Raw genomic sequence first — 40,692 nt, 5'->3', positions numbered from 1 at the left:
CTGCGCGCCGAAATCGCCGCCGCCACCCGAGACGCGCGAGGTGCCGCCGGTGTCGGCGCCGTTGATCTGCGCGATGACACGCTCGACCGGACCGCCGGGAGCAAACTGCACGACCACGAAGGAGACGAACAGGATGCCGAGCAGCGTCGGCAGCATCAGAAAGATACGTCGGGCGATATAGGCGCTCATCGGCTACTTCGCCTGCTCGAGCTTCGCGGCCTTGGCGGCATCGTACCACCAATTCTCCGGCGCACCGACGCCCTGGGTATATTTTGCCAGCTTCTCGGTGTGTCCGAACTGATCCCAATAGGCGATCGGATGCGTGTTGCGGTACCATTGCGGCACCCAGTAACGGCCGGCGCGAAACACCCGGTCGAAGGCGCGGCACGCGATCGTCAGCTCATGGCGGCTGTTCGCGCTGATGATCTTCTCGATCAACACGTCGATCGCGGGATTGGATATGCCTGCGAGATTGTAGGAGCCCTTGGTCTTCGCAGCCTCCGAGGAGAAGAACGGCCGCATGCTGTCGCCGGGCGTCGCCGAGAAGCTGAAGCGCTGCATGGTCATGTCGAAATCGAAGTCTTCCACCCGGGCGCGGTACTGCACCGCGTCGACCAGGCGGAATGTCGCATCGATGCCGAGCGTGCCGAGATTCTTGATGTAAGGTCCGTGGTGCGGTTGCAGCGAGGGCTCGTCGTTGAGGAATTCGATGGTAATGGGCGGGCCGTTCGGCAGCACGCGCTTGCCGTCCTTGACCACGCAGCCGGCCTCGTTGAGCAGCTGCACCGCCTTGCGCAGCAGCGCGCGGTCCTGACCGGAGCCGTCCGACATCGGCGGCACGAACGGCAACCCGAACACCTCGTCGGGCACCTGGCCGCGGAACGGCTCGAGCAACGCAAGCTCCTCCGGTGAGGGAGGCCCTTCCGCCACCATGTCCGAGTTCTGGAATGGTGACACGGTGCGCGCATAGGCATCGTACATGATGGTCTTGTTGGTCCACTCGAAGTCGAAGGCGCAGATCAGCGCCTCGCGCACGCGCGGATCCTTGAACTTGTCGCGGCGCATGTTGATGAACCAGCCCTGCGCACCGGACGGCGTGTCGTCGGGCAGCGTCTCGCGCTTGACTCGGCCGTCCTTCACCGCAGGGAAATCGTAGCGTGTCGCCCAGACCCGCGCAGTGAACTCCTCGCGGAACAGATAGCTCTTCGAGGTAAAGCCCTCGAATGCCACGTCACGGTCGCGATAGAATTCGTAGCGCACGGTGTCGAAATTGTAGCTGCCGCGATTGACCGGAAGATCGGCGCCCCACCAGTCCTTGACGCGATCGTATTCGACGTAGCGATTGACCTCGAATCGGCCCACCTTGTACGGCCCCGAGCCGAGCGGCGCATCGAGCGTCGATTCCTCGAACGAGCGCGTCGCGTAGTAGGCCTTGGAGAAGATCGGCAGGCTCGCGACATAGAGCGGCACGTCGCGCGCGCGGCCCGCTGCGAAGGTCACCACCACAGTCGCGTCGTCGGGCGCCTCGGCCTTGACGAAGTCGCGGAGCTGCACCTGGATCAGCGGGTGGCCCTTTTCCTTCAGCGTATTGAGCGAGAAGGCGACGTCCTGCGCGGTCAGCTTCGAGCCGTCATGGAAGCGCGCTTCGGGGCGCATGGTGAAGCGGTAGGTCAGCTTGCCGGGCGAGATCTGCACCGACTTCGCGGCAAAGCCGTACATCGCGTCGGGCTCGTCGTTGGCGCGCGACATCAGCGCCGCGAACGTCATGTCCATGCCCTGCGCGCCCTCGCCCTTCAGGACATAGGCGTTCAGCGAGTTGAAGGTATAGTAGGACTGGTTGTAGGCGCGCACCCACGGAATCACCGAGAAGGCGCCGCCCTTCGGCGCTTTCGGATCGACGTAGTCGAAGATCTGGAAATCCGCGGGATATTTCAGGTCGCCGAACACCGACATGCCGTGCATTTCGGCTCCGTTGTCGGCCACTGCCGGTGCAGTCCGCAGGCCTGCAGCACTCAACGCGCCGATGCCGAGACCGAGTGCGTGCCGACGGGAGAATAGCGCCATGCGCGGATCCTTGAGCTTATGAACGCTTGAGCTTGGCTGCCTTGTCGGCGTCGTACCACCAAAGATTTGGGAAACCTGAAACCGCGTATTTCGGCAGCGGATCGGGATGGCTGAAGCGATCCCAGTAGATATAGCGCTGCTTGTCGTAGTTGAAGTGTGGAACGCAATAGAAGTTCCAGAGTAGAACCCGGTCCAGCGCCTTGGCGGCGGCGATCTGATCGGCGCGGCTGTTGGCGAAGATGATGCGCTCGATGATGGCATCGACGGCCGGATTCTTGATGCCGGGAAGATTGTTCGAGCCCGCCCGGTCGGCGGCCTGCGAGCCGAAATTGTCGCGCTGTTCGTTGCCGGGCGAGATCGACTGGCCCCACACCTGGGTGACCATCTCGAAATCGAAATCGCGTACCCGGTTCTGATACTGCACGGTGTCGACGGCGCGCAGATTGACGGTGATGCCGAGGCGCTCCAGGCTCGGCTTGTAGAACAGCGTGATCCGCTCCATGCCGGAATCGCCGCTGTTGCCGAGGATCTCGACCGTAAACGGCTGGCCCGAGGAATCGACCAGCTTGCGATCGCGGATCTCGAAGCCGGCTTCCTTCAGCAGCCGCGTCGCCTCGCGCAGATTGGCGCGGACGTTCTCCGGTGTGCCGCCGACCGGGTTCGTGTAGGGCGTCGTGAAGACTTCCGGCGGCACCTTGTCACGCAGCGTCTCCAGGAGCTCGAGCTCCTTGCCTTCCGGCAGGCCGGTCGCCATCAGATCGGGGATGCCGTCGAAATAGCTTGAATCGCGATGGTACTCCCCGGTCGAGAGCACGCGGTTCATCTCTTCGAAATCGAACGCGTAGTTGAAGGCGCGGCGCAGCCTGGGGTCCGCGAATTTCGGACGCCTCAGGTTGAACACCCAGCCCTGCATCCGGCCTTGATTGCGGACGGTGAAGAGCTCCTTGAGCAGCCGGTTCTCGCGCACCGGCGGAACGTCGTAGGCCGACGCCCATTCCTTGGCGCTGCGTTCGTTGTACCAATCGAACTGGTCGGCCTTCAACGCCTCGCGCGCGACGGTGTCGTCGCGGAAATACTCGTAGCGCAGCTCATCGAAATTATTCTGCCCGATCGCAATCGGAATGTCCTTGCCCCAGTAATCCTTGACGCGCTCGAGCACGACCGATCGTCCGGCGACGAATTCCTTGATCTTGTAGGGGCCGGACCCAAGCGGCGGCTCCAGCGTGCTCGCGCTGATGTCACGCTTCTTGCCCTGCGCGTCGGTGCCCTCCCACCAATGCTTGGGCAGGATGACGAGCTGACCGGTGATCATCGGCAGCTCGCGGTTGCCCGGGCTGTCGAAGGTGAACTTGACGTCGCGATCGCCGATCTTCTCGGCCTTTGCGATATGCCGGTAGTAAGCGCTGAACATCGGGCTGTTCGCCTTCAGCGCCTCGAAGGAGAAGATCACGTCTTCAGGCGTGACCGGCTTGCCATCGTGCCAGCGCGACCCGGGACGGAGGCGGTAGATCACGTAGGAGAAATCGTCGGGGAAAGCCGCGCCTTCGGCGAGCTCGCCGTAATAGGTATCGGGCTCGTCGAGCGAGGCTTCCATCAGCGAGTCGTAAATGCGGGTGACCGCCGCGGCGACCGTGCCCTTCAATCCCGCAACGACCAGGTTGAAGCTGTCATAGGTGCCGGGCTGGAACAGCCGCACCACGCCGCCCTTCGGCGCGTCCGGCTTGACGTAATCGTAGCGCTTGAAGTCGGCCGGGTACTTGATTTCGCCGTAGGTGGAGAGGCCGTGGCGCCATTTCAGCCCGTTGGGGGCATCGTCGGCGAGTGCCGGCGTGATCGCCGACAGGCCGGAGTTCAGTCCGAGCGCCGGCGCGAGTGCCGCCAGTGCGCTGCCTTGAAGGAGGTGTCGTCGGGTGATCGCCAAATTCGGTCTTCCTGCTTGCGGCCCCGGTTACATGGGACCCAATATAAGGCAACGGTTCGACAAATTACGTTGCTTTTTCCTCATGATATTGGCCCGGGAACAATATCGGTGCGGCGAAACGTCCCGATAACAACCCCGCGACAGCGGATTCCCCATGCGAAAACGGCCAGGCAGTGCCTGGCCGTTTCATTCGCATGCTTGCGCGAAGCAAGTCGTTACTTCGAAGCGGTCGGGAGCGGAGCCGGGTGCTCCGAGTTCGAATTCAGATAGGCGATGATGTCGGCGCGCTCGCTGTCCCTCGGCACGCCGGCGAAGCCCATCGCGGTGCCGGGGACGAAGCCCTTCGGGTTGGTCAGGAACTTGTTCAGGTCATCGAAGGACCAGTCGCCGCCCTTGCCCTTCATCGCGGCCGAGAAATTGAAGCCACGGCCCTCGCCCTTCTTCTCGCCGACGATACCGAACAGGTTCGGACCGACGCGGTTGGGGCCGCCCTTCTCGAAGGTATGGCAGGCCTGGCACTTCTTGGCGGCGGCTGCGCCCTTCTCGGCGGAGGCGGTCTGCAGCAGCTTCTCGATCGGCTCGGAGGCGGCCGCAGCGGCCTCGCCACCACCGCCATGGGACTCTTCCTTTACCGCGATCTCAAAACCCGGCTTCTCCGGCAGCTTCGGCGCGAATTTCGCGCTGGCCGCAAAGCTCATCACCAGGACGACGATGCAGGTGCCGAGAACCGCACCGAGGATTTTGTTGAGTTCGAAGGAGTCCATTTCGGTCAGGCTCCGGGCCTTGAATGTCGACTTCAGGCCGGGAATACGGCCGCGGGGAAAGACCTGGGAATCGGCCTTATCGCACCGCCCCAAGCAGGGTTGAGATATCGGTTTGCCCGCGCTCTGGCAACCCGTATAAACGCGCCGAATTTAACCTCCTCCCCGCCAATTTCCGCAAGCCGGACGGGCCCCGACACGAATGACCCAACCCCGTACCTTGGTGCTGATTCCGGCCCGCATGGCCGCCACGCGCCTCCCCGGCAAACCGCTGCTCGATATCGCGGGCGCGCCGATGATCATCCATGTGCTGCGGCGGGCCGAGGCGGCCGGGATCGGCCGGGTCGCGGTCGCAACCGACTCGCCCGAGATCGCAGCCGCAGTGAAGGCTGCGGGCGGCGAGGTGGTGATGACCCGTCCAGACCATCCCTCCGGCTCGGACCGGATCCATGAAGCGATGACGACCCTCGACCCGGACGGCGCCGCCGAGATCGTGGTCAATCTGCAAGGCGATTTCCCGACCATCACCCCTGAAACGATCCGCAGCGTGATGCCGCCGCTCACCGACCCCACCGTCGACATTTCGACCCTGGCCTCGCGCATCCAAACCGAGGAGGAGGATCGGGCCCCCAGCGTGGTCAAGGCAGTCGGCTCCCCCATCGGTGCCAACCGCTTGCGCGCGCTCTATTTCACCCGCGCCTCCGCGCCCTACGGCGACGGACCGCGCTACCACCATATCGGCCTCTATGCCTACCGCCGTGCCGCCCTGGAGCGGTTCGTGCGGCTGCCGCCCTCGCCGCTGGAGCAGCAGGAGAAGCTCGAGCAACTGCGCGCGCTGGAGGCGGGGATGCGGATCGACATCACCATCGTCGACACCGTGCCCCGCGGCGTCGACACCCCGGCCGACCTCGAAACCGCCCGGCGGATACTGGCAAAAGCCTGAGCCGCTGCTAAAAGGCCACCCATGACCAAGAAGCTGAAAATCGCGTTCCAGGGCGAGCCTGGCGCCAATTCCCATATCGCGATCGTCGAGGCCTATCCCGACGCCCAGCCGATGCCATGCCCGACCTTCGAGGACGCGCTGGCCGCGATTTCCTCGGGCGAGGCCGATCTCGGCATGATCCCGATCGAGAATTCGGTCGCCGGCCGCGTCGCCGACATCCATCATCTCTTGCCCGCTTCGGGCCTGTTCATCGTCGGCGAATGGTTCTTGCCGATCCGGCACCAGTTGATGGCGGTCAAGGGCACCAAGCTCGCCGACATCAAGAGCGTGGAGAGCCACGTCCATGCGCTCGGCCAGTGCCGGCGCATCATCCGCAAGCTCGGCATCCGGCCGATCGTCGCCGGCGACACCGCCGGCAGCGCCCGCGATATTTCCGAACGCGGCGACAAGAGCGTGGCGGCGATCGCCTCGCGCCTCGCCGCCGATATCTATGGCCTCGACATTCTGGCCGAGGACATCGAGGACGAGGCCCACAACACGACCCGCTTCGTGGTGCTGGCGCGCGAGGCCAAATGGGCTGCGCAGGGCTCGGGGCCGCTGGTCACCAGTTTTGTTTTCCGGGTGCGCAATTTGCCTGCAGCGCTCTACAAGGCGATGGGCGGCTTCGCGACCAACGGCGTCAACATGACCAAGCTCGAAAGCTACATGGTCGACGGCAATTTCTTTGCAACGCAATTCTATGCCGATGTCGACGGTCATCCTGACGACCGTGGACTCGCCTTCGCGCTGGAGGAATTGAAATTCTTCTCGCGCGAATTCCGCATCGTCGGCGTCTATCCCGGCCATCCGTTCCGCGCGACCTTCAGCGAAACGCAGGATTGAGGTTGAAGAACGTCGTTCCGGGGCGACGCGGAGCATCGAACCCGGAATCTCGAGGTTCCGGGTTCACGCTTCGCGTGCCCCGGAACGACAGCATCAAGTGGCAATCTCCCTCTGCAGCCCGAACGCCTCGGCAAGCAGGCTGTACGACTCCTTCCGCGCCGCGTGATCGTAGACCGCGGTGATCACCATCAGCTCGTCCGCCTGGCTCGCCGCGATCAGCGGCTCCAGCTTCGTCATCACGGTTGCGGGGCTGCCGACGAAAAGTCGCGCGCGGTTGCGCGCGATCGCGGCGCGCTCGGCGTCGGTGTAGGGATAGGCCTCGGCCTCCTCGACGCTCGGCAGCGGCAGATACTGGCCGCGGTCGCGGCGGAGCCGGTTGAGATCCATCGATAGCGCAAGCCGCTCGGCTTCCGCGTCGGTCTCCGCCGCAACGGCCGCGACCGCGAGGATCGACTGCGGCGTCGCACGCCAGCCCGACGGCTTGAAATGCGCGCGATAATTCGTCATCGCCGCAATTGCGTCGTGAGTGGCAAAATGATGCGCGAACGCAAAACCCATCCCGACCTGCGCGGCAAGCTCGGCGGAATAGTCGCTCGAGCCGAGCAGCCAGATCGGCGGCAGCGGCGAATCATCCGGCATCGCCACCACATTGTTATAGGGATGGCCCGCCGGGAAATCGCGTGTCTCCCAAAGCGTCAACTCATGTAGCCGCTCGAGGAAATCGTCGCCCTCGCGACGATCGAGCCGGCTGCGCAGCGCGTAAGCGGTGGCGCCATCGGTGCCGGGCGCACGGCCGAGGCCAAGATCGATGCGGCCGGGAAACAGCGCCTCCAGCATCTTGAAGCGCTCGGCGACCACCAGCGGCGCGTGGTTGGGCAGCATCACGCCGCCGGAGCCGACGCGGATATGCTGCGTCACCGCCGCGATCTGCCCGATCATCAGATCGGGCGCCGGGCTCGCGACCGAGGCGAGGTTGTGGTGCTCGGCGAGCCAGTATCTGACATAGCCGAGACCATCGACATGGCGCGCCAGATCGATGCTGTTGCGGAGCGCAGCGGCCGGCTTGGTGCCTGACGTGACGACGGACAGGTCGAGGACGGAGAGCGGGATCATGGCCGACAACCTAATGTGGCGCCACGAGGCGACAAAGACGCCGGCCGCGCAGACCAGGCCCGCACCGGAAAGTCGGCGCAGGTCATCGCAGCTCTTGGGACGAAATACGAAGATTCGTTGACATGCGGTCCTGCCCACGGCCAATTCGGGCATCCAACCGATTCCAGAATCAGGTTTTTATTCATATGATTCAATTGATTAATTCCATTGTTCGCCAATTGAAGGCGCAGCCCACCACTCGTTCTCGATCGCTCATTTTGAGCATATCGTCGTCATCAATGGGCAATTTCCCATATACGATGGGCTGTTTCAGCCCACCGGTTTCGCCTATCTTAGGGCCTCCATATCCAGGCCGGACGTCTGCCCTCCAGTTGCGGAGCCCTTGCGTATCATGACCGAGACCATTTCCTCCCTGCCGAACGGGCAGCGCGCGCCGAAAACGCCGAAAATCTCCTTCGAGTTCTTCCCGCCGAAGACCGAGGAGATGGAGCGCAGTCTCTGGGAGACCATCAATCGCCTGGCGCCGCTCACGCCGAACTTCGTCTCGGTCACCTACGGCGCCGGCGGCTCGACCCGCGAGCGCACCCATTCCACCATCAGCCGCATCCTCCGCGAGACCGATCTGCTGCCGGCCGCACATCTGACCTGCGTCAGCGCCTCGCGCGGCGAGATCGACGAGATCGTCGATCGCTATCACGAGGTCGGTGTCCGCCACATCGTGGCGCTGCGCGGCGATCCGCCCGGCGGCATCGGCACGCCCTACTTCACCCATCCCGACGGCTACCAGAGCTCCGCCGAGCTGGTCGCCGCCATCAAGAAGCGTCACGCCGACATCGAGATCTCGGTGTCCGCCTATCCGGAGAAGCATCCGGAAGCCGCCGATTTCGACGCCGACATCGACACGCTGAAGGCCAAGGTCGACGCCGGCGCGACGCGCGCGATCACCCAGGTGTTCTTCGACAACGATCTGTATCATCGCTACGTCGACCGAGTGCGCGCACGCGGTATCGAGATTCCGATCGTGCCCGGCATCATGCCGATGCACAATTTCAAGCAGGCCCGCAATTTCGTGACGCGCGCCGGCACCAGCGTGCCGGACTGGCTCGCCGAGAAATTCGAGGGCCTCGACAATGACGCCGAGACCCGCAAGCTGGTCGCCGCCACCGTCGCCGCCGGACAGGTGCAGAAGCTGTTCAAGCACGGCGTCGACACCTTCCACTTCTACACCATGAACCGCGCGGACCTCGTGTTCGCGATCAGCCACCTGCTCGGCATCCGGCCGACCGGTGCCCAAAAAGCTGCCTGACCCAGAAAGCGATCGATGTCCGTTCCCGTTTCCCCCAAGCGTAACGCTTTGCTCGCGGCTGCCCGCGAGCGCATCCTGGTGCTCGACGGCGCCATGGGCACGATGATCCAGGGCTTGCAGTTCGACGAAGCCGCCTTCCGCGGCGAACGCTTCAAGGACTTCCACCGCGACATCAAGGGCAACAACGATCTCCTGATCCTGACCCAGGCTGAGGCGATCACGGACATTCACGCCGCCTACCTGCGTGCCGGTGCCGACATCGTCGCGACCAATACCTTCTCCTCGACCTCGATCGCGCAGGCCGACTACGACATGTCGGACCTCGCCTACGAGCTCAACCTGCAGGGCGCGCGGCTGGCGCGTGCGGCCGCGGAGCGGGTGAGCGCGGAGGACGGCAAGCCGCGCTTCGTCGCCGGCGCGCTCGGCCCGACCAATCGCACCGCCTCGATCTCGCCCGACGTCTCCAATCCCGGCTATCGCGCGGTGACCTTCGACGATCTGCGCAAGGCCTATGGCGAACAGGCCAAGGGCCTGCTCGACGGCGGCGCCGACCTGCTGCTGGTCGAGACCATCTTCGACACGCTGAACGCCAAGGCGGCGCTGTATGCGATCGCCGAACTCATCGAGGAGCGCGGCATTGACGTGCCCGTGATGATTTCCGGCACCATCACCGACAAGTCCGGTCGCCTGCTCTCCGGACAGCTGCCGGAGGCGTTCTGGCATTCGGTGCGGCACGCCAGACCGATCACGATCGGCTTCAACTGCGCGCTCGGTGCCGAAGATCTGCGCGCGCACATCGCCGATATCGGCCGTGTCGCCGACACGCTGGTCTGTGCTTACCCCAACGCGGGCCTGCCCAACGAGTTCGGCCAGTATGACGAGACGCCGGACTACATGGCGCGGCTGATCGGCGAATTCGCCGCCGCCGGCCTCGTCAACATCGTCGGCGGCTGCTGCGGCACCACGCCCGACCATATCGCCGCAATCGCCAGGGCCGTCGCCCCGCACAAGCCACGCGTCGTGCCCGAGATCGAACCGCGTCTCAAGCTGTCGGGCCTCGAGCCGTTCACGCTGACCGACGCTATTCCGTTCGTGAACGTCGGCGAACGCACCAACGTCACCGGCTCGGCGCGCTTCCGCAAGCTGATCACCGCGGGCGACTACACCGCGGCGCTTCAGGTCGCACGCGACCAGGTCGAGAACGGCGCCCAGGTCATCGACGTCAACATGGACGAGGGCCTGCTCGATTCCGAAGCGGCGATGGTGACGTTCCTCAACCTCGTCGCCGCCGAGCCCGACATCGCGCGGGTGCCCGTGATGGTCGACTCCTCGAAATTCCACGTCATCGAGGCCGGCCTGAAATGCATCCAGGGCAAGCCGATCGTGAACTCGATCTCGATGAAGGAAGGCGAGGAGAAGTTCCTGCACGAGGCAACCGTCGCCAAGCGTCACGGCGCCGCCGTGGTGGTGATGGCGTTCGACGAGACCGGTCAGGCCGACACGTTCGCGCGCAAGACCGAGATCTGCAAGCGCGCCTACGACCTTCTGGTCAACCGGCTCGACTTCCCGCCCGAGGACATCATCTTCGATCCGAACATCTTCGCGATCGCGACCGGGCTCGAGGAGCACAACAATTACGGCGTCGACTTCATCGAGGCGACGCGCTGGATCCGGCAGAACCTGCCCGGCGCGCACATCTCGGGCGGCGTCTCCAATTTGTCGTTCTCGTTCCGCGGCAACGAGCCGGTGCGCGAGGCGATGCACTCGGTGTTCCTGTATCACGCCATCCATGCCGGCATGGACATGGGCATCGTCAATGCCGGGCAGATGATCGTCTATGACGACATCGACCCCGAGCTGCGCCAGACCTGCGAGGACGTGATCCTCAACCGCGATCCGGGCGCTTCCGAGCGGCTGCTGGCGCTTGCCGAGAAATTCCGCGGCAAGGAGAAGCAGACCAAGGAGCAGGATCTCGCCTGGCGCGAATGGCCGGTCGAGAAGCGGCTGTCGCACGCGCTGGTGCACGGCATCACCGAGTTCATCGAGGCCGACACCGAGGCCGCCCGCCAGAACACGTCCCGTCCGCTCGACGTCATCGAGGGGCCGCTGATGGCCGGCATGAACGTGGTCGGCGACCTCTTCGGCGACGGCAAGATGTTCCTGCCGCAGGTCGTGAAGTCGGCGCGCGTGATGAAGCAGGCGGTCGCCTACCTGATGCCGTTCATGGAGGAGGAGAAGGCGCGCAACCTCGCCAACGGCATCACCGGCGGCCGCAACGCCGCGGGCAAGATCGTGCTCGCGACAGTGAAGGGCGACGTCCACGACATCGGCAAGAACATCGTCGGCATCGTGCTCCAGTGCAACAATTTCGAGGTCATCGACCTCGGCGTCATGGTGCCCGCCAACAAGATCATCGAGACCGCCAAGGCCGAGGGCGCCGACATCATCGGCCTGTCCGGCCTGATCACGCCCTCGCTCGACGAGATGAGCTTCCTTGCCGGCGAACTGCAACGGCAGGGTATGAACCTGCCGCTGCTGATCGGCGGCGCCACCACCAGCCGCGTGCATACGGCCGTGAAGATCGACCCGAACTATCCGGGCGGCCCGGTCGTGCATGTCAATGATGCGAGCCGCGCCGTCGGCGTCGCCTCCTCGCTGCTGTCGGCCGAGAAGAAGCAGGCCTATGCCGCCGAGGTGCGTGCCGAATACGCCAAAATCTCGACGGCGCATTTCCGCGCTCAGGCCGACAAGAAGCGGCTGAAGCTCAACGACGCCCGCGCCAACAAGGTCGCGATCGACTTTGCGGCAGTGCCGCCGAAGAAGCCGGCCTTCTTCGGGCTGAAGAGCTTCGACGCCTACGATCTCGCCGAGCTGGCCGATTACATCGACTGGACGCCGTTCTTCCAGACCTGGGAGCTGACCGGCCGCTTCCCCGCGATCCTCGACGATCCCAAGGTCGGCGAGGTCGCCCGCTCGCTCTATGCCGACGCGCGCAAGATGCTGGACACGATCATCCAGGAGAAGTGGTTCACTGCGCGGGCCACCATCGGCTTCTGGCCGGCAAATGCCGTCGGTGACGACATCGAGATCTATGCCGACGAGAGCCGCGCCAAGAAGATCGCGACCTTCCACACGCTGCGCCAGCAGCTCGAGAAGCGCGAGGGCCGTTTCAACGCCGCGCTGTCCGACTTCGTCGCGCCTGTCGCGACCGGCGTGCCCGACTATATCGGCGGCTTCGTCGTCACCGCGGGGATCGGCGAGGATGCGGTCGCCGACCGCTTCAAGAACGCCAATGACGACTACTCCTCGATCCTGTGCAAGGCGCTGGCCGATCGTCTCGCGGAAGCCTTTGCCGAGCGCATGCACCAGCGCGTGCGCAAGGAGTTCTGGGGCTATGCGCCCGACGAGGCCTCGTCGCCGGACGAATTGATCCTCGAAAAGTATGACGGCATCCGCCCTGCGCCCGGCTATCCGGCGCAGCCCGACCACACCGAGAAGCGGACGCTGTTCGCGCTGCTCGATGCCGAGAATACGTCCGGCGTGAAGCTGACCGAGAGCTACGCGATGTGGCCGGGTTCGTCGGTTTCGGGCCTGTATTTCTCGCACCCCGAAAGCTTCTATTTCGGCGTCGGCAAGATCGAGCGCGATCAGGTCGAGGACTACGCCGCGCGCAAGGCCATGACGGTCGCCGAGGTCGAGCGCTGGCTCGCGCCGGTGTTGAACTACATCCCATCGCAGGACGGCGCCAAGGGCCAAGCGATCGCGCCCGCCGCGACGCCCGCCAACGACGAGGAGTCTCGGGAACTGGCCTCGCATCCGCAGGGCTGCACCTGCGCGGTGCACCTTGCCTGGCGGAAGAAGAAAGTGGGTGCGGGGTAGGCCTCTGCGATACTTGTCATCGCCGGGCTTGACCCGGCGATCCATCTTCAAGGACATTCCTCCAGTCGATGGATGCCCGGGTCAAGCCCGGGCATGACGCGAGGAGGTCGCCCCATGCAATTCTTCTCCTTCTGGCGATCGCTGGCGAGCTTTCGGGTACGGATCGCGCTCAACCTCAAGGGCGTGCCCGCCGAGGTCGTGTTCGTCGACATCGATGCGGACGCGCATCGCACTGATGCCTATCGCAAGATCAATCCGCAGATGGCGCTGCCGGCGCTGGTGACCGACGACGGCACGGTGCTGTTCCAGTCGCTCGCGATCATCGACTATCTCGACGAGACCTATCCGAGCCCGCCACTGTTGCCACCAGATGCGCTCGGCCGCGCCCGGGTGCGCGGGCTTGCGCTGATCGTCGCCTGCGAGGGCCATCCGCTGCTGACGCCACGGGTGCGCCGCTATCTCGACCGCGAGCTCGATCTGCGCGACAGCCAGCAGAACGCCTGGCGGCGGCACTGGACGGTCGAGACGCTGGCGGCGCTCGAGGGCCACCTCGCCGGCCACAAGGCAACCGGCCAGTTCTGTCACGGCGATGCGCCGACCCTCGCCGATATCTGCCTGGTCGGCCATGTCACCGCGGCGATCAACCAGCAGATCAGCCTGTCGCCTTGGCCGGCCGTGAAACGCATCCACGACACCGCAATGGCGCTGCCGGCGTTCGCCGAGGCGCATCCCTCCGCGCAGCCGGATACGCCCGAGGCGATGCGGGCGAAGTAGTGCGCGAACGGAAGCGCTGCGAAGCATAGACAGAGGCGCAAACGTGTGCACGATCCTCTCCCCACCGTCGTCCCTGCGAAAGCAGGGACCCATAACCACAGGGCATTATTGTTGAAGCGAGCTGTGGCTCCAGCGTTGTGCAACGATGACCATCGGTGGTTATGGGTCCCGGGTCGCGCTGGGCTTGCCCGGGACGACAGCGAATTTTTGGCTCGCTTGTGAATCACACGTTCGCGTTCTCGCGACACGAACAGTCCGAGCTTTCTCGCCCTGAGGCCACCCCTCTCCCACAAGGGGAGAGCGAGCCTCAGAAGCGTGCTCACATCACATCGCGTGGGCCATATTAGACCTCACTCGTCAGCGGCCCTGCCCTACCGTCCGGCATCGCTCTCCAGGTGCCGACGAACGCGATCGCCAACCGTCCACGCAATCGCCGCCGGCGCCTCTTCGGGAATCGCAAAGCACGAGCTCGCGTTGATCTCGCAGAGCACATAGGTATCGGCGCCGTCGGCATCGCGCGAACCGTAGAGGAAGTCCGCATCCCAGATCACCGGCAGCGACGCTTCATCGATCGCCAGGGCCGCCATCAACCCTGGAATCCATTCGTCTTCCATCAGCCGCCGCAGCGTCTGGAATTGTGCGGCATCAGGACCGTGCATGATGCGCGGTCCGGGCTGGGCTTCCGGTGAGTCCGGGCCTTCCGCCGGCGGCGGGATCAAGGCCTTGATCAGTTGGTGTCCGAAGCCCGCGACCTTCGATCCGCTGACATAGCAACGGATCATGCCCTCGGGCAGCCGCGGCTGGAATGCCTGATCGACGATGCAGCCGCCCCAACCGAAATACGGCTCGCAGCGCGCCATGAAAGCGTCCAGCGGCAGCTCCTCGGGCCGGCTGCCGCGCAGTGCGTGGAGCACGCGGACGGTGGCGTCCGCATTCGGTAAGCCTTCCACCTTCAAGGCTTCCACCTTCCAGACGCCCTGCCCGCCATTGCCACGGTTCTGCTTGAGCACGCGCGGTCCGGCCGCGCGAAGGCGCGACGGGAATTCGGCGCGGAAGGCGTCCGCGGTGGCGTATCGATGCGTGTCGGCGCCCCAGCCCAGATGACGCGTCCGATAGAGCACGTCCTTGACGCCCATCTTGAGGATGATTTCGGGATGTGCGCTGACCCACGGACGTTTCATCGCGACCTCGCGCAGCAGCGGATCGAGCGCCGCGCGGGTCTTGCCCTGGTGGATCGGATCGACCCAGACGAGAACGCCGTCCACGGTCAGCAATTGGTCGCGGACGAGATCGGCGAAGGTCTCGTCATAGACCACGGGAAAAGCCTCGATGCCGGAAGCGGCGAGCGCTTCGAAGACGCGAACGAAACGGCTGTTTTGTGGGGTCGCCTCCCGGCGCGACGCGGCATCGCCACGCCACAGGATGGCGATTTTGGAACGACGGGATGTGTGCTGTTCGGTATCCATATCAAAGCTCCACGACGGTGAGTGTCGCGCAGAGCTTGGACCGAAGTCTCACGGGGAGTCTGCCTTGTCCCCTTGGCAGGAACTCTAGACCACCTCGCGCAGGTTTCAAGATGGAAGTGGGATCAGGCCGTGATCCCGTGCAACCCCAGCCAGCCCGTGTAGAGGCCGACCAACACGATCAGCGCAGCCGACACGTAGGGCGCGCGTTGGGCGAAGCGGCTGAAGCCGCCCCAATGACGCTCGACATGACGCAGACTGAGCGCGGCCGCGACGCCGACCGAGACCATGGTGATCGCTAGCCCGATGCCGAAGCAGAGCACCAGCACGAAGCCGAGGCTGAACTGCTTGAGCTGAAGGCAGAGCAGCAGCACGGTGATCGCCGCCGGACACGGAATGAGCCCGCCGGTCAGGCCGAACAGAATGATCTGCCACGTCGTGACGGTCCGGCCGGCAAAGCGCTTGCGGATGTCAGCGGCGTGCGCGCGCGCATGCGCATCGTCGGCGTCGCCGAGGTCCATATGCGCATGGTCATGCTCCTCGAACAGGACTTCCGCAATGTCCGCGCGCACCGACACGCGGGCCTTGAAGGCATGCGGCTCCGGAATTTCGTCGATGCTTTCCAGATAGCCGTCCCGCGCGGCGAAGCGGAACTGCTGTTCGCTGCCGTCAGCGCGGATCGTCACGACATCGACCTCGCCGGCTGCCGGAAGCGCCCCGGCCTCGCTTCGCAACCGCCAGCGCGGCGGCACGCCGTCCTCGAAGACTTCGAGCGACAGCGGTTGCCCGGCCAGGGTCAATTGGCGCGTTTCGTCGTGATGATGGTGATCATGGTCATGATCGTGATCATGGTGATGGTCGTGTTCGGAATTCTGCTCGCGCCAGGTGCGCCAGGCCATCCAGGCTGCGATCGAAATGATGATCGCCGCCGAGGCCAGTTGCAGCCAGGCTTCGCTGCGTTCGCCGGACCATTGTTGGCCGAAATGCAGCCCCGCCAGCGCGATGATCCAGACGATGGCCGTGTGCGAGATCGTGGCCGACAGCCCCAGCAGAACCGCCTGCACCACGGTGCCGCGGATCGCGACGATGAAGGCCGCCATCATCGTCTTGGAGTGGCCGGGCTCGAGGCCATGCAGCGCGCCGAGCAGGATCCCACTGGGGATGAACAGCCATGCATGCGCGCTGCTCTGCTGGAGCAGCTGGGACAGATCGGTCATGTGCTTCACTTCAAATAGGTACGAACGACGTCGATCAGGTCGGCGGCGCCCTGCGCTCTCTCGGGATCCTTCTCCCGGGCCGGATCCACCACGTGGTGGCGGATGTGATCCTCGAGCAGTTCCGCGGTGAGGCCGTTGATGGCGCCGCGAACCGAGGCCACCAGCATCAACACGTCGGCACAGCCGATCTCGGACTCCAGCGCCCGCTCGACGGCCTCGAGCTGACCCTTGATGCGGCGAACCCGGCCGACGAGCTTGGACTTGTGCTTGATGGTGTGCATGCCTGTAATATAGGGGGCTACCCTATATTGGTCAATAACGCTGTCGGCCCGTTCTGGGCGGCATCGGGAAACGGCACGACTGAGGTGTCGGCGGCGACATTGTTCCTGTCATCGACTGTGAATTCTTGGTGATCCGTCGATCCAGTGGAGCGGTTGACAGCAACGGGCATAAGTCTTTTATTGACGGCACGGGGATGTGCGATCTCCCCGCGAGGCGACATGCCCAAGAATCGCGTCCTGTTCACCAAGGACGCACCATGTCGTCATACACATCGATCTCATCCGAAAAACTGTCTCGTCTCATCGGTACGGCCAAAGCGCCGACGCTCGTCGACGTTCGCCTCGATGAGGATTTCGCCGCCGATCCGCGCTTGATCCCGGGCGCCATCAGGCACTCCCATCTCGATGTCCAGGACTGGGCTTCCCGCCTTTCCGGCCAGTCCGTGGTCGTGATCTGCCAGAAGGGACAGAAGCTCAGCGAAGGCACCGCCGCCTGGCTCCGGTGCGGCAACATTGCTGCCGAAGTTCTCGAGGGCGGCCACCTCGCCTGGAAGGCCGCGGAGCTTCCGACCGTTCCTGTCGACCGGATTCCGAAACGCGACGGGCGCGGCCGCACCGTCTGGGTGACGCGATCGCGGCCGAAGATCGATCGCATCGCCTGCCCGTGGCTGATCCGCCGCTTTGTCGATCCCGTCGCCGTGTTCCTGTTCGTCACATCAGCGGAAGTCGAGGCCGTCGCCGAACGCTTCGACGCCACGCCATTCGACATCGAGAACGTGTTCTGGAGCCATCGCGGCGAGCTCTGCACCTTCGACGTGATGGTCAGGGAGTTCGGCCTGTCGACGCCTGCACTGGAGCGGCTCGCGACGATGGTGCGGGCCGCGGATACCGCGCGGCTCGACCTTTCGCCGGAGGCACCGGGGCTGCTCGCCGCTTCGCTCGGTCTGTCACGCATGTTCGACGACGACCTCGAACAACTGAGCGCCGGCATGCTGCTCTACGACGCCTTCTATCGCTGGTGCCGCGACGCGACGCGGGAGACGCACAACTGGCCGACCAGCAAGGTGAGGCCATGACGGACGTCGCAACAACATCAAGGGCGCGCGGACAGGAGCACGCGCACGGCATCTCATTTCACGAGGCGCTGCTCGTCTGGACGCGTGTCGCCATCCTGAGCTTCGGCGGACCGGCCGGCCAGATCGCGGTGATGCATCGCATTCTGGTCGAGGAGAAGAACTGGATCTCGGAAGGGCGTTTCCTGCACGCCCTCAACTACTGCATGCTGCTGCCCGGACCGGAGGCGCAGCAGCTCGCGACCTATATCGGTTGGTTGCTGCACCGGACGCTTGGGGGCATCGTGGCGGGCGGATTGTTCATCCTGCCCGGCATCTTCGCCATCATGGGCCTCAGCTATGTCTACGCAGCGTACGGCAATGTGGGGTTTGTGGAGGCCCTGTTCTTCGGCCTGAAGGCCGCGGTGCTTGCCATTGTCATCCAGGCTGTCGTGCGGGTCGGCAAACGCGCGCTGCGCAACCGGGTGATGGTCGCGCTCGCGGCCATCGCCTTTGTCGCGATCTTCTTCTTCGCCGTGCCGTTTCCGCTGATCATCGGCGCTGCCGCTGTCACAGGACTGATCGGCGCACGCCTGGGCCGGAGCGAATTTGCCGCCGTCGAACATGGCGGGAAAAATTCCGCCGTGATCGACAGCATGCTGGGCGAAGAGGTGCCCGATCATGTCCGTCCCAACGCATCCCGCACCTTGCGGGTCGGCGCCGTCTGGCTCGCGCTCTGGCTGGTTCCGGTGTTCGCGCTGCTCGTCGTCTTGGGGCCCGGCGACGTGTTCACCCAGATCGCGATCTTCTTCAGCAAGATGGCGATGGTGACGTTCGGCGGGGCCTATGCCGTGCTCGCCTATGTCGCACAGCAGGCCGCCGAATATTATCACTGGGTCAGTCCGCGCGAGATGCTGGACGGGCTGGGCATGGCCGAGACCACGCCCGGACCGCTCATCATGGTGGTCCAGTTCGTGGGCTTCATGGCCGCGTTCCGCGAGGCAAGCGGGCTGTCGCCGATGCTTGCCGCCACGCTCGGCGGGTTGCTGGCGACATGGGTGACGTTCACACCGTGTTTCCTGTGGATATTCGTCGGCGCGCCCTACATCGAAGCGCTGCGCGGCAACAAGGTGCTGGCGGGCGCGCTTTCGGCGATCACCGCGGCCGTGGTCGGCGTGATCCTCAACCTGTCGATCTGGTTCGCACTGCATACGCTGTTTCGGCAGACCTTCCCGGTGCACGGGCTCGGCCTGTCGTTCGACGCGCCGGTGCCTACTAGCGTCGACTGGCCTGCGCTTGCGCTGTCGGCAGCCGCAGCGATTGCGATCTTCCGTTTCAATGTGGGGATGCTCAGCGTCCTCGCGGCGTCCTGCATCACGGGCGTGCTGCTGCGCCTGGCAGGTCTCATCTGAACGGAGCGGCACGCGTCACGAGAACCTGGGGCAGCACAACACAACCAGGAGAACGATCATGCAGAAAGCAACCCTCTCGCATTTGATCCTCGCGCTCGCGATCGCGGCCGGCGCGATGCCCGCCAACGCCCTGACGCAGGACGAGCTTGTCGCGAAGCTTCAGGCCGCCGGCTACGGGAACATCAGCGACGTCAAATCGACGGCCGAGGGTATGACGGCGAAGGCGATGAAGAACGGCAAGCCCGTGAGGCTCGTGATCGACAGCAGCGGTCAGGTCAAGGAGCAGGACTGAGGTCCTGGCGAAACCACCACAATCGAACTGAACGAGGAGCAATCATGCCCAAATCAACTTTGGCACTGTGTGTCGCCCTGCTTTGGCCCGCAATGTCGCTCGCGACGCCAAGCGACGGCAGCGAGCCGCAGCAAGCCGTCATTGCACTGGCCGCGACGGCGGCGGTCCAGCCGCCGGCGACCGAGATCCTGCGCGGCGTCGTCGACAGCATCGATGAACGCAATGACACGATCAGGATACGCCTGTCTCCGGACAGAATAGAGCCGTTCAAGGTTCAGGACGGCCTGCTCTTCAACGCCGTTCGCTTCGGCGACCCCGTCGCGTTTTCGGTGCAGGACATCTCGGGATTCCGGACCATCGTCGGGCTCACGAAGGAATAGCGCGAACTTTTGCGCCTTAGATCCAAGCGTATCGGCATTTCCAACATCAGGAGGACCCATGACCATCAACACCGAGCGCCGAAACTTCATCACAGCGGTCGGAGCGGCCACCGCATCCGCAGTCGTGCTTGGCGCCAACCAAGCCGCTGCCGAAACCAACCAGCAGACAGGAACCAGGGCCATGTCCTATCAGGCAAAACCGATGTCGTTCGACCCAAAATCGATCAGCGGCATCTCGGAGAAGATTCTCGTCAGCCACTACGAGAACAATTACGTCGGTGCGGTGAAGCGGCTGAATGCCATCGGCACGCAGCTTGCCGAACTCGACTTCGCCAAGGCGCCGAACTTTGTGATCAACGGCCTGAAGCGCGAGGAGCTGATCGCAGCGAACTCGATGATCCTGCATGAAGTCTATTTCGATGGACTCGGCGGCGCCGGCAAACCGAACGGAGCGCTCGCCGAAGCGATTACGCGCGACTTCGGCAGCATGGAACGCTGGCGGACGGAATTCGCCGCGATGGGCAAGGCGGAAGGTGGCGGTTCGGGGTGGGTGATCCTCGCCTATTCGCCCCGCGACAAGCGGCTGGTCAATCAATGGGCCGCGGATCATACGACGACGCTGGCCGGGGGCCGTCCGGTCCTCGTGCTCGACATGTATGAGCACGCCTATCACATGGACTTCGGTGCCGCCGCGGCCCGCTATGTCGACGTCTACATGGAGGCCATTCGCTGGGACAATGCAGCCCGGCTTTACGCGCAATACGCGAAGGAGACGTAAGGAGAGACGTGGAGCGGCGCTGCCGGTTCCATTCGGCAGGCATGTTGCCGAACACTGCTGCGTTATCGGCATTGAGAACGTGCCTCCGCCATTCTAGATCAGAGCTTGCCCCTCCCCCGGCGCGGTCACCGCGCCGCTCCACCGAAGAGTTAGTCTATGCGACCCCACATCATCTGCCACATGGGCACGTCGATCGACGGCCGGCTGCATCCCAGCCGCTTCACCAGGCCAGCCGCCGGCATCCCGGCCGACGTGCTGCGCTCCCACTATGAGAGGATCCATGACGGCTTCAATGCCGATGGCTGGATCATCGGCCGCGTCACCATGAACGAGATGGCCAAGGGAACCGAGCGGCAGTTCGCCAATCCGCCGAAGCTGCCGCGCGAGCCGCATCTCGGCAACCGCAACGGCCGCAAGCTCGCTGTCGGCATCGATCCGTCGGGCCGTGTGCATTTCGGCAAGGACAATGTCGGCGGCGATCACGCCGTTGCGGTGCTTGGAGAGCAGGTCTCGGATAGCCATCTCGCCGAGCTGCGCGAGGACGGCGCGTCCTACATCTTTGCAGGCCGCAAGGGCGACGATCTGGCGAGCGCGATGACGCAGCTCGCGGCGCTGTTCGGCTCGAAGACGCTGCTGCTCGAAGGCGGCGGGGGGATCAATGGCGCGTTCCTGAAGCACGGGCTGATCGACGAGTTCAGCACGCTGATACATCCGGCGGTCGACGGCGTCGCGGGATCGCAGTGCATCGTCGACTATCACGGCCCGGACGGCGACCGCCCCGGCGCCGGGCAGTCGCTCCGGCTCACGCACTGCGAGGCGCTGGAGGGCGGCATGGTCTGGCTCCGCCACGCGGTGGAGCGCGCGCCGGGCTGAGTCTGGACGATCGATCTCTCGACAAGGGCGGCAATCGGGCTCACTCTCCCCCTCGCGGACACGACGGATGCGGGGGCAGCATGGAGGAGTGGCTTCGCGTAGGCGCAAACGTCGCCTCGATCCTGACGTCGATCATTGCGGCGGGCGCCTCTGTTGTCTTTTGGGCAAGCAAGCGCTCGAAGCGTACGCGACTCGAAAATTATCTGAAGGCGAAGAAGGAGAAATCGCCCGACGAGCTGTTTTCGGCGACGCGTCTGATGGCCGATCTCGGAATGACGGAGGCGGAGATATTCGCCGCGAGTTTTGCCAGCCGCCATGTCGTCCGGGACGTGCGCAAGGACCACAGCACCGGCTTCGCGGCAGAAGTTCTGTTTCGGTATCGCGACGATCCGATCATCCGGTGAGCGCGCACGAAGGCACCCTGGCGATCCATTGTCTATTGCCTCGGGCTCTCAACCCAGCCGGTCCTGCACGCAGCAACGAAAAACGCGACGCCGCGCGCCACATGCTCGTCGATCTCCGGGTCGAGCGCTTTCAGATCAACCTCGAACAATGCCCGCAGCAGCATCGGCACCGCGATGATGTCGAGGAACAGGCGCGCCGTGGTCGGCAGGTGCTCCGGCGCGAAGGCCGGCAGCTTGCCGAGCTCGTCGGATTGCGTCAGGTCGCGCAGCAGGTGAACGCCGAGCTCGGTGGCGAGCGCGCGCGCCCTGCGGTTGACGGTGGCGGCGAGATCCGGGAAGCGATGCGCCTCCGCAATGGCAAGCCGCATCAGCCCGATCCGGTCGGCGTCGAGGCCCCAATGCAGCAAGGTCGAGGCGACGCTCGTGAGGCGCTCCTCCACCGTCGCGCCGAGAGGCGCGTCCGCCTTGAACTCCGCGATGCGGGACAGGATGTCCCGCGTCACCACCTCGGTGAACAGCGCCCGCTTGTCGCGGAAGCGCGCATAGATGGTGCGTTTGCCGGAGCGCGCGACTTCTGCAATCTCGTCGATGCTGGCGCCTTCGAACCCCCGCTCAAGGAACACCTTGCGCGCGGCATCGAGGATGCGCGCATCGACCTCGCCGGCCAATTCCTTTGGCGGTCGGCCGGCGCGCACTTCGGCCGGCCCGGTCGCCGTCCTGGTCTTGAGCGCCCGCGGCATCTTCAGGGTACTGGTGGTCATCAGTCTTCCCCGGGTTCCATGGGCCGGTCCGGCCGGCAACATCAGGCAATATAGCCCTATCACATCTAGTTGTAAATAGAACGGTACAGTTCCGTTTCTATTGACGCTTCTGTGCTGCGAGACTATTTGCCGCACAGAACGGAACGGTACCGTTCCCTTTTGCGAAGGCCTTGCAGACCTCGCCCGACAGCAGGAGCAGCCATCATGTTCGAAGACACTGTTTTGGAGCGCGACCACGGAGGGCACGAGAGCATCGAGGGTTCGCCCTCGGCACCGGCCTCACACGAGCCCAACGTCACATCCCAGCGGCCGGAGGTCATCGCGCGAGCTCCGGCGCAGGGGCGCCCCGTAAGCAAGCAGCCCGCCCCGCCGGAAACGGTCCCGCCGGAAGTCGCCCCACAGCGGCGCGGCTTCCTGCGCCGCCGTCCGGTGGTCTCCGCGATCGGCGCCGTGCTGCTCGCCGCCACGCTCGGCGGCGGCACCCTCTACATGGACTACACCCGGCATTTCGAATCCACCGACGACGCCTTCATCGCGGCGCGGCAGTTCGCGCTCGCGCCGAAAGTCTCCGGCTACATCACCGCGGTTCCGGTCACCGACAACCAGCACATCGCCGCCGGCGACGTGATCGCGCGCATCGACGACCGCGACTATCGCGTCGCGCTGGCGCAGGCCGAGGCGCAGGTCGCGGCCGCGCAGGCCAGCATCCAGAATGTCGATGCGCAGCTCGACGTGCAGCAGGCGCAGATATCAGCCAACCAGGCCCAGGTCGACCAGGCCCAGGCGGCGCTGACCTTCGCCCAGCAGCAGGCGACGCGCTACCAGCATCTGGAGCAGACCGGCTACGGCACCGTGCAGAATTCCGAGCAGTACACCTCGCAACTGCATCAGCAGCAGGCGTCTCTGTTGAGCGCGCAGGCGACGCTCAACCTCGCGCAGCGCCAGGTGGAATCGCTGAAGGCGCAGCGCAAGAGCGCGGTCGCCAACCTTGCCCAGGCCGAGGCGCAGCGCGACCAGGCGCAGCTCAATCTCTCCTATACGACGGTCACCGCCGCGCAACCGGGCCGCGTCGTCAACCTGTCGGCGGCGGTCGGCCAGTTCGCGCAGGCCGGCACCAACCTCACCATGTTCGTACCTGACCAGACCTGGGTCACCGCGAACTTCAAGGAGATCCAGCTCGACCAGATGCGTCCAGGCGAGAAGGTGACGCTGAAGATCGACGCCTATCCCGGTCGCACGATCAAGGGCCATGTCGAAAGCGTGCAGCCGGGATCGGGCACCGCGTTCTCGCTGCTGCCGGCGCAGAACGCCACCGGCAACTACGTCAAGATCGTGCAGCGCGTGCCGGTGAAGATCGTGATGGACAACCCGCCGACCGACGTCGCGCTCGGCCCGGGCATGTCCGTCGTCCCGACGGTGCGGATCAATCCCGCGCCGTCGCTGCTCGAGCGGCTTGGAAAGCTCTGATCCGGAGAGGTAGTCATGAGTGCCGCAGCAATCGATGCCAAAAGCCTCCCTACTCCGAGCGTTGCCGTCAATCCCTGGCTGATCGCCATCGTGGTTGCGCTCGCGAGCTTCATGGAGGTGCTCGACACCACCATCGCCAACGTCGCGCTACCCTATATCGCGGGTGGCATGGGCGTGAGCGAGGACGAAGCCTCCTGGGTGGTCACGACCTATCTGGTGTCCAACGCCATCATCCTGACCGCCTCCGGCTTTCTCGCAAGAATGCTGGGCCGCAAGACCTTCTTCCTGATCTGCCTCGGCATCTTCACGGTGAGTTCGGTGCTGTGCGGCTTCGCGCCCAATCTGAACGCGCTGCTGCTGTTCCGCATTCTGCAGGGTCTCGGCGGCGGCGGCATGGTGCCGGTGGCGCAGTCGATCCTGGCCGACGCCTTCCCGCCGGCCAAGCGCGGCCAGGCGTTTGCGGTGTTCGGCATCGCCGTGGTGGTGGCGCCGGTGGTCGGCCCGACGCTCGGCGGCTGGCTGTCCGATAATCTGTCCTGGCACTGGTGCTTCCTGATCAACGCGCCGGTCGGCGTGTTCGCGATCGCGCTGATCGCAGCGGTGCTGCAGGAGCCCGCGAAGGCCAAGGGAGCGCAGAAGGCCGCACAGCCGCAGAACAACAGCTTCGATTTCATCGGCTTCGCGCTGGTTGCGACCTTCCTCGGCGCGCTCGAGGTGACGCTCGACCGCGGCCTCGAGGACGACTGGTTCGGCTCGCCCTTCATCATCACCTTTGCGGCGATCAGCGCCGCGGCGTTCGTGCTGATGATCCCGTGGGAGATGACCCGCCGCAATCCGATGATCGACCTGCGCATGGTCGCGACCCGGCAATTCGGCGCCTGCTTCCTGGTGATGCTGGCGACCGGCGCCATCCTGCTTGCGACCACCCAGTTCCTGCCGCAGCTGGTGCAGCAGGATTTCGGCTACACCGCGACCTGGGCCGGCCTCGTGCTCTCGCCCGGCGGCGTGGTCACCATGGTGATGATGTTCGCGGTCGGCAGGCTCGCCGCCAAGGTGCAGCCGAAATATTTGATCGTCGCCGGCGCGCTGGTGATCGCCGCCTCGATGTACAGCATGACCAACGTCTACGGCGATCTCGGCTTCTGGTTCATGGCGCGCTCGCGCATGCTGATCGGCGTCGGCCTGCCCTTGATCTTCGTGCCGATCATGGCGGCGTCCTATGACGGCATTCCGCCCGACAAGACCGACCAGGCCTCCGCGCTGATCAACGCGGCGCGCAACACCGGCGGCTCGATCGGCGTCTCGATCGTCTCCAACGTGCTGACCCATCGCCAGCAATTCCATCAGAGCCGGCTGGTCGAGCAGGTGACGCCGTCAAGTCCGCAATATCAGGACACGCTGCACCAGGTCACCGATTTCTTCGTCGCCCAGGGCAATTCACTGGCTCAGGCGCATCAACAGGCGATCCAGTGGATCGGGCAGCAGGTGCAGACCCAGGCCTCGTTCCTGTCCTACATGGATGCGTTCTGGGTCCTGATGCTGATCTCCCTCTCGGCAATCCCGCTGGCGCTGACCTTGCGCAGGGTCAAGCTCGGCGGCCCCGCCCCCGTCGGCCACTGACAGGGTGCAGAGGTCAAGTGCGATACGCCCGCGCCACGGATCGGCGCGGGCGTATTGATTCCGGATCGTCGCGACGCCGATCAAATGCCGCCGGTGGCGGCGACAATCGTATCTCTCAGCCAGCGGTGCGCCGGCAGATCGTCGAAGCGGCGGTGCCAGCTCATGATGCTCTGCAGCTTCGATGCATCGAACGGCAGCTCCCGCATCTCGATCGGATAGGCCCGGCGGAACTCGAGCCCGAGCTTGCGCCCGAGGATCGCGACCATGTTCGATTGCACCAGGACCGCGCCGGCGGACAGATAAGGGACATCGGTCGCAATGGTGCGGCTCGCCTTGCGCGCCCGCAGCCAGGCGTCGATGAAATCCAGATCTTCGCCGCTGGAGGTGATCGCAAGGTGCGGCAGCTCGACCAGCGTCTCGCCGGTCAGCTTCTTGCGCAACGCCGGATGACCGGCCCTCAGCACGGCGACGAAGCGGTCCTCGATCAACCGGCAGGAGGCAAAGCGCTCGCCCTCCAGCGCGCGCGCGGCGATCGCGAGATCGAGCTCGCCGCGATCGAGCCTGTCGGCGAGATTGAGCGTCCCGCTCGGCACCAGCGTCAGCCGCACCTTAGGTGCCTGTGCGCGCACCGCGGCGATGATCGAGCCGGCCGCGACCACCGCGGCATAATTGTTGACCGCAATGGTGAAGCGCCGTTCCGCCTGCGCCGGATCGAAGCGATCCCCCTCGACCGCGAGTTGCAGTTCGCTGAGTGCCTTGCGGACCGGCAGCGCGAGCGCTTCCGCCCGCGGCGTCGGCAGCATGCCGGACGGCGTGCGGACGAACAGCTGGTCCTTCAGCGCATGACGCAGCCGGTTCAGCGCGTGGCTCACGGCGGGCTGGCTGATGGCAAGCGCGCCGGCCGCACGCACCACGCTGCGCTCGCGCATGACGGCGTCGAACACCAGCAGCAGATTGAGATCGAGATTGCGCATCCGCATGCCGTCATCATGCATGATATGAATTGACGGATAAAGACAATTCATTTGAATAATATCGAGCCAAAGCCCAGCTTCCGGACATGTCCGAAAGCCCGCACAGCGCAATTGCAGTCCGGCCGCGTCGCGCCACCACGGGCGTGCTGGTCGGCGTCCTGGTCGCCCCCGATGCCGCGTCCATCGCCGTGCCTGAAACCTTCGCGCGCTGGCGCCGGCTTACGCCGCTGGCGACATGGCTGCCGATCGAGCTCCGCGAAGCGAGCTATGCCGGCATCCTGAACGGCGTCGCCGCCGCGCTCGACCGCGTCGGCATGATCCCGCGGCAGCTGATCCTGCTCGGCGAGGGATCGGTTGCACGGCGCATGCTCGAACTGGCGCTGCGGGGCGAGCTGCCCTGCGGCGGCATTGTCGCGATCGACGTCGCCTCCGATGCACTGCCGTTTCACATCGAGCCGACGGTGACCGCGATCCGGCTCGTCGTTCATCGCAACGATGATGCGCCGCAAGGCAGCCTGATCGGCGCGTTGCGTGCCGCCGATCTCGACGCACGCATCATCCACCTCGATTTGACCGCCGGCCGCAGCGCGACAGCGGCTGCGGCGAGCGCAACTGAAACATTTGTCCTGGAGCTGGTTGCAACGATCGGCCGCCGGACAACCGATGGAGCTGGTGACCTATGATATCCAAAGCCTTCAAGATCGCTTGCGCGGGCCTGGTGGCCGCCGCCGCAATCGGCGCCAGCGCCTACGTCGTGCATCGGCCCGACGCTGCAACGGATCATGCAGCGGCGGCGACGCAGTCCGCCGTGGCCACACCCGTCGTTCCGGTGACGGCGGCGAAGGTCCTACAGCATGATGTGCCGATCGTGCTCGAAGGACTGGGCACGGTGACGCCGATCAACACCGCCACGATACGTACCCAGGTGCAGGGCACGCTCGACAGCGTCGATTTCGTCGAGGGCAAGCAGGTGAAGCGGGGCGATGTGCTCGCCAAGATCGACCCGCGGGTCTACGAGGCCCAGGTCGACCAGGCCGAGGCCGCGCTGGCGCGCGACGAGGCGAGCCTGAAGAACGCGAGGACCAATTTGGCGCGAACGCAGCCACTCGCCAATCGCGGCTTTGCGACCCAGCAACTGCTCGACACCCAGGATTCGCAGGTCACGCAGGGCGAAGGCACCGTCGCGCTCGACAAGGCTGCGCTGGAGGCCGCGCAAACCCAGCTCAGCTTCGCCACGATCACCGCGCCGTTCGACGGCGTCACCGGCATCCGCCGCATCGATCCCGGCAACATCGTGCACCCGACTGACACCAACGGGCTCGTCGTCCTCACCCAGCTGCAGCCGATCGCGGTGATCTTCACGCTGCCGTCCGGCGAAATCCCGGGCGTGCGGCAGGCGCTGGCATCCGAAGACGCCTCGGTCGACGTCTATGATGCACAGAACAAGCGCAAGCTCGACCACGGCAGCCTGATGCTGATCAACAACCAGGTCGACAGCACGACCGGTACAGTGCAGCTGAAGGCGTCCTTTCCCAATGCCGGCAACACGCTGTGGCCCGGCACGTTCGTCAACGTCCACCTGACGATCGCCGTTCGCCACGACGCGCTCACCGTGCCGCTGACGGCGGTGCGCCAGGGACCGGACGGCGGCTTCGCCTACGTGGTCGGCGCAAACAACGTGGTCAGCATCCGCAATGTCGCCACCGGCCAATCGCGCGACGGGCAGATCCTGATCGAGCAGGGCCTCGCGGCGAACGAGACCGTGGTCACCGCGGGCCAGTACCGGCTCAATCCGGGGACGACGGTCGAGATCGTGCCCGAAGACAAGAAAGACCAGGTCCAGGACGCAACCACCGCAAGCGCAGGCATGCTGCCATGAACATCTCCGCAGGTTTTATCCGCAAGCCCGTCGCCACCGCCTTTCTGGCCATCGCCATCGTGCTGGTCGGCATGATCGCCTTCGTGCGGCTGCCGGTCTCGGCGCTGCCGACGGTGGATACCCCGACCATCCAGGTCACCGCGCAATTGCCCGGTGCCGATCCGCAGACCATGGCCTCCTCGGTTGCGACACCGCTGGAGCGGCAGTTCGGCCAGATCGCAGGCCTCACCGGCATGAGCTCAAGCAGCGGGCTCGGCAACACCCAGATCACGCTGCAATTCGCGCTGAACCGCAGCGTCGATGCGGCCGCGCAGGACGTGCAGACCGCGATCGATGCGGCATCGGGGCAATTGCCCAAGACCATGCCGTCGCCGCCGACCTTCCACAAGGTCAACCCGGCCGACGTGCCGGTGCTGCTGATCGCGCTGATGTCGGACGCCGAGCCGCTGACCAAGGTCGACGACTATGCCGACAGCATTTTGGCACAGAAATTGTCGCAGGTGCCGGGCGTTTCGCTCGTCACCATCGGCGGCATGCAAAAGCCCTCGATCCGGGTGCAGGTCAATCCGGCCAAGCTCGCCGCCGCGGGGCTCGATCTCGAGCAATTGCGCACCACGCTCGGCAACATCACCGTGAACCAGCCCAAGGGCGTGCTTTACGGCAGCCAGCAGGCCTATACGCTCGCCACCAACGACCAGGTGCTGGTCGCGAGCAAGTATGACGATCTGATCATCGCCTATCGCAACGGCGCACCGGTCCGCCTGCGTGATATCGGGCATGCCGTGGTGGCGGCCGAGGACATCACGCTGCATGGCTGGTACAACGACAAGCCCGCGGTCATCCTCGCGATCCAGCGCCAGCCCGGCGCCAACGTGATCAGCACGGTCGACGGCATCAAGAAGCTGCTGCCGCAGCTGGTGGCGAGCCTGCCGTCTGACATCAAGGTCCAGATCGCCTCTGACCGCACCCAGACCATCCGCGCCAGCGTCGCCGAAGTTCAGCTCACTTTGGTGCTGACCATTGCGCTGGTGGTCGGCGTGATCTTCCTGTTCCTGCGCAATCTGTGGGCGACCATCATCCCCGCGGTCTCGGTCCCGATCTCGCTGATCGGCACCTTCGGTGTGATGTATCTGCTCAACTACAGCCTCGACAATCTGTCGCTGATGGGCCTGTCGATCGCGGTCGGCTTCGTCGTCGACGATGCCATCGTGATGATCGAGAACATCTCGCGGCATATCGAGGAAGGTCTCTCTCCAATGCAGGCCGCCCTGAAGGGCGCCGGCGAGATCGGCTTCACTATCATCTCGATCTCGGTCTCGCTGATCGCGGTGTTCATTCCGCTGCTGCTGATGGGCGGGGTGATCGGCCGCATGTTCCAGGAATTCGCCGTCACGGTGTGCGTTGCCATCGTGGTGTCGGTGATCGTCTCGGTAACCCTGACGCCGATGATGTGCGCCTATCTGCTGTCGCCGCACCAGGGCGCCCATGCTGGAGCGGTGTCGCGCGCGCTGGAACGCGGTTTCGTTGCGATCCAGGCCGCCTACGAGGCCGTGCTTGCCAGGGCGTTGCGCTACAAGGCAACGACCCTGTCGGTCATGCTGGCAAGCGTCGTGGTGACCGGCCTGCTGTTCGTGAACATCCCCAAGGGCTTCTTTCCCCAGCAGGACACCGGCATGATCACCGGCATCACCGAGGCCTCGGCCGACATCTCGCCGGCGCAGATGGCGACGCTGCAACGCAGTGTCATCGACGTCATCGCCAAGAATCCCTCGGTTGCCAATGCGACCGGCTATATCGGACCGGGCGGCCCGACCGTGACCGAGAACAACGGCCGCCTGTTCGTGCTGTTGAAGCCGCGCAACGAGCGCAATGCATCCGCCGATCAGGCGATCCGGCAGCTCGACACCGAGTTGCAGAAGATCAAGGGGATGTCAGTGTTCATGCAGGCGACGCAGGACATCAATCTCGCCAGCCGGCTGTCCAAGACGCAGTATCAGTTCACGCTTACCGACGTGAATCAGGACGAGCTCAATCTGTGGGCCGGCAAGCTGTATCAGAAGCTGAAGACGTTGCCGGAACTGGCCGATGTCGCGACCGACCAGGCCAACGCCGCGCGCCAGCTCAAGCTGCAGATCGACCGCGACGCGGCCTCCCGCCTCGGCATCGATCCGGCCGCGGTGGACAACACGCTCTATGATTCATTTGGCCAGCGTCACGTCGCCCAGCTGTTCACGACACTCAACACCTATTACGTGATCCTCGAGGTCGATCCGTCGTTCCAGCTCGGCCCCTATGCGCTCAACCGCATCTACGTCCGCTCGTCCGCGGGAACGATGGTGCCCTTGAGCCAGATCGCGAGCATCGATTACGGCACCGCGCCGCTCTCCGTGAACCACCAGAGCCAGTTTCCGTCGGTCACGTTGAGCTTCAATCTGGCGCCGGGCACGGCGGTGGGGACCGCGGTCGCGGCGGTCCAGAAGGCGACCGCCGACCTGCACGTGCCGTCGACCGTGATCACCAGCTTCCAGGGCAATGCGCAGGCGTTCCAGGCGGCGCTCGCGTCGACGCCGATCCTGATCCTTGCGGCGGTGGTCGCCGTCTATCTGATCCTCGGCATGCTCTATGAGAGCACGATCCATCCGATCACGATCCTCTCGACCCTGCCGTCCGCCGGGCTCGGCGCACTGCTCGCGCTGTGGGCCTTCGGCTTCGGGCTCGACGTGATCGGGCTGGTCGGCATCATCCTGCTGATCGGCATCGTGCAGAAGAACGGCATCATGCTGATCGATTTCGCGCTGGAGGCCGAACGCCATCAGCATCTCCCTGCCGAGCAGTCGGTCTACATGGCCTGCAAGGCGCGCTTCCGCCCGATCCTGATGACGACCATGTGCGCGATGCTCGGCGGCGTTCCGCTGATGATCGGCACCGGCACCGGATCGGAGCTGCGTCAGCCGCTCGGCTTTGCCATCGTCGGCGGGCTGATCGTCTCGCAGCTGATGACGCTGTTCACGACGCCGGTCGTGTACATCTATCTCGACGGCTTGACCCAGTGGATCAGCCGAATACGCAGCAGCCGTCCAGCTGAGCCTGCGGCACATCCGACATTGTCGACCTGAACGTTGCCGCGGAGACGCGCATGGACATGCGTCAAATAGAGATGCGAGGGACGAGCGGAGTGCGCGAGGCCGCATTGCGGTTCTGGACGATCAGGACCGCGGCTGCAGTGCTGGGCGAACTCGGAGGCCATGCCGTCGCGGGCAAGGGGAGCCACGTCCTGGCCGCGGCCGGCGTGGTGGCGATCGGGGGCCTGTATGCGCGCGATCGTGCCGGTCGGATCGCCTTCTGGCCGGTGCTTGTCGGCGTCCTGGTCGTCAGTGCGGGATTGGCGCATATGGCGGACCGCTCGCTCGGGATCGGCGATCTTGTCGCCTCGGTTCAGCTGGCGGCGCTGTTCGCGCTCGCCCTGATCGTCTGGGCTCGGGTGGCGGGAACAACGGGATTCCTCTGCGTCGGCTCGGTCCGCGACCAGGCTCCGTTCTGGATCGTCGCGATGTTGGCGCAGGCATTCGCCAGTTCGTTGGCCGACTGGGTGGTGGACCCCGGCCAGACCGGCTCGTCGATCGTGCTGCTTGCCGTCGCGATCGGCCTGCCGGCGGTGGCCGCGGCCCGATGGGCGCGGATCGGGCGTCCCGCGCTGTTCTGGACCGCGTTCGTGTTGACCGGGATTCTCGGCGCGCTATGGGGCGACATGCTGATCCGCCTGATCGGAGCCGGCCACGTGCTCTCGACCTGACGCACGATGAGATCGGGTCGAATCCTCATCGCGCTGCTGCTTCGCAATGCTAGGCAGCCTTGCGCAGCGCGCCGCCGCAACCGCGCTTCCCTCAAGCCGCCCGGCGGCGCTGGCCGCGCCACCACAGGCCGAAGGCGATCGTGACCGCGGCGGCCAGCGAGAACCAGGTGATGGCGTACTGCATGTGGTCGTCCTTGAGCCGAACCTTGAGCGGTCCGGGCTTCGGCGTGTCGCTGTCGGGCACCGGCGCCTCGAGGTCGATATAGAACGGCGCGACCTCGCCCCAGCCGAGCACCTGCGCCATCGCGCGATGATCGCGCACGAACCACAGCCGCTTCGGCAGGTCTTCCTTCGGCGTCAGCCGGCCCGGCGGCTCGGGAAAGCGGATGTAGCCGGTCAACTCGACCGGTGCGCCGGTGACGAGGCGGCCGGTGACGCGATCCTCGAAGGCACGGTCCTGCATCGTGTTCTGGACAAAGCCGGTGTTGATCACGACGGTCTCGCCGCTGGCGAGCTTGGCCGGCAGGAACGCCCAGGTGCCGGGTCCCGCGACATCGTCGCGCACCGCCGAGCCGGAGCTGAAGACCATCGCGTCCGGCTGCTTCGCGTAGGTCGCGGTTAGGGTGACGCGGCGGAATTCATCCCTGGCCGAGGTCACCGCAGGCCACGCCGATGGCGGCGGTAGCGCCTCGGTCGGGGCAGCCAGCCGCTCGTCGAGTGCGGCGATCAACGCATGCTTCTCGAGCCGGCGCTGCAATTGCCAAACGCCGAGGGCGATGAACACCGCGATCAGGATCAGCGTGAAAATGCCGAAGCCGGCCGCGCTCGGCCGCTGTGAGCCTTTTGACGCGTTTCCTTCGCGCGAAACGGTGCTCACTTCGCTGGAAAACGCCTTGTTCGTCGTATCATTCATTGCGGGTCGCGCTCGATCAATTGGCCTTCGGCGGCCTTGTGGTGGAATTGCAGCGCGATCAGCAGCGCCTTCATCGAACGCAGCGGCAGGATCGTGGTGACCACGATCAACGGAAGCCACAGCGCGGCGTGGACCCAGAACGGCGGCTGGTACTTCACCTCGACGATCAGCGCCGCCGCGACCACGATGGCGCCGGCCAGCATGATGACGAAGATCGCCGGACCGTCGCCGGCATCGATGAACGCGAAATCGAGGCCGCAGGCCCGGCAGCGCGGCGCCAGCGTCAGGAAGCCGGAATAGAGCTTACCCTTGCCGCAACGCGGGCAGCGGCAGGCGATGCCGCGCAGCGCGCTTTCGGTCACAGTGGGCGGGGTATCCGTCATCGGTTCTCTTCAAAAGCAAAGGGGGCGGCCATCGGGCCGCCCCCTCTTAGCACGTCGGCCTGCAGTTAGTGTGCGCCGTGCGCCATGGACTCGGCGCCGTGGCCCCAGACGTAGATGCAGATGAACAGGAACAGCCAGACCACGTCGACGAAGTGCCAGTACCAGGCGGCGAACTCGAAGCCGAGGTGCTGCTTCGGCGTGAAGTGGCCGGCATAGGCGCGGATCAGGCAGACCAGCAGGAAGATGGTGCCGACCAGCACGTGGAAGCCGTGGAACCCGGTCGCCATGAAGAAGGTCGAGCCGTAGACGTTGCCGCCGAACGAGAACGTCGCATGGGCGTACTCATAGGCCTGCACGCAGGTGAAGCAGGCGCCGAGGATCACGGTGAGGATCAGGCCCTGCTTGAGGCCCTGGCGGTCGTTCTCCAGCAGCGCATGGTGCGCCCAGGTGACGGTGGTGCCCGAGGTCAGGAGCAGCAGCGTGTTGAGCAGCGGCAGATGCCAGGGATCGAAGGTCTCGATGCCATGCGGCGGCCAGGTGCCGGGAACCGAGCAGGCGCCCATCGCCGTGCCGGCGCCGCAGCCGAACACCGCATCGCGGGTGGCGTGCACCGCATCGGCCGGGAACAGCGCCGAATTGAAGAACGCCCAGAACCAGGCGACGAAGAACATCACCTCGGAGGCGATGAACAGGATCATGCCGTAGCGATGGCTGATCTGCACCACGCGGGTGTGGTCGCCCTTGTACTGGGCTTCCGTGATTACGTCGCCCCACCAGCTCGCCATGGTGTAGAGCACGCCGATGGTGCCGACACCGAACACGATCGGGGCGGCGGAGAACATGTGGTGCATCCAGCCGATCGCACCAAGCGCCATGATGAAGGCCGAGACCGAGCCGACCACCGGCCACGGGCTCGGGTCGACGAGATGATAGTCGTGATGCTTGACTTGCGCCTCAGCCATTGCCGTCTCTCCATTCGCGTGCCGCAAGGCACGTCTTAATCTTGAAATCCCAGAACTAGCCGCCCTTGCGCTGCTCCGCCTCGCCCGCAGCCACGGGCTTCGGCGCAGCATCGCGCACGGGGAAGAAGGTGTAGGACAAAGTGATGGTCTTCAGCGTGTCGTTCTCGCTGTCCTTGGCCAGCGCGGGATCGACATAGAACACCACGGCCATCTCGCGCTTCTCGCCTGGCGCCATGGTCTGCTCGGTGAAGCAGAAGCAGTTGATCTTCTGGAAATAGGCGCCGACCGTCAGCGGCGCGACGTTGTAGGCAGCTTGTCCCGTCGTGGTGCGCGCCGACTGGTTGGTCACGGTGTAGTAGACCGTGACGACCTGGCCGATCTTGACGTCGATCGTGGTCTGCTCGGCCTCGAACTTCCAGGGCAGGCCCGGCGCGACATTGGAATCGAAACTGACCGAAATGGTGCGCGCGAGCGGCGCATCCGTCGGCACCGAGGTCGCGACCTGGGTGGTGCCGTTGAAGCCGGTGGTACGACAGAACCAGTTGTAGAACGGCACGGCCGCGTAGGACGCACCGACCATCAGCACCACGACGAAGCCGCAGATCGACGCGACCATGGCGTCGCGCGTCAGCATGCGGCGCGTGACCTTGGCGCCCTCGCCTTGCGGAGCCTGCGGTGCGCCCTGGTTTGCCATCTCACTCACAGCGGCCGCACCAGCACGGCCGGCCCCTTAACCAGGGTGACGGCGAAGAACAGCACCACCATGACGCCGAGCGCGAGCGCAATGGCGATCGAGCGCTGGCGGCGGCTCTTGAGCTGCGCCTCGGTGAGGACGATCCCTTCTGGTTCGCGTTTCTCGTCCATTGGTATCCCATGCGCCCCCATCTTGCCCCCCGGCGTCCCTACCCGATGAAGACAGGCAGGATCGCGCGGACGACCACCTCGGCGAGGAGGACGGCAAACAGCGCGAACAGATAGAGGATCGAGAAGGCGAACAGCCGGCGCGTGGCCTTGTTGGCTGCAACGCCCTCGCGGCGGCGATAGACCTCGATCGCGAGCCACAGCATGCCGGCGCCTGCTACCAGCGAGGTGACGCCGTAGATCGCGTCGAAATAGCCGAGCGGCCACGGTGCCAGCGCGATTGCGACCAGCACGATGGTGTAGAGCAGGATCTGCAGCCGAGTCGCATCGGGACCGGCGACCACCGGCAGCATCGGGATGCCGGCGCGCGCATAGTCGTCGCTGCGGAACAGCGCTAGCGCCCAGAAGTGCGGCGGGGTCCAGAAGAAGATGATCAGGAACAGCAGGATCGGCTCGACCGAGAGCGAACCGGTCGCGGCCGCCCATGCCACCACCGGCGGCAGCGCGCCGGCAGCGCCGCCGATCACGATGTTCTGCGCGGTCCAGCGCTTCAGCAACATCGTGTAGATCACGGCATAGAAGAAGATGGTGAAGGCAAGCAGCGCGCCCGCCACCCAGTTGACCAGGATGCCGAGCGTCATCACCGAGAAGAAGGCGAGCGTCAGGCCGAAGGCGGCGGCTTCGGCCGGGGTGATCCGGCCGCGCGGGATCGGCCGGTTGGCGGTGCGCGACATCAAGGCGTCGACGTCGCTCTCATAGGCCATGTTCAGTGCGCCGGAGGCGCCGGCGCCGACCGCGATGCAGAGGATCGAGGTGAACACCAGCACCGGATGGACATGCACCGGCGCGATCATCAGCCCGACCAGCGCGGTGAAGATCACCAGTGACATCACGCGCGGCTTCAGCAGCGCGATGTAGTCGCCCACTTCGGCCTCGGAAATCCGGGGCAGTTCGATGGCGTTGTGATCGACAACCGACAAGATCAGGTCTCACTTCTCTCAAAAGGCGCGGCGCACCCAGGGTGCGCCGCGTTGTCGTGGACTTACTGCACGCGGGGCAGCACTTCGAACTGGTGGAACGGCGGCGGCGAGGTCAACGTCCACTCCAGCGTGGTCGCACCCGCACCCCACGGATTGTTCGCGGCCTGCTCCTTGCGGACGAAGGCATCGATCACGCCGTAGATGAAGATCAAGACGCCGATGCCGGAGATGTAAGAGCCCCAGGAGGAGATCAGGTTCCAACCGGCGAACGCATCCGGATAGTCGACGTAGCGGCGCGGCATGCCCGACAGGCCGAGGAAGTGCTGCGGGAAGAACACCAGGTTGACGCCGATGAAGGTGAACCAGAAGTGCGCCTTGGCGATCCGCTCCGAGTACATGTAGCCGAACATCTTGGGGAACCAGTAGTACCAGCCGGCGAAGATGCCGAACACCGCGCCGAGCGACAGCACGTAGTGGAAGTGCGCCACCACGTAATAGGTGTCCTGCAGCACGCGGTCGACGCCGGCATTGGCCAGCACGACGCCGGTGACGCCGCCGACGGTGAACAGGAAGATGAAGCCGATCGCCCAGATCATCGGCGCCTTGAACTCGATCGAGCCGCCCCACATCGTGGCGATCCACGAGAAGATCTTCACGCCGGTCGGCACCGCGATCACCATCGTGGCGGCGACGAAGTAGGCCTGCGTCGCCGACGACATGCCGACGGTGTACATGTGGTGCGCCCACACCACGAAGCCGATGCCGCCGATCGCGACCATGGCGTAGGCCATGCCGAGATAGCCGAACACGGGCTTGCGCGAGAAGGTGGAGACGATCTGGCTGACCATGCCGAAGGCGGGCAGGATCAGGATGTACACTTCGGGGTGGCCGAAGAACCAGAACAAATGCTGGAACAGCACGGGATCGCCGCCGCCGTCAGCCGCAAAGAATGCGGTGCCGAAATTTCGGTCGGTCAGCAGCATGGTGATCGCACCGGCGAGCACCGGCAGCGACAACAGCAGCAGGAACACGGTCACCAGGATCGACCACACGAACAGCGGCATCTTGTGCAGGGTCATGCCCGGCGCGCGCATGTTGAAGATCGTGGTGATGAAGTTGATGGCACCGAGGATCGACGACGCACCGGCGAGATGCAGCGACAGGATCGCGAAATCGACCGCAGGACCGGGATGGCCCGAGGTCGACAGCGGCGCGTACATGGTCCAGCCCGCACCGACGCCGTTGGCGCCCGGCTCACCCTCGACGAAGGTGGACAGCAGCAGCAGCGCGAACGAGGCCGGCAGCAGCCAGAACGAGATGTTGTTCATGCGCGGGAACGCCATGTCCGGCGCGCCGATCATCAGCGGCACCATCCAGTTGCCGAACCCGCCGATCATCGCCGGCATGACCATGAAGAAGATCATGATCAGACCGTGCGAGGTCACGAACACGTTATAAGTGTGAGTTTCGTGGAATATCTGGACGCCCGGGTACATCAACTCGGCACGGATCGCGATCGACATCGCAGCGCCGATGATGCCCGCGATCACCGCAAAGATAAGGTACATCGTACCGATATCCTTGTGGTTCGTGGAGTAGAGATAACGCCGCCATCCGGTCGGATGGTGGGCGTGATCGTCATGGGCGTGATCGTCGTGTGTCGCTGCGCCTGTCGCCATGTTCAAAATCCTGCCTTGCAGTCCCTCTTGGACCTTGCGGTCCCATCGCCCTTATTCCATCCGCGCCGCAAGCCTTGTGGCCTTAACCCTTGGGGCTTACTGCGCCGCCTGACCAGCCGAGGCGTAGGAATTCGCCGGGTTGGTCGCAAACTTCTTCTTGGCCCCTTCAACCCAGGTCGCGAATTCCTGGTCGCTGACGACCCGGACCGCGATCGGCATGAAGGCATGGTCCTTGCCGCACAGTTCCGAGCATTGGCCGTAGAACACGCCGGTCTTGGTGGCCTTGAACCAGCTCTCGTTGAGGCGGCCGGGGACCGAGTCGATCTTCACGCCGAAGGCCGGCACCGCGAAGGAGTGGATCACATCGGCGCCGGTGGTCTGGATCCGCACCACCTTGTTGACCGGGACCACCATCTCGTTGTCGACGCCGAGCAGGCGAGGCTGCTTGTCCTTGTCGAGCAGCGAGTCGAACTCGAACTTGCCGTTATCCGGGTAGGCGTAGGACCAATACCACTGCTTGCCGGTGACCTTCACGGTGAGGTCCGGCTTCGGCACGTCGAGCTCCAGGAACAGGAGACGGAAGGACGGCACCGCGATGCCGACCAGGATCAGGACCGGGATCAGCGTCCAGGCCACCTCGATCAGCGTGTTGTGGGTGGTCCTGGAGGGGACCGGGTTGGCCTTGGCGTTGAACTTCACCACCACGATGACGAGCAGCGCCAGCACGAACAGGGTGATGACGGTGATCAGCACCAGCAGGAAATTGTGAAACCAGATGATGTTTTCCATCACCGGGGTCGCGGCTTCCTGCAGCGTGTGCTCCCACGGCGCCGGCTGCCCCATTTCGGCGAAGGCCGATCCCGCGGCGACTGACGCCACACTCGCCACCGCCAACCCCAGCAATTGCCTGCCCAACCGGCCAATCGACATCTTCATGCCGTTCGCGCTCCCTTGCATTATTCCCCAACGCACCCCCGGCAATTGACCGGAGATACAGCACGATCCGCCCTGACAAATGGCCTTCCGGACATACCCGTCTCTGAGTCAAGGTGGGTACGGGAGCCAGATCGCTAGAACGCGTCGAAATCCAGCCTCTCAAACCATAATTCGCAGGCGCTCGCAATGCAGTAGTACGGCCGAAAGCCATGCGCCTGCGATGAAGCTGCCGCTTGCGAATTTTCCCGCAAAATCAAGCGAAAGTCGCCGAAACAACGCCGCGCACTGTTGACAGGGGGATTGCCGGATGTACGCACAGACGGGATGGCCCGCAGGAACCTGATTCGCTGCGGGCTGCCCCAATCCGGCGCGGGAATGGCTTCAAGATCGCCTTCAAGGCGCCGTCATTGCGGTATCAGTCGGCTAACGAGCACGATCCGGAACAGGGACCACCGGTTTTCCGAAAAGATCATGCTCAAACAAAGAGATGAGATCACGATGCGATTTTTGCAGGCGCATCCTGATCGCGCGTGTGAGCGGCGGCCGGGCGGACGGCCGGACCGACCGAACATCAAAGGATCGACCCGGATGGGCGCTTCGAACATTCAGGCCAAGGATTTGCAGGCAAGAGGTTTGACGGTGGCGGGCTGGCTCGGCGGCCTCGTGATTCTGGCCATTTCACTCGGCCTTTCTCTTGGCCTGACTCAGCCGGCCAACGCGCAAGGCGCGGTGCGCTCGGTCCATGGCGACTGGCAGATCCGCTGCGACACCCCGCCCGGCGCCCAGGCCGAGCAATGCGCGCTGATCCAGAGCGTGGTAGCCGAAGACCGCTCCAATGCCGGCCTGACCGTTATCGTGCTGAAGACCGCCGACCAGAAGAGCCGCCTGATGCGCGTGGTCGCCCCGCTCGGCGTGCTCCTGCCCTCCGGCCTCGGCCTGAAGCTCGACAATCAGGACGTCGGCCGCGCCGGTTTTGTCCGATGCCTGCCCAATGGCTGCGTCGCCGAAGTCGTGATGGACGACAAGCTGCTCGGCCAACTCAAGAACGCCAAGACCGCGACGTTTATTATCTTCGAGACCCCGGAAGAGGGCATCGGCTTTCCGCTCAGCCTGAATGGCCTGGCGGAGGGCTATGACAAATTGCCGTAGGGGCGAGAGGTCGGACCGCGCCGCGAAGGGCAAGAGGACGTAGCCCGGCTCACCGCCCACCACCCGCATAGTAATCGAACAACCCGCCCGCCTCCGCGGACAACCAGTCCGCTTCGCCCGTCATGTAGCCCTCGACCTGTCCGGTGATCCCGATCAGGAACGAGATCGGCATGCCGTAGAGCGCGAACGGAGTGTCGAGTTCGGCGGCGTCGACGCGCGAGACGAGACCGCCGGGATCGAAGCCGATCGCAAGGTGGCGAAGCTTGAACTGCTTGACATAGGGCGCGACCTGCGCGCGGTTGCGATCGGTGCTAACAGCGACGACCACAAGGTCGCTGCGGCCGCTGGCCGCGAGGCGATCCAGCATCGGCAGCTCGGTCCGGCACGCTGCGCACCAGGTGGCCCAGAAATTCACCAGCACCAGCCTGCCCTTGAACGAGGTGAGATCGAGCGCGCCGCCGGCGAGCGCCGGGATCGCCACCGGCGGCACCGGGCGGGCGCCTTGAACCAGTGTGAACTGGTGCCGGATGGTGCCGAATG

At 64.9% G+C, this 40,692-nt stretch carries 37 protein-coding genes and 1 pseudogene; 19 read left to right on the top strand and 19 right to left on the bottom strand.

The window, feature by feature from the left end; translation table 11 throughout:
* The 4 genes and pseudogenes from H8B02_RS14780 to H8B02_RS14765 all read right to left on the bottom strand — a co-directional run.
* A pseudogene (locus H8B02_RS14780) lies at positions 1 to 189 on the bottom strand (microcin ABC transporter permease); the annotation flags it as partial.
* A gap of 3 nt (positions 190 to 192) precedes the next feature.
* Positions 193 to 2,064, bottom strand: coding sequence for an extracellular solute-binding protein (locus tag H8B02_RS14775; RefSeq protein ID WP_229166908.1), 1,872 nt, complete (start codon positions 2,062 to 2,064; stop codon positions 193 to 195).
* A gap of 16 nt (positions 2,065 to 2,080) precedes the next feature.
* Positions 2,081 to 3,985, bottom strand: coding sequence for an extracellular solute-binding protein (locus tag H8B02_RS14770; RefSeq protein WP_229166907.1), 1,905 nt, complete (start codon positions 3,983 to 3,985; stop codon positions 2,081 to 2,083).
* A gap of 215 nt (positions 3,986 to 4,200) precedes the next feature.
* Positions 4,201 to 4,749: a c-type cytochrome gene (locus H8B02_RS14765; RefSeq protein WP_229166906.1), complete on the bottom strand. Its 549-nt coding sequence runs from the start codon at positions 4,747 to 4,749 to the stop codon at positions 4,201 to 4,203.
* A gap of 199 nt (positions 4,750 to 4,948) precedes the next feature.
* On the opposite strand from H8B02_RS14765, the gene H8B02_RS14760 reads away from it, so the two are divergent.
* On the top strand, positions 4,949 to 5,689 hold the full coding sequence (locus H8B02_RS14760; protein WP_229166905.1) for a 3-deoxy-manno-octulosonate cytidylyltransferase: 741 nt from the start codon (positions 4,949 to 4,951) through the stop codon (positions 5,687 to 5,689).
* A 21-nt stretch (positions 5,690 to 5,710) separates the two neighbouring features.
* Positions 5,711 to 6,571: a prephenate dehydratase gene (locus tag H8B02_RS14755; RefSeq protein WP_229166904.1), complete on the top strand. Its 861-nt coding sequence runs from the start codon at positions 5,711 to 5,713 to the stop codon at positions 6,569 to 6,571.
* Positions 6,572 to 6,664: 93 nt separating this feature from the next.
* Here the strand turns inward: H8B02_RS14755 and H8B02_RS14750 are convergent, their stop codons facing one another.
* Complete coding sequence (locus H8B02_RS14750; protein ID WP_229166903.1) at positions 6,665 to 7,684, bottom strand: LLM class flavin-dependent oxidoreductase; 1,020 nt, start codon at positions 7,682 to 7,684, stop codon at positions 6,665 to 6,667.
* Positions 7,685 to 8,075: 391 nt separating this feature from the next.
* Between H8B02_RS14750 and metF the strand changes: the two genes are divergently transcribed.
* The 3 genes from metF to maiA all read left to right on the top strand — a co-directional run bounded on the left by metF (position 8,076) and on the right by maiA (position 13,643).
* On the top strand, positions 8,076 to 8,990 hold the full coding sequence (metF, locus tag H8B02_RS14745) for a methylenetetrahydrofolate reductase [NAD(P)H] (RefSeq protein WP_092119088.1): 915 nt from the start codon (positions 8,076 to 8,078) through the stop codon (positions 8,988 to 8,990).
* A gap of 15 nt (positions 8,991 to 9,005) precedes the next feature.
* Positions 9,006 to 12,869 carry a methionine synthase gene (gene metH / locus H8B02_RS14740; protein WP_229166902.1) on the top strand — a complete coding sequence of 1,288 codons (3,864 nt, stop codon included), beginning with the start codon at positions 9,006 to 9,008 and terminating at the stop codon, positions 12,867 to 12,869.
* Between the two features lie 114 nt (positions 12,870 to 12,983).
* Complete coding sequence (maiA, locus tag H8B02_RS14735; RefSeq protein ID WP_229166901.1) at positions 12,984 to 13,643, top strand: maleylacetoacetate isomerase; 660 nt, start codon at positions 12,984 to 12,986, stop codon at positions 13,641 to 13,643.
* Positions 13,644 to 14,014: 371 nt separating this feature from the next.
* On the opposite strand, the gene H8B02_RS14730 is transcribed toward maiA, so the two are convergent.
* The 3 genes from H8B02_RS14730 to H8B02_RS14720 all read right to left on the bottom strand — a co-directional run bounded on the left by H8B02_RS14730 (position 14,015) and on the right by H8B02_RS14720 (position 16,604).
* The gene (locus H8B02_RS14730) at positions 14,015 to 15,109 is read right to left on the bottom strand and encodes a Cj0069 family protein (RefSeq protein ID WP_229166900.1); all 1,095 of its coding nucleotides are present in this window, start codon (positions 15,107 to 15,109) and stop codon (positions 14,015 to 14,017) included.
* A gap of 122 nt (positions 15,110 to 15,231) precedes the next feature.
* Positions 15,232 to 16,323 (bottom strand): nickel/cobalt efflux transporter, encoded by a 1,092-nt coding sequence (locus H8B02_RS14725; protein ID WP_229166899.1) that lies wholly within the window; start codon positions 16,321 to 16,323, stop codon positions 15,232 to 15,234.
* A 5-nt stretch (positions 16,324 to 16,328) separates the two neighbouring features.
* On the bottom strand, positions 16,329 to 16,604 hold the full coding sequence (locus H8B02_RS14720; protein ID WP_229166898.1) for a metal/formaldehyde-sensitive transcriptional repressor: 276 nt from the start codon (positions 16,602 to 16,604) through the stop codon (positions 16,329 to 16,331).
* Between the two features lie 257 nt (positions 16,605 to 16,861).
* On the opposite strand from H8B02_RS14720, the gene H8B02_RS14715 reads away from it, so the two are divergent.
* From H8B02_RS14715 to H8B02_RS14685, 7 genes are all read left to right on the top strand, one after another.
* Positions 16,862 to 17,680, top strand: a complete 819-nt coding sequence (locus tag H8B02_RS14715; protein WP_229166897.1) for a chromate resistance protein ChrB domain-containing protein — start codon at positions 16,862 to 16,864, stop codon at positions 17,678 to 17,680.
* Positions 17,677 to 19,068 carry a chromate efflux transporter gene (chrA, locus tag H8B02_RS14710; RefSeq protein ID WP_229166896.1) on the top strand — a complete coding sequence of 464 codons (1,392 nt, stop codon included), beginning with the start codon at positions 17,677 to 17,679 and terminating at the stop codon, positions 19,066 to 19,068. The genes H8B02_RS14715 and chrA overlap by 4 nt, the downstream gene beginning before the upstream one ends.
* A 58-nt stretch (positions 19,069 to 19,126) precedes the next feature.
* Positions 19,127 to 19,360: a PepSY domain-containing protein gene (locus H8B02_RS14705; RefSeq protein ID WP_229166895.1), complete on the top strand. Its 234-nt coding sequence runs from the start codon at positions 19,127 to 19,129 to the stop codon at positions 19,358 to 19,360.
* A gap of 92 nt (positions 19,361 to 19,452) precedes the next feature.
* A complete protein-coding gene (locus tag H8B02_RS14700; protein ID WP_229166894.1) occupies positions 19,453 to 19,740 on the top strand; it encodes a copper-binding protein in 288 nt (95 codons plus the stop codon).
* A 181-nt stretch (positions 19,741 to 19,921) separates the two neighbouring features.
* A complete protein-coding gene (locus tag H8B02_RS14695; protein ID WP_229166911.1) occupies positions 19,922 to 20,518 on the top strand; it encodes a superoxide dismutase in 597 nt (198 codons plus the stop codon).
* A 156-nt stretch (positions 20,519 to 20,674) separates the two neighbouring features.
* Positions 20,675 to 21,391, top strand: coding sequence for a dihydrofolate reductase family protein (locus H8B02_RS14690; protein ID WP_229166893.1), 717 nt, complete (start codon positions 20,675 to 20,677; stop codon positions 21,389 to 21,391).
* Positions 21,392 to 21,471: 80 nt separating this feature from the next.
* On the top strand, positions 21,472 to 21,795 hold the full coding sequence (locus H8B02_RS14685) for a hypothetical protein (RefSeq protein WP_229166892.1): 324 nt from the start codon (positions 21,472 to 21,474) through the stop codon (positions 21,793 to 21,795).
* Between the two features lie 32 nt (positions 21,796 to 21,827).
* Here the strand turns inward: H8B02_RS14685 and H8B02_RS14680 are convergent, their stop codons facing one another.
* Positions 21,828 to 22,556, bottom strand: a complete 729-nt coding sequence (locus tag H8B02_RS14680) for a TetR/AcrR family transcriptional regulator (RefSeq protein ID WP_229166891.1) — start codon at positions 22,554 to 22,556, stop codon at positions 21,828 to 21,830.
* A 204-nt stretch (positions 22,557 to 22,760) separates the two neighbouring features.
* Between H8B02_RS14680 and H8B02_RS14675 the strand changes: the two genes are divergently transcribed.
* Positions 22,761 to 24,023, top strand: coding sequence for an HlyD family secretion protein (locus tag H8B02_RS14675; protein WP_376711660.1), 1,263 nt, complete (start codon positions 22,761 to 22,763; stop codon positions 24,021 to 24,023).
* Between the two features lie 15 nt (positions 24,024 to 24,038).
* Positions 24,039 to 25,643 (top strand): DHA2 family efflux MFS transporter permease subunit, encoded by a 1,605-nt coding sequence (locus H8B02_RS14670; protein ID WP_229166890.1) that lies wholly within the window; start codon positions 24,039 to 24,041, stop codon positions 25,641 to 25,643.
* 80 nt (positions 25,644 to 25,723) lie between these two features.
* Here H8B02_RS14670 and H8B02_RS14665 read toward each other — a convergent pair whose 3' ends face one another.
* Positions 25,724 to 26,623: a LysR family transcriptional regulator gene (locus H8B02_RS14665; RefSeq protein ID WP_229166889.1), complete on the bottom strand. Its 900-nt coding sequence runs from the start codon at positions 26,621 to 26,623 to the stop codon at positions 25,724 to 25,726.
* 80 nt (positions 26,624 to 26,703) lie between these two features.
* On the opposite strand from H8B02_RS14665, the gene H8B02_RS14660 reads away from it, so the two are divergent.
* Genes H8B02_RS14660 through H8B02_RS14645 form a run of 4 tightly spaced genes read left to right on the top strand, consistent with a single transcriptional unit; the run spans position 26,704 to position 32,289 of the window.
* The gene (locus tag H8B02_RS14660) at positions 26,704 to 27,300 is read left to right on the top strand and encodes a hypothetical protein (RefSeq protein ID WP_229166888.1); all 597 of its coding nucleotides are present in this window, start codon (positions 26,704 to 26,706) and stop codon (positions 27,298 to 27,300) included.
* Positions 27,297 to 28,496 carry an efflux RND transporter periplasmic adaptor subunit gene (locus H8B02_RS14655; RefSeq protein WP_229166887.1) on the top strand — a complete coding sequence of 400 codons (1,200 nt, stop codon included), beginning with the start codon at positions 27,297 to 27,299 and terminating at the stop codon, positions 28,494 to 28,496. The genes H8B02_RS14660 and H8B02_RS14655 overlap by 4 nt, the downstream gene beginning before the upstream one ends.
* Positions 28,493 to 31,612, top strand: a complete 3,120-nt coding sequence (locus tag H8B02_RS14650) for an efflux RND transporter permease subunit (protein ID WP_229166886.1) — start codon at positions 28,493 to 28,495, stop codon at positions 31,610 to 31,612. Before H8B02_RS14655 ends, H8B02_RS14650 begins: the two co-directional genes overlap by 4 nt.
* Before the next feature lie 20 nt (positions 31,613 to 31,632).
* Positions 31,633 to 32,289: a hypothetical protein gene (locus H8B02_RS14645; RefSeq protein ID WP_229166885.1), complete on the top strand. Its 657-nt coding sequence runs from the start codon at positions 31,633 to 31,635 to the stop codon at positions 32,287 to 32,289.
* A 91-nt stretch (positions 32,290 to 32,380) separates the two neighbouring features.
* Here the strand turns inward: H8B02_RS14645 and H8B02_RS14640 are convergent, their stop codons facing one another.
* From H8B02_RS14640 to coxB, 8 genes are all read right to left on the bottom strand, one after another.
* Positions 32,381 to 33,202: an SURF1 family protein gene (locus H8B02_RS14640; protein WP_229166884.1), complete on the bottom strand. Its 822-nt coding sequence runs from the start codon at positions 33,200 to 33,202 to the stop codon at positions 32,381 to 32,383.
* Positions 33,199 to 33,585 carry a DUF983 domain-containing protein gene (locus H8B02_RS14635; RefSeq protein ID WP_229166883.1) on the bottom strand — a complete coding sequence of 129 codons (387 nt, stop codon included), beginning with the start codon at positions 33,583 to 33,585 and terminating at the stop codon, positions 33,199 to 33,201. Before H8B02_RS14635 ends, H8B02_RS14640 begins: the two co-directional genes overlap by 4 nt.
* Positions 33,586 to 33,650: 65 nt before the next feature.
* Positions 33,651 to 34,547 carry a cytochrome c oxidase subunit 3 gene (locus tag H8B02_RS14630; RefSeq protein WP_229166882.1) on the bottom strand — a complete coding sequence of 299 codons (897 nt, stop codon included), beginning with the start codon at positions 34,545 to 34,547 and terminating at the stop codon, positions 33,651 to 33,653.
* A gap of 55 nt (positions 34,548 to 34,602) precedes the next feature.
* Positions 34,603 to 35,241, bottom strand: a complete 639-nt coding sequence (locus tag H8B02_RS14625; protein WP_229166909.1) for a cytochrome c oxidase assembly protein — start codon at positions 35,239 to 35,241, stop codon at positions 34,603 to 34,605.
* Between the two features lie 5 nt (positions 35,242 to 35,246).
* Complete coding sequence (locus H8B02_RS14620) at positions 35,247 to 35,411, bottom strand: cytochrome c oxidase system small membrane protein (protein WP_176528844.1); 165 nt, start codon at positions 35,409 to 35,411, stop codon at positions 35,247 to 35,249.
* A 38-nt stretch (positions 35,412 to 35,449) separates the two neighbouring features.
* Positions 35,450 to 36,388: a heme o synthase gene (locus tag H8B02_RS14615; RefSeq protein WP_229166881.1), complete on the bottom strand. Its 939-nt coding sequence runs from the start codon at positions 36,386 to 36,388 to the stop codon at positions 35,450 to 35,452.
* Positions 36,389 to 36,450: 62 nt separating this feature from the next.
* The gene (gene ctaD, locus H8B02_RS14610; protein ID WP_092119146.1) at positions 36,451 to 38,067 is read right to left on the bottom strand and encodes a cytochrome c oxidase subunit I; all 1,617 of its coding nucleotides are present in this window, start codon (positions 38,065 to 38,067) and stop codon (positions 36,451 to 36,453) included.
* A 96-nt stretch (positions 38,068 to 38,163) separates the two neighbouring features.
* The gene (coxB, locus tag H8B02_RS14605) at positions 38,164 to 39,003 is read right to left on the bottom strand and encodes a cytochrome c oxidase subunit II (RefSeq protein ID WP_229166880.1); all 840 of its coding nucleotides are present in this window, start codon (positions 39,001 to 39,003) and stop codon (positions 38,164 to 38,166) included.
* A 588-nt stretch (positions 39,004 to 39,591) separates the two neighbouring features.
* On the opposite strand from coxB, the gene H8B02_RS14600 reads away from it, so the two are divergent.
* Positions 39,592 to 40,152, top strand: a complete 561-nt coding sequence (locus H8B02_RS14600) for an invasion associated locus B family protein (protein ID WP_229166879.1) — start codon at positions 39,592 to 39,594, stop codon at positions 40,150 to 40,152.
* 49 nt (positions 40,153 to 40,201) lie between these two features.
* Here the strand turns inward: H8B02_RS14600 and H8B02_RS14595 are convergent.
* Positions 40,202 to 40,692: TlpA family protein disulfide reductase (locus H8B02_RS14595; RefSeq protein WP_229166878.1), on the bottom strand; the 491-nt coding region annotated here is incomplete at its 5' end.

The sequence above is a fragment of the Bradyrhizobium altum genome (assembly GCF_020889705.1).
In the GTDB taxonomy this organism is placed as follows: domain Bacteria; phylum Pseudomonadota; class Alphaproteobacteria; order Rhizobiales; family Xanthobacteraceae; genus Bradyrhizobium; species Bradyrhizobium altum.
This window is presented reverse-complemented; position numbering and strand designations above follow the sequence as displayed.

Bases quoted from the DNA above. Each gene is read 5' to 3' on its own strand.
- H8B02_RS14775 (WP_229166908.1), bottom strand. From the start codon at position 2,064: ATGGCGCTATTCTCCCGTCGGCACGCACTCGGTCTCGGCATCGGCGCG.
- H8B02_RS14765 (WP_229166906.1), bottom strand. From the start codon at position 4,749: ATGGACTCCTTCGAACTCAACAAAATCCTCGGTGCGGTTCTCGGCACC.
- H8B02_RS14760 (WP_229166905.1), top strand. From the start codon at position 4,949: ATGACCCAACCCCGTACCTTGGTGCTGATTCCGGCCCGCATGGCCGCC.
- H8B02_RS14755 (WP_229166904.1), top strand. From the start codon at position 5,711: ATGACCAAGAAGCTGAAAATCGCGTTCCAGGGCGAGCCTGGCGCCAAT.
- H8B02_RS14750 (WP_229166903.1), bottom strand. From the start codon at position 7,684: ATGATCCCGCTCTCCGTCCTCGACCTGTCCGTCGTCACGTCAGGCACC.
- metF (WP_092119088.1), top strand. From the start codon at position 8,076: ATGACCGAGACCATTTCCTCCCTGCCGAACGGGCAGCGCGCGCCGAAA.
- metH (WP_229166902.1), top strand. From the start codon at position 9,006: ATGTCCGTTCCCGTTTCCCCCAAGCGTAACGCTTTGCTCGCGGCTGCC.
- maiA (WP_229166901.1), top strand. From the start codon at position 12,984: ATGCAATTCTTCTCCTTCTGGCGATCGCTGGCGAGCTTTCGGGTACGG.
- H8B02_RS14730 (WP_229166900.1), bottom strand. From the start codon at position 15,109: ATGGATACCGAACAGCACACATCCCGTCGTTCCAAAATCGCCATCCTG.
- H8B02_RS14725 (WP_229166899.1), bottom strand. From the start codon at position 16,323: ATGACCGATCTGTCCCAGCTGCTCCAGCAGAGCAGCGCGCATGCATGG.
- H8B02_RS14720 (WP_229166898.1), bottom strand. From the start codon at position 16,604: ATGCACACCATCAAGCACAAGTCCAAGCTCGTCGGCCGGGTTCGCCGC.
- H8B02_RS14715 (WP_229166897.1), top strand. From the start codon at position 16,862: ATGTCGTCATACACATCGATCTCATCCGAAAAACTGTCTCGTCTCATC.
- chrA (WP_229166896.1), top strand. From the start codon at position 17,677: ATGACGGACGTCGCAACAACATCAAGGGCGCGCGGACAGGAGCACGCG.
- H8B02_RS14705 (WP_229166895.1), top strand. From the start codon at position 19,127: ATGCAGAAAGCAACCCTCTCGCATTTGATCCTCGCGCTCGCGATCGCG.
- H8B02_RS14700 (WP_229166894.1), top strand. From the start codon at position 19,453: ATGTCGCTCGCGACGCCAAGCGACGGCAGCGAGCCGCAGCAAGCCGTC.
- H8B02_RS14695 (WP_229166911.1), top strand. From the start codon at position 19,922: ATGTCCTATCAGGCAAAACCGATGTCGTTCGACCCAAAATCGATCAGC.
- H8B02_RS14690 (WP_229166893.1), top strand. From the start codon at position 20,675: ATGCGACCCCACATCATCTGCCACATGGGCACGTCGATCGACGGCCGG.
- H8B02_RS14685 (WP_229166892.1), top strand. From the start codon at position 21,472: ATGGAGGAGTGGCTTCGCGTAGGCGCAAACGTCGCCTCGATCCTGACG.
- H8B02_RS14680 (WP_229166891.1), bottom strand. From the start codon at position 22,556: ATGACCACCAGTACCCTGAAGATGCCGCGGGCGCTCAAGACCAGGACG.
- H8B02_RS14675 (WP_376711660.1), top strand. From the start codon at position 22,761: ATGTTCGAAGACACTGTTTTGGAGCGCGACCACGGAGGGCACGAGAGC.
- H8B02_RS14670 (WP_229166890.1), top strand. From the start codon at position 24,039: ATGAGTGCCGCAGCAATCGATGCCAAAAGCCTCCCTACTCCGAGCGTT.
- H8B02_RS14665 (WP_229166889.1), bottom strand. From the start codon at position 26,623: ATGCGGATGCGCAATCTCGATCTCAATCTGCTGCTGGTGTTCGACGCC.
- H8B02_RS14660 (WP_229166888.1), top strand. From the start codon at position 26,704: ATGTCCGAAAGCCCGCACAGCGCAATTGCAGTCCGGCCGCGTCGCGCC.
- H8B02_RS14655 (WP_229166887.1), top strand. From the start codon at position 27,297: ATGATATCCAAAGCCTTCAAGATCGCTTGCGCGGGCCTGGTGGCCGCC.
- H8B02_RS14650 (WP_229166886.1), top strand. From the start codon at position 28,493: ATGAACATCTCCGCAGGTTTTATCCGCAAGCCCGTCGCCACCGCCTTT.
- H8B02_RS14645 (WP_229166885.1), top strand. From the start codon at position 31,633: ATGGACATGCGTCAAATAGAGATGCGAGGGACGAGCGGAGTGCGCGAG.
- H8B02_RS14640 (WP_229166884.1), bottom strand. From the start codon at position 33,202: ATGAATGATACGACGAACAAGGCGTTTTCCAGCGAAGTGAGCACCGTT.
- H8B02_RS14635 (WP_229166883.1), bottom strand. From the start codon at position 33,585: ATGACGGATACCCCGCCCACTGTGACCGAAAGCGCGCTGCGCGGCATC.
- H8B02_RS14630 (WP_229166882.1), bottom strand. From the start codon at position 34,547: ATGGCTGAGGCGCAAGTCAAGCATCACGACTATCATCTCGTCGACCCG.
- H8B02_RS14625 (WP_229166909.1), bottom strand. From the start codon at position 35,241: ATGGCAAACCAGGGCGCACCGCAGGCTCCGCAAGGCGAGGGCGCCAAG.
- H8B02_RS14620 (WP_176528844.1), bottom strand. From the start codon at position 35,411: ATGGACGAGAAACGCGAACCAGAAGGGATCGTCCTCACCGAGGCGCAG.
- ctaD (WP_092119146.1), bottom strand. From the start codon at position 38,067: ATGGCGACAGGCGCAGCGACACACGACGATCACGCCCATGACGATCAC.
- coxB (WP_229166880.1), bottom strand. From the start codon at position 39,003: ATGAAGATGTCGATTGGCCGGTTGGGCAGGCAATTGCTGGGGTTGGCG.
- H8B02_RS14600 (WP_229166879.1), top strand. From the start codon at position 39,592: ATGGGCGCTTCGAACATTCAGGCCAAGGATTTGCAGGCAAGAGGTTTG.